General features: G+C 63.4%; 50 protein-coding genes (2 of these 50 only partly in view). 24 read left to right on the top strand and 26 right to left on the bottom strand.

Going from position 1 to position 57,031, the window contains the following annotated elements:
- From fabB to INQ47_RS19320, 5 genes are all read right to left on the bottom strand, one after another.
- Positions 1 to 810 carry the 5' portion of a beta-ketoacyl-ACP synthase I gene (fabB, locus tag INQ47_RS19300; RefSeq protein ID WP_176682179.1) on the bottom strand. Its footprint begins 411 nt before the window's first position, so 810 of the gene's 1,221 nt are visible here — the first part of the coding sequence; the start codon lies at positions 808 to 810; its stop codon lies beyond the left edge, outside the window.
- An 11-nt stretch (positions 811 to 821) separates the two neighbouring features.
- Positions 822 to 1,337, bottom strand: coding sequence for a 3-hydroxyacyl-[acyl-carrier-protein] dehydratase FabA (gene fabA, locus INQ47_RS19305; RefSeq protein WP_003251509.1), 516 nt, complete (start codon positions 1,335 to 1,337; stop codon positions 822 to 824).
- 207 nt (positions 1,338 to 1,544) lie between these two features.
- Complete coding sequence (locus INQ47_RS19310) at positions 1,545 to 3,476, bottom strand: ATP-binding protein (protein WP_404702350.1); 1,932 nt, start codon at positions 3,474 to 3,476, stop codon at positions 1,545 to 1,547.
- A complete protein-coding gene (locus INQ47_RS19315) occupies positions 3,473 to 4,363 on the bottom strand; it encodes an ABC transporter substrate-binding protein (RefSeq protein WP_404702351.1) in 891 nt (296 codons plus the stop codon). Before INQ47_RS19315 ends, INQ47_RS19310 begins: the two co-directional genes overlap by 4 nt.
- Positions 4,363 to 6,477 (bottom strand): TonB-dependent receptor plug domain-containing protein, encoded by a 2,115-nt coding sequence (locus tag INQ47_RS19320; protein ID WP_404702352.1) that lies wholly within the window; start codon positions 6,475 to 6,477, stop codon positions 4,363 to 4,365. Before INQ47_RS19320 ends, INQ47_RS19315 begins: the two co-directional genes overlap by 1 nt.
- A gap of 275 nt (positions 6,478 to 6,752) precedes the next feature.
- On the opposite strand from INQ47_RS19320, the gene INQ47_RS19325 reads away from it, so the two are divergent.
- The 14 genes from INQ47_RS19325 (at position 6,753) to INQ47_RS19390 (ending at position 21,013) form a co-directional block, all read left to right on the top strand.
- Positions 6,753 to 7,778: an NAD(P)H-dependent glycerol-3-phosphate dehydrogenase gene (locus INQ47_RS19325; protein WP_252459067.1), complete on the top strand. Its 1,026-nt coding sequence runs from the start codon at positions 6,753 to 6,755 to the stop codon at positions 7,776 to 7,778.
- 35 nt (positions 7,779 to 7,813) lie between these two features.
- Complete coding sequence (locus INQ47_RS19330) at positions 7,814 to 8,161, top strand: DUF4389 domain-containing protein (protein ID WP_252459068.1); 348 nt, start codon at positions 7,814 to 7,816, stop codon at positions 8,159 to 8,161.
- Entirely contained in the window at positions 8,158 to 8,616 is a 459-nt protein-coding gene (gene sixA, locus INQ47_RS19335; RefSeq protein WP_252459069.1) for a phosphohistidine phosphatase SixA, read from the top strand. Before INQ47_RS19330 ends, sixA begins: the two co-directional genes overlap by 4 nt.
- A gap of 162 nt (positions 8,617 to 8,778) precedes the next feature.
- Positions 8,779 to 9,153, top strand: a complete 375-nt coding sequence (locus tag INQ47_RS19340; RefSeq protein WP_252459070.1) for a hypothetical protein — start codon at positions 8,779 to 8,781, stop codon at positions 9,151 to 9,153.
- A gap of 92 nt (positions 9,154 to 9,245) precedes the next feature.
- A complete protein-coding gene (locus INQ47_RS19345) occupies positions 9,246 to 10,034 on the top strand; it encodes an alpha/beta fold hydrolase (RefSeq protein ID WP_252459071.1) in 789 nt (262 codons plus the stop codon).
- Positions 10,031 to 10,885 carry an alpha/beta hydrolase gene (locus INQ47_RS19350; RefSeq protein WP_252459072.1) on the top strand — a complete coding sequence of 285 codons (855 nt, stop codon included), beginning with the start codon at positions 10,031 to 10,033 and terminating at the stop codon, positions 10,883 to 10,885. Before INQ47_RS19345 ends, INQ47_RS19350 begins: the two co-directional genes overlap by 4 nt.
- Positions 10,886 to 10,994: 109 nt before the next feature.
- Complete coding sequence (locus tag INQ47_RS19355; protein WP_252459073.1) at positions 10,995 to 11,789, top strand: DUF4892 domain-containing protein; 795 nt, start codon at positions 10,995 to 10,997, stop codon at positions 11,787 to 11,789.
- Positions 11,790 to 11,801: 12 nt separating this feature from the next.
- Entirely contained in the window at positions 11,802 to 12,854 is a 1,053-nt protein-coding gene (locus INQ47_RS19360; protein ID WP_021785488.1) for an AI-2E family transporter, read from the top strand.
- Positions 12,855 to 13,093: 239 nt separating this feature from the next.
- Positions 13,094 to 13,183 carry a K(+)-transporting ATPase subunit F gene (gene kdpF, locus INQ47_RS19365; RefSeq protein ID WP_003251485.1) on the top strand — a complete coding sequence of 30 codons (90 nt, stop codon included), beginning with the start codon at positions 13,094 to 13,096 and terminating at the stop codon, positions 13,181 to 13,183.
- 9 nt (positions 13,184 to 13,192) lie between these two features.
- A complete protein-coding gene (gene kdpA, locus INQ47_RS19370; RefSeq protein WP_252459074.1) occupies positions 13,193 to 14,887 on the top strand; it encodes a potassium-transporting ATPase subunit KdpA in 1,695 nt (564 codons plus the stop codon).
- Between the two features lie 9 nt (positions 14,888 to 14,896).
- Positions 14,897 to 16,951 carry a potassium-transporting ATPase subunit KdpB gene (gene kdpB / locus INQ47_RS19375; protein WP_404702353.1) on the top strand — a complete coding sequence of 685 codons (2,055 nt, stop codon included), beginning with the start codon at positions 14,897 to 14,899 and terminating at the stop codon, positions 16,949 to 16,951.
- 10 nt (positions 16,952 to 16,961) lie between these two features.
- Positions 16,962 to 17,519 carry a potassium-transporting ATPase subunit KdpC gene (gene kdpC / locus INQ47_RS19380; RefSeq protein WP_404702354.1) on the top strand — a complete coding sequence of 186 codons (558 nt, stop codon included), beginning with the start codon at positions 16,962 to 16,964 and terminating at the stop codon, positions 17,517 to 17,519.
- A 147-nt stretch (positions 17,520 to 17,666) separates the two neighbouring features.
- On the top strand, positions 17,667 to 20,321 hold the full coding sequence (locus INQ47_RS19385) for a DUF4118 domain-containing protein (protein ID WP_404702355.1): 2,655 nt from the start codon (positions 17,667 to 17,669) through the stop codon (positions 20,319 to 20,321).
- Positions 20,318 to 21,013: a response regulator gene (locus tag INQ47_RS19390; RefSeq protein WP_104961133.1), complete on the top strand. Its 696-nt coding sequence runs from the start codon at positions 20,318 to 20,320 to the stop codon at positions 21,011 to 21,013. The genes INQ47_RS19385 and INQ47_RS19390 overlap by 4 nt, the downstream gene beginning before the upstream one ends.
- A gap of 63 nt (positions 21,014 to 21,076) precedes the next feature.
- Here the strand turns inward: INQ47_RS19390 and INQ47_RS19395 are convergent, their stop codons facing one another.
- Positions 21,077 to 21,982, bottom strand: a complete 906-nt coding sequence (locus tag INQ47_RS19395) for a LysR family transcriptional regulator (protein ID WP_404702356.1) — start codon at positions 21,980 to 21,982, stop codon at positions 21,077 to 21,079.
- A gap of 78 nt (positions 21,983 to 22,060) precedes the next feature.
- Here INQ47_RS19395 and INQ47_RS19400 point away from each other — a divergent pair, with 78 nt between their 5' ends.
- Complete coding sequence (locus INQ47_RS19400; protein ID WP_404702357.1) at positions 22,061 to 23,296, top strand: FAD-dependent oxidoreductase; 1,236 nt, start codon at positions 22,061 to 22,063, stop codon at positions 23,294 to 23,296.
- Between the two features lie 3 nt (positions 23,297 to 23,299).
- Here INQ47_RS19400 and INQ47_RS19405 read toward each other — a convergent pair whose 3' ends face one another.
- The 8 genes from INQ47_RS19405 to gloB form a co-directional block, all read right to left on the bottom strand.
- A complete protein-coding gene (locus INQ47_RS19405) occupies positions 23,300 to 26,230 on the bottom strand; it encodes an aminotransferase (RefSeq protein ID WP_404702358.1) in 2,931 nt (976 codons plus the stop codon).
- 221 nt (positions 26,231 to 26,451) lie between these two features.
- A complete protein-coding gene (locus tag INQ47_RS19410) occupies positions 26,452 to 28,059 on the bottom strand; it encodes an ABC transporter ATP-binding protein (RefSeq protein WP_404702359.1) in 1,608 nt (535 codons plus the stop codon).
- A 1-nt stretch (position 28,060) separates the two neighbouring features.
- Positions 28,061 to 29,080 carry an ABC transporter permease gene (locus tag INQ47_RS19415; RefSeq protein ID WP_021783281.1) on the bottom strand — a complete coding sequence of 340 codons (1,020 nt, stop codon included), beginning with the start codon at positions 29,078 to 29,080 and terminating at the stop codon, positions 28,061 to 28,063.
- Between the two features lies 1 nt (position 29,081).
- Positions 29,082 to 30,155, bottom strand: a complete 1,074-nt coding sequence (locus tag INQ47_RS19420; protein ID WP_021783280.1) for a microcin C ABC transporter permease YejB — start codon at positions 30,153 to 30,155, stop codon at positions 29,082 to 29,084.
- 1 nt (position 30,156) lies between these two features.
- Positions 30,157 to 31,992, bottom strand: coding sequence for an extracellular solute-binding protein (locus INQ47_RS19425; RefSeq protein WP_404702360.1), 1,836 nt, complete (start codon positions 31,990 to 31,992; stop codon positions 30,157 to 30,159).
- Entirely contained in the window at positions 31,989 to 33,818 is a 1,830-nt protein-coding gene (locus INQ47_RS19430; protein WP_252458635.1) for an extracellular solute-binding protein, read from the bottom strand. The genes INQ47_RS19425 and INQ47_RS19430 overlap by 4 nt, the downstream gene beginning before the upstream one ends.
- Before the next feature lie 220 nt (positions 33,819 to 34,038).
- Positions 34,039 to 35,469: a lytic transglycosylase domain-containing protein gene (locus INQ47_RS19435; protein ID WP_252458634.1), complete on the bottom strand. Its 1,431-nt coding sequence runs from the start codon at positions 35,467 to 35,469 to the stop codon at positions 34,039 to 34,041.
- A 100-nt stretch (positions 35,470 to 35,569) separates the two neighbouring features.
- Positions 35,570 to 36,349 carry a hydroxyacylglutathione hydrolase gene (gene gloB / locus INQ47_RS19440; protein WP_252458633.1) on the bottom strand — a complete coding sequence of 260 codons (780 nt, stop codon included), beginning with the start codon at positions 36,347 to 36,349 and terminating at the stop codon, positions 35,570 to 35,572.
- Between the two features lie 85 nt (positions 36,350 to 36,434).
- Here gloB and INQ47_RS19445 point away from each other — a divergent pair, with 85 nt between their 5' ends.
- The 4 genes from INQ47_RS19445 (at position 36,435) to INQ47_RS19460 (ending at position 41,002) form a co-directional block, all read left to right on the top strand.
- On the top strand, positions 36,435 to 37,208 hold the full coding sequence (locus INQ47_RS19445; protein WP_404702361.1) for a class I SAM-dependent methyltransferase: 774 nt from the start codon (positions 36,435 to 36,437) through the stop codon (positions 37,206 to 37,208).
- Positions 37,209 to 37,221: 13 nt separating this feature from the next.
- The gene (rnhA, locus tag INQ47_RS19450; RefSeq protein ID WP_176682204.1) at positions 37,222 to 37,668 is read left to right on the top strand and encodes a ribonuclease HI; all 447 of its coding nucleotides are present in this window, start codon (positions 37,222 to 37,224) and stop codon (positions 37,666 to 37,668) included.
- Positions 37,669 to 37,718: 50 nt separating this feature from the next.
- A complete protein-coding gene (gene dnaQ, locus INQ47_RS19455) occupies positions 37,719 to 38,477 on the top strand; it encodes a DNA polymerase III subunit epsilon (RefSeq protein ID WP_404702362.1) in 759 nt (252 codons plus the stop codon).
- A gap of 275 nt (positions 38,478 to 38,752) precedes the next feature.
- A complete protein-coding gene (locus tag INQ47_RS19460; RefSeq protein WP_252458630.1) occupies positions 38,753 to 41,002 on the top strand; it encodes an Orn/Lys/Arg decarboxylase N-terminal domain-containing protein in 2,250 nt (749 codons plus the stop codon).
- Here the strand turns inward: INQ47_RS19460 and INQ47_RS19465 are convergent.
- On the bottom strand, positions 40,986 to 41,204 hold the full coding sequence (locus INQ47_RS19465) for a hypothetical protein (protein ID WP_003251457.1): 219 nt from the start codon (positions 41,202 to 41,204) through the stop codon (positions 40,986 to 40,988). The two genes, INQ47_RS19460 and INQ47_RS19465, sit on opposite strands and share 17 nt — an antisense overlap.
- A gap of 155 nt (positions 41,205 to 41,359) precedes the next feature.
- Between INQ47_RS19465 and chrR the strand changes: the two genes are divergently transcribed.
- On the top strand, positions 41,360 to 41,920 hold the full coding sequence (gene chrR / locus INQ47_RS19470; protein ID WP_176682207.1) for a class I chromate reductase ChrR: 561 nt from the start codon (positions 41,360 to 41,362) through the stop codon (positions 41,918 to 41,920).
- A 103-nt stretch (positions 41,921 to 42,023) separates the two neighbouring features.
- On the opposite strand, the gene INQ47_RS19475 is transcribed toward chrR, so the two are convergent.
- A complete protein-coding gene (locus INQ47_RS19475) occupies positions 42,024 to 44,096 on the bottom strand; it encodes a TonB-dependent receptor family protein (RefSeq protein WP_404702363.1) in 2,073 nt (690 codons plus the stop codon).
- 220 nt (positions 44,097 to 44,316) lie between these two features.
- Between INQ47_RS19475 and INQ47_RS19480 the strand changes: the two genes are divergently transcribed.
- From INQ47_RS19480 to INQ47_RS19490, 3 genes are read left to right on the top strand one after another with little or no spacing between them, the layout of a single operon-like run.
- Entirely contained in the window at positions 44,317 to 44,565 is a 249-nt protein-coding gene (locus INQ47_RS19480) for a helix-turn-helix domain-containing protein (protein WP_003251454.1), read from the top strand.
- A gap of 11 nt (positions 44,566 to 44,576) precedes the next feature.
- Positions 44,577 to 44,924 (top strand): head completion/stabilization protein, encoded by a 348-nt coding sequence (locus INQ47_RS19485; RefSeq protein ID WP_404702364.1) that lies wholly within the window; start codon positions 44,577 to 44,579, stop codon positions 44,922 to 44,924.
- Positions 44,917 to 45,279 (top strand): hypothetical protein, encoded by a 363-nt coding sequence (locus INQ47_RS19490; protein ID WP_404702365.1) that lies wholly within the window; start codon positions 44,917 to 44,919, stop codon positions 45,277 to 45,279. The genes INQ47_RS19485 and INQ47_RS19490 overlap by 8 nt, the downstream gene beginning before the upstream one ends.
- Here INQ47_RS19490 and INQ47_RS19495 read toward each other — a convergent pair.
- On the bottom strand, positions 45,276 to 45,656 hold the full coding sequence (locus INQ47_RS19495) for a helix-turn-helix domain-containing protein (protein WP_404702366.1): 381 nt from the start codon (positions 45,654 to 45,656) through the stop codon (positions 45,276 to 45,278). The genes INQ47_RS19490 and INQ47_RS19495 overlap by 4 nt on opposite strands.
- A gap of 179 nt (positions 45,657 to 45,835) precedes the next feature.
- Here INQ47_RS19495 and INQ47_RS19500 point away from each other — a divergent pair, with 179 nt between their 5' ends.
- Positions 45,836 to 46,099, top strand: coding sequence for an ogr/Delta-like zinc finger family protein (locus INQ47_RS19500; RefSeq protein WP_010954906.1), 264 nt, complete (start codon positions 45,836 to 45,838; stop codon positions 46,097 to 46,099).
- A gap of 90 nt (positions 46,100 to 46,189) precedes the next feature.
- On the opposite strand, the gene nuoN is transcribed toward INQ47_RS19500, so the two are convergent.
- The 9 genes from nuoN to nuoF all read right to left on the bottom strand — a co-directional run.
- Positions 46,190 to 47,659 carry an NADH-quinone oxidoreductase subunit NuoN gene (gene nuoN / locus INQ47_RS19505; protein ID WP_103444696.1) on the bottom strand — a complete coding sequence of 490 codons (1,470 nt, stop codon included), beginning with the start codon at positions 47,657 to 47,659 and terminating at the stop codon, positions 46,190 to 46,192.
- A 7-nt stretch (positions 47,660 to 47,666) separates the two neighbouring features.
- Positions 47,667 to 49,199 (bottom strand): NADH-quinone oxidoreductase subunit M, encoded by a 1,533-nt coding sequence (nuoM, locus tag INQ47_RS19510; RefSeq protein ID WP_404702367.1) that lies wholly within the window; start codon positions 49,197 to 49,199, stop codon positions 47,667 to 47,669.
- A 40-nt stretch (positions 49,200 to 49,239) separates the two neighbouring features.
- A complete protein-coding gene (gene nuoL / locus INQ47_RS19515; protein WP_176682212.1) occupies positions 49,240 to 51,093 on the bottom strand; it encodes an NADH-quinone oxidoreductase subunit L in 1,854 nt (617 codons plus the stop codon).
- Positions 51,090 to 51,398 (bottom strand): NADH-quinone oxidoreductase subunit NuoK, encoded by a 309-nt coding sequence (gene nuoK / locus INQ47_RS19520; protein WP_003251446.1) that lies wholly within the window; start codon positions 51,396 to 51,398, stop codon positions 51,090 to 51,092. Before nuoK ends, nuoL begins: the two co-directional genes overlap by 4 nt.
- Before the next feature lie 3 nt (positions 51,399 to 51,401).
- On the bottom strand, positions 51,402 to 51,902 hold the full coding sequence (gene nuoJ / locus INQ47_RS19525) for an NADH-quinone oxidoreductase subunit J (RefSeq protein WP_021783223.1): 501 nt from the start codon (positions 51,900 to 51,902) through the stop codon (positions 51,402 to 51,404).
- 10 nt (positions 51,903 to 51,912) lie between these two features.
- On the bottom strand, positions 51,913 to 52,461 hold the full coding sequence (nuoI, locus tag INQ47_RS19530; protein ID WP_003251442.1) for an NADH-quinone oxidoreductase subunit NuoI: 549 nt from the start codon (positions 52,459 to 52,461) through the stop codon (positions 51,913 to 51,915).
- An 11-nt stretch (positions 52,462 to 52,472) separates the two neighbouring features.
- The gene (gene nuoH / locus INQ47_RS19535; protein WP_003251440.1) at positions 52,473 to 53,480 is read right to left on the bottom strand and encodes an NADH-quinone oxidoreductase subunit NuoH; all 1,008 of its coding nucleotides are present in this window, start codon (positions 53,478 to 53,480) and stop codon (positions 52,473 to 52,475) included.
- Positions 53,477 to 56,191 (bottom strand): NADH-quinone oxidoreductase subunit NuoG, encoded by a 2,715-nt coding sequence (nuoG, locus tag INQ47_RS19540; protein ID WP_404702368.1) that lies wholly within the window; start codon positions 56,189 to 56,191, stop codon positions 53,477 to 53,479. Before nuoG ends, nuoH begins: the two co-directional genes overlap by 4 nt.
- A gap of 132 nt (positions 56,192 to 56,323) precedes the next feature.
- A protein-coding gene (gene nuoF, locus INQ47_RS19545; protein WP_404702369.1) for an NADH-quinone oxidoreductase subunit NuoF crosses the window boundary here: on the bottom strand, positions 56,324 to 57,031 show its 3' portion. The gene runs 654 nt beyond the window's last position; 708 of the gene's 1,362 nt are visible here — the last part of the coding sequence; its start codon lies off the right edge, out of view; the stop codon is at positions 56,324 to 56,326.

Raw genomic sequence — 57,031 nt, forward strand, 5'->3', positions numbered from 1 at the left:
CGGAGCAACCATGTCGTAGCCGTCGGAAGTAGCACCGTAGCCAACGATTTCGGCGTAGATCTTGGCGCCACGGGCCAGGGCGTGCTCCAGCTCCTCGACCACGACCATGCCGCCACCGCCAGCGATGACGAAGCCATCACGGTCAGCGTCGTAGGCGCGCGAGGCCAGTTCCGGGGTTTCGTTGCGCTTGGTCGACAGGGCGCCCATGGCATCGAACAGGAACGACTGGCTCCAGTGCTCTTCTTCACCACCACCGGCGAAGACGATGTCCTGCTTGCCCCACTGGATCTGCTCCAGTGCGGTACCGATGCAGTGAGCCGAGGTGGCGCAGGCCGACGAGATCGAGTAGTTGATGCCCTTGATCTTGAACGGGGTGGCCAGGCATGCCGACACGGTGCTGCCCATGGTACGGGTTACACGGTATGGGCCGACGCGCTTGACGCCCTTCTCACGCAGGGTGTCCAGCGCTTCCATCTGGTTCAGGGTCGAGGCGCCGCCGGAGCCAGCCACCAGGCCGGTGCGCGGGTTGGAAACCTGCTCTTCGGTCAGGCCGGAGTCCTTGATCGCGTCCTGCATGGCCAGGTAGGCGTAGGCAGCCGCGTGGCCGACGAAGCGGTAAACCTTGCGGTCGATCAGTTCTTCGAGGTTGAGGTCGATGGACCCGGAAACCTGGCTACGCAGCCCCATTTCCTTGTATTCCGGGTTGAAACGGATACCCGGACGGCTGTTGCGCAGGTTTTCGGTGACGGTAGCTTTGTCATTGCCCAGGCACGATACGATGCCCAGACCAGTGATAACGACGCGGCGCATGCGAATAACCCTTAGAAATTGTCAGTGGAGGTGAACACGCCGACCCGCAGGCCTTCGGCAGTGTAGATCTCGCGGCCGTCGACGCTGACCGAGCCATCGGCGATGGCCATGTTCAGCTTGCCCTTCAGGACGCGCTTGATGTGAATGTTGTACGTGACTTTCTTGGCTTCAGGCAGTACCTGGCCAAAGAATTTCACCTCGCCCGAACCCAGGGCGCGGCCACGGCCCGGCAGGCCCTGCCAGCCGAGGAAGAAGCCAACCAGCTGCCACATGGCGTCGAGGCCCAGGCAGCCCGGCATTACCGGATCGCCTTCGAAATGGCAGGCGAAGAACCACAGGTCCGGGTTGATATCCAGCTCGGCGACCAACTCACCTTTGCCGTACTTGCCGCCTTCTTCGCTGATATGGGTGATGCGATCGACCATCAGCATGTTCGGCGCGGGCAGTTGCGCATTACCTGGGCCGAACAGCTCACCGCGACTGCAGCGCAGCAGGTCTTCCCGAGTAAAGGCGTGTTGTTTGGTCATGCGAGCTCCTCAATAACCCCCTGCGGCAGGGGATGAATCTTCCCGGCCGGCCCGAAAACCAAGCGCTTCGAGGCGGCAGCCTACAGGTAGACTATTGCGTTGTGGTGAAAGTCACAGCGCACCTGGTGAAAGAAGTACAGGTGTGCACTGAAACGTCTATTTTCAGGTCCGATGAAGGTCCTGTCCAGTGTTTAAGACTGCCGCACTTTAGCATTTATCGCCAGTCGCGGTTGTCTGACCGGGTAACCAGCGCTGCAGCACCTGCTGCAACTCGGTGCGGCGCAAGGGTTTGCTGAGGTAATCGTCCATACCGGCGGCCATGCAACGTTCACGGTCCCCCTGCAAGGCGTTGGCAGTCAGGGCGATGATCGGTAGCCCAGCGCCGTTGGGCAACTGGCGGATGCGTCGGGTGGCTTCATAGCCGTCCAGGTGCGGCAGGCGGCAATCCATCAGCACGGCAGCAAAGCGCTGGCGGCCGACCAGTTCGACGGCTTCGAGGCCATCTTCTGCCGTGCATACTGCCAGCCCCAGGCTGCGCAGCATGGCTTCTACGACACTTCGGTTGACCGGATTGTCCTCCACCAGCAGTACCTGATCATTGTCCGGCACCGTCGTTTGTGCAGTCGTTGGCGGCGTCAGCGGGATGGGGGCAGGGTTGGCGAGGGCCAGCGGCATCTCCAGGGTAAATGTCGAACCCTGGCCCTCACGGCTTTCGCCACGTAGCTTGCCGCCCATGCGCTCGGCCAAGGTACGAGCGATCGAAAGCCCCAGCCCGGTGCCGCCGTAACGACGGGAAATCGAGCTGTCGGCCTGCTGGAAGGCGACGAACATCATTTCCAGGCGGTCGCTGTCGATGCCGATGCCGGTGTCACGCACGCTGCAGGTCAGCCAGATCAGCTGTCGGTCGAGCACCTGCCAGCGTGCGTCGACTTGTACTTGGCCACGTTCGGTGAACTTCAGGGCGTTGCCCACCAGGTTCAGCAGGATCTGGCGGATGCGTGTGGGATCGCCGTTCACCTGCAACTGCTCGATACCGGCCGGCAGTTGCAGGTGCAGGCCCAGGCCGCGTTGCTGGGCGCTGTGCTGGAACGACTGGACACTGCTGGTAATCAGCTCGCCGAGGTTGAAGTCGATGTGCTCCAGTTGCAACGCGGCGCGTTCGATGCGCGAAAAATCGAGGATGTCGTTGATGACCTTAAGCAAATGCCCGGTGGACTCGCTGGCCACTGCCGTGTAATCGGCCTGTTCACTGCTCAGCGGTGTAGTTTCCAGCAGTTGCAGCATGCCCAGCACGCCATTCATCGGGGTGCGCAACTCATGGCTCATCATTGCCAGGAAATCCGATTTGGCGCGGTTGGCTTGTTCGGCCTCCTCGCGGGCCTGGATGAGTTCGGCAATGGCCTGCTTCTGTTCATCACTGGCCTGCTCCAGGGCGCTGGCCAGGTTGTTGATGTGACGGGCCAAGTGGCCCAGCTCGCTGTCGTCGACTACCGGCAGGGGGGTGTTGTACTCGCCTTGCTGAATGGCTTTGACCGCGTGGCCCATGTCGCTGATCGGCTTGGCCAGGCTCAGGGCCAGGCGGCGAGCCAGCAAAAAGGTGAACAGCAGGGCGAACAGCGCCAGGATCCCGGCCTTGATCACGATTTCCTGCTGGCGCTGGCTGAAGGCGTCGTCGGACATGCCAACGATCACCCGGCCCAGGTAGTCGTCACCGATGGCCGGGGTGGTGGCTTTGCCCTGTTGCAGGAAGTCGTTGTCCAGGCGGATTTGTTGCAGGCGAATCGGCGCCTGGAACACTTCGACCTGTTGCGCGCGGTTGGCGCTTTCGTCGGACTGCTCGACGTACACCAGGATGTGGTTGCGGCTGTCCTGCACTTCCAGAAAGCGCACGTGCGGGATGCTGAGGGTGGCGCGCATCAGCCCTTCGAGCACTTCGTTGTTGCCCGATATCACCCCGTACTCCGACGCCGGTGCCAACTGGTTGGCGATCAGTTGCCCGGTGTGGTTGAGTTCCTGGCGCAGGTCCTGGATGCGCACGAAGGTAAAGAAGCTGATCAAGATCAAGGTCAGTAGCAGGGCGGGGCCGAGGCTGATGATCTGCGTGCGGGTATGAATGTCCCAGCTCAAGCGTTTGCTCATGGGGTGGGTTCTCCCTCGGCCAGGGCCGTGGCGGCGGCGTTCTGATCGATCGGTTCCAGACCCAGGGCACGGGCCACCTGCTGGTTGCCACTGACGCCGTAGCGCGTGGGGTACAGGCTGCGCGGCCAGCGCGTCGGCGGCTGGTCGAGCAACTGGTCGAGCACCCACAGCCAGTCGTCCTGGTCGCTGTAGGTACTGGCCAGGGCGCCAGCGCGAACGAAGCCGGCGTTCGGGCCGATCAGCGCCATCTGCCGGCCATAACTGCTCAACAGCAGGTTCTTCGCAGTCTTGGAGTTGTACAAGTCAGGGTCGTCCAGGCCCAGTAGCACATCGCTGTTGCCCAGTAGGTGCTGCAGGGGGCGGTTGTCACGCGGGTCGGACCAGTCCTGGGCAACGATTTCCAGGCCTAGCGGCCGTGCGGCATGGCGCAGTTCGTTCAGCAGGAAACTGCTGTGCTCGCCGTACAGCACGCCAATGCGCCTGGCCTGCGGCAACAAGTAGCGTACCAGGCGCAGTTGCCTTCCCAACGGTGCGTCGCTCCACAAGAGTGTGAGGAACGCGGGGCGCGACTTTCCCAGGCGCTGTTCAGCCTGTACCCGGCTGACCCGCATGACCAGTGCCGGCGGGCCGGCGGTTTCCCCCAGGCGCCATTCCAGTGCTGCGCTGTCGAGCAGAATCAGGCGTTGGTCGGCTTTGAGCTTGCCCGGGCGTGGCAGGTTGGCGGTGATCCGAAACTGCACATGATCGTGAGGGCGGCGGCTTTCCAGTGCGGCGATGAAGCTGCGGATGCCGGGCTGGTCCTCAGCCCCCACCAGCAGGATTTCGCTGGCAGACAAAGGCCCCAACGGCCACAGGCACAGCAGCAACAAGCGCAGCAGCAGGGCCATCAGAACTCCAGCTCCGCGCTCACGCTCAGGCGGTGACGGCTGTCGTAGCGGTTCTGCACGGCCGTGGTCGGTTCATCGTCCAGGCGCTGTTGCCACAGTGCTGCCAGCTCCAGGTTGCTGCCATACACCCGAAAACGTTTTGCCAGGCGCAGGTCCAGACGCTCGTAGCGATACTGGTTGAGGGCATCGTCGCCGTAGTAGAACAGCGCGCTCGACCAGCCGGCACCCCATTCGCGCATCCATCCCGCCGAGCCGCTGTTGCGGGCGCTGAGACGGCGGTCGTCGGGGTTACTGGCCCAGGCATCGACGTAGGCATAGGACAGGCGCAGGCGGTCGCGCAGGGTGGGGCGCCAGTCCATTTGCGCCTCGCTGCCGGTGAAACGAGCCTTGTTGGCGTTGCTGGCGATGTACTGGTTGTTCTTCAGAGGCTCGCTGATCATGCCGGTGATCTCATCGTAGAACAGCTTCACATCCAGGCTCAGGTCGATGTCGCTGAAGTAGCCGTTGTAGCCTAGCTCGCGCGAGCGCATGCGCTCCTGTTCAAGGTCGCCAGGGCCACGGGTCTTGACGAAGTACTCACCGTTTTGCAGCCCGAATGCATTAGGGGTCAGGTTCTTGACCGTGTAACTCCAGTTGACGTTGTTCTCGAACATGTCGGGCGAACGCACCGCTTCGGAGTACACCGCACGCAGGCCGTGGCGCGGGGTGATCAGGTAGTTGACCGCGACGCGCGGGGTCAGCGAACTGCCAGACAGGCGTGAGTCTTCGAACATGGCCCCACCTTGCAGTATCCAGTGCTCGTCGGCCCGCCATTCCAGCTGGCCGAACAGGCGCCAGGTCTGGTCGTCGAGGCTGCCGTTGAAGTAGGTCTGCGAGTCGGCGAGGTCATAGCGGTAGTTCATGCCACTGAGCAGACGCAGGCTGTCGGTCAGGCTCAGGGTGTCCTGGATTTCCAGGTCATAGCGGGTTTCACGGGTGCTCTGGTCGACATCGCCGCAGACCTGCTGCTTTCCACCCTCATCCCATTGTTGCTGCACTTTCTGCAGAAGCCCTTTCAGGGCCGGGTCGTCAGTGGAAAGGGGGGCGCCAGTCGCAATACCGCGCGCCACTTTTTCGGCAAAGTCGGGGTTCATCTGCCAAAGCTGGGTCAGTTCGGGGCTGAACGACTGCAAGGCATCACAGGCGCGCCACACTTGCTGGCGATCAAAATGCTGGGCTGAGCCCTGGATATAAAGGCTGTGCTCAGCGCTGAAGTCTTTGGTCCAGCGCAACGAGCCCGCATAGTCCTTGGCGTTGACGTCGGCATTGTTCCCGGACTCGTACTTCTGGAACACCGGCTGGTAGGTGTAGGGCCGCTGATTGCTGCCTTCCTTGGCCGCCAGTTGCCACTCCAGGGTCTGGTCGACCGCCAGGTTGTGGTTGGCGCTGAGGTTGAAGCGGGTCAGGCGGCGGCTGTCGCGGTAGTCCTGGCCGAACTGGTTCTCATCGAAGCCGTCGTCCTGTTGGCCCGACAGCGACAGGCGCATGTCGCCGCCGTCCCAGCCGAAGCCGTGGCTGGCATAAAAGTCGTTGATGCCGTCCTGGCCGCGCGTCACTTTCAGCCGCGTACCATGGCTGTCGGCGGGGTGGCGGGTGAGGATGTTGACCACCGCCATCAGCGCGTTGGCGCCATAGCTTACGGTGTTCGGGCCGCGGAATACCTCGATGCGCTCGATATCCTCCATGGCCAAGGGGATGTCGCTCCAGTCCACCGTGGCCAGGCCTGCGCGGTACACCGAGCGGCCATCGATCAGTACCTGCATGCGCCGCGCGTCGTCGACGTTGCTGCCGTGGTAGTTGACCGTGGGTTGATTACCGGCACCGTAGCCGATCATCATGCCCGGTACCAGGCGCAGCAGTTCGGGGATGTCACGGGCACCGCTCGCGCGAATCAGTTCGCTGTCGAGTACGGTCATACTACCCGGGACAGCAGCGGGGGATTGTTTCAGGCGTGTGGCGGTCAGAACCTGTGGCAGGTCGGCGTTGTCGATGAACAGGTCGCCGGCCGCGGCTTGACCGCCGAGCAGGGCGGTCAATAACAGCAGGCGCGGGTACGGGGGCGTGCCAGGGAACACGGGGCTGCCTTTGTTTCAGGATTGAAACAGGCATGGTAACTGACCTTGGCGTATTTTCCAGTGATCTGCAGCGGTTTTGCAGCGTGCCTGTCTTGACGCTTTCATCGGGGCGTAAATCCAGCGCCGCCCGCGCGGCGCATCGCGAGCGAGCCCGCTCCTGCATTCGTTGCAACGTGGCCATGACAGTGTCATCTGCGTTGCTAGCCTTGGCGCATGGCAAGCGAGCCGTATAATGGCGGGGTCGCCACTTAACTTTTGGCTTTAATGGATTGGATATGACTGAACAGCAACCTGTTGCGGTGCTGGGCGGCGGCAGCTTCGGCACCGCCGTGGCGAACCTGCTGGCGGAAAACGGTGTGCCGGTGCGCCAATGGATGCGCGACCCGGCGCAGGCCGAGGCCATGCGCGTGAATCGCGAGAATCCGCGTTACCTCAAGGGTATCCGCTTGCACGATGGGGTTGAGCCGGTCAACGACCTGCTGGCCACCCTGCAGGCCAGCGAGCTGATCTTCGTTGCCCTGCCATCGAGTGCCTTGCGCAGCGTGCTGGCCCCCCATGCCGAACTGCTGCGCGGCAAAGGCCTGGTCAGCCTGACCAAGGGCATCGAGGCGCAAAGCTTCAAGCTGATGAGCCAGATCATCGAAGAAATCGCCCCCGAGGCGCGCATCGGCGTTTTGTCAGGGCCTAACCTGGCGCGCGAAATCGCCGAACATGCACTGACTGCCACAGTGGTGGCCAGTGAGCACGAAAAACTGTGCCAGCAGGTACAGGCCGTGCTGCATGGGCGCACCTTCCGCGTCTACGCCAGTGCCGACCGTTTCGGCGTCGAACTGGGCGGGGCACTGAAGAACGTCTACGCGATCATCGCCGGCATGGCTGTGGCCTTGGGGATGGGCGAGAACACCAAGAGCATGTTGATTACCCGGGCCTTGGCCGAGATGACCCGCTTCGCCGTCAGCCAGGGCGCCAACCCCATGACCTTCCTCGGCCTGGCTGGTGTCGGTGACCTGATCGTCACCTGCTCCTCGCCCAAGAGCCGCAACTATCAGGTTGGCTACGCACTGGGTCAGGGCCAAAGCCTGGAAGAGGCGGTCAACCGCCTGGGCGAAGTGGCCGAGGGTGTCAACACGCTCAAGGTGCTCAAGACCAAAGCCCAGCAAGTGCAGGTGTACATGCCGCTGGTCGCTGGCCTGCATGCCATCCTGTTCGAAGGCCGCACGTTGAACCAGGTGATCGAGCACCTGATGCGCGCTGAGCCCAAGACCGATGTCGATTTCATTTCCATCAGCGGTTTCAACTGAGCCCTTGCGGCTCTGACACGAGCAAGGAGCAACACATGAACGATACGCCCGAACGCGCCCAGCGCGAGTCGATCATCCTGCGGGTGCTGTGGATGCTGGTGTTCCTGGTGGTCTGGCAATTGGCCGAGGTGCTGCTGGGGGGCTTGGTGCTTGTACAGTTGATCTACCGACTGGTGTATGGGGCGCCCAGCGCCAGTCTCATGAACTTCGGCGACAGCCTGAGCCAGTACCTGGCACAGATCGGCCGCTTCGGCAGTTTCCACAGCGACCAGAAGCCATGGCCGTTCGCTGACTGGCCGGCCCCGCGTGCGCCGGAAGGTGAAGCGGCGCACGCCGTGGCGCCGGCCCCCCACCCGGTGCGTGACGAGGAACCCAAGCTGTGAAGCTGTGGGTACTGCGCCACGGTGAAGCTGAGCCGCGGGCCAATACAGACGCCGAGCGCCGGCTGACGGCCCATGGTCGCGAGCAGGTGCTGCACAGTGCTGCTCGCCTGATCGGGCTGCCATTGCAGGCGATTTTCGCCAGCCCTTACGTACGCGCCCAGCAGACCGCCGCGCTGGTGCATGACACCCTGGGCTTCGCCGAACCGGTGCGCACCGTGCCCTGGCTGACGCCCGAGGGTGATGTGCAGCAGGTCATCGGCGAAATCGAGCGCCTGGGGCTTGAGCATGTGCTGCTGGTCAGCCATCAGCCGCTGGTAGGTAACCTGGTCGGTGCGCTGGAGCACGGTCACAGGCAACAGCCGGCAGCCATGAGTACTGCCAGCCTGGCGGAGCTGGAAGGTGAGTGGCCGCTGGCCGGCTTGATGACGCTTCGGGCCATCCACTCACCCGCTTGAACTTGCGATGGCTTGTGCAGGCCGCTGTCTCGCCCGGGTCTGAATGCTGGCGTGGGTAATGATCGATAAGGCAACTGGCATTTTTGTCAGTTGTCGTGTTTCACCACCGCTTGCTAGCGTTGCCTCACGGCAAATATCAGGGAATGGCAAATGAGGGGTGAAATGCTGGAACTGTTGCGCTGTCTGGACCTGCAACCCACCCTGGAACAGGTTGACCAAGGTACTTCGCTGAATTTCGCCCAATACAGCCTGCTGCGCGAATCAGCCGATGCCAGGTTTTACCACCTGATGCGCAAAGTGAACGACAACTCCAGGCTGGAGCCCGCGGCGAGGCAACAATGCGAGCAGGACCTGCGTACATTGCAGGACGCCTGCCTGCGGGTCTCGCACCTGCTGCAAACCAGTTGTCTGGCCTTGCGCCGCCTGCAACTGGACTACCAGGACCAGCGTCTGGCCCGCGAGGCGCTGGAGAGCCAAGTGGCCTACATGCAGGCTTGCCTGCGGCGGTCGTTGAGCAGTTTCGACCGTTCGGCATGACCTGATCCCCCTCGCCGATGACCTTTATGGACATTGCCGAACCGCCCCGCGATGCCGACAATGGGCCATCATTACGCTCCGGACCAGGCGCCATGTCGCAGCAGATCTTCTTCGCTCATGCCAACGGTTTCCCATCGGCCACCTACGGCAAGCTGTTTGCAGCGCTGGCGCCGGACTATCAGGTGCAGCACCTGGCCCAGCATGCGCATGACCCGCGCTTTCCCGTGGACGAAAACTGGCAAAGCCTGGTCGATGAATTGTTGCATCACCTGGCGCAGCAGGACCAGCCAGTCTGGGGCGTTGGTCATTCGCTGGGTGGCGTGTTGCACCTGCACGCAGCATTGCGCTGCCCCGAGTACTACCGGGGGCTGGTAATGCTCGACTCTCCGGTGCTCACCCGCGCTGATCAATGGCTGCTGCGCACAGCCAAGCGCTTTGGTTTCATCGACCGCATCACACCGGCCGGGCGCACCCTGGGGCGTCGCGAAACTTTCAACGACCGCGACAGCGCCCGGGACTATTTCGCGGGCAAATCACTGTTCCGCCATTTCGATCCCGATTGCCTCGACGCTTATGTAGAACACGGCCTGCAGGCGGTGGAGCAGGGGCTACAGTTGCGCTTCGACCCTGCTACTGAAATCAGCATCTACCGCAGCATCCCGCATACCAGCCCCGCCCCCGCGCGCCAGTTGCAGGTACCGCTGGCCATGGTGCGCGGCAACCGCAGCAACGTCATTCGTCGCCACCACACCTTGGCTGTGCGCGGCATGCCCCAAGGTGAATACCACAGCGTACCGGGTGGGCACATGTTCCCGCTGGAGCGTCCGGCCGACACTGCCAGCCTGATCAAGGGCCTGTTCGACCGCTGGAGCCAGGCATGAGCGCGCACGTTGAGGAAATTCGCCTGAGCCTGGGCCATATCGAACTGGCTGCACACCTGTTCGGCCCCGAAGACGGGCTGCCGGTGATTGCCCTGCATGGCTGGCTGGACAACGCCAACAGCTTTGCCCGCCTGGCTCCGCAACTGAAAGGGCTGCGCATCGTCGCCCTGGACCTGGCCGGCCATGGCTATTCGGAGCACCGCCCGCTCGGTGCCGGTTATGCCCTGGCCGACTATGCCCATGACGTGCTGCGCGTGGCCGAGCAACTGGGTTGGCAGCGTTTCGCCCTGCTGGGGCATTCGCTGGGCGCGATCATTTCGGTGCAACTGGCCGGGGCATTGCCCGATCGGGTCAGTCACCTGGCGTTGATCGATGGCGTCATCCCGCCGACCGGCGCCGAGCAGGACGCAGGCGAGCGCTTAGGGATGGCACTGCAAGCCCAGTTGCGGCTGGATGGCAAACGCAAGTCGGTGTATGCGACATTGGAAGACGGTGTGCAAGCCCGGATGAAGGGCATGGTCGCGGTCAGCCGTGAGGCCGCCGAGCTGCTGGCTCAGCGTGGCCTTATGCCGGTGCCCGGTGGCTACAGCTGGCGCAGCGACAGCCGCTTGACCCTGCCCTCGCCGGTGCGCCTGAGCGAGGCACAGGCCATGGCCTATGTGCGGCGGGTGAGTTGCCCTGCGCTGTTGGTGGTGGCTGCCGACGGCATGCTGGCACGCCACACGGGGTTGCTGGAGCAGCTACCCTTTGAACAGGTGACGCTGCCCGGCGGCCATCACCTGCACCTGAACGATGCGCAGGGCGCGGTCCTTGTTGCAGACTGTATCAATCGCTTCTTTGGCTTTGCTTGACTTGCACCGGACAAGTGTCGAGGCTTGGCGGGTTGAACAGGGAGACAACCATGCAACTGCCAGACATCCTGGAGCTTCAATTCGGCGCTGAGCGCCGCCTGGTTCGCCAATGAGCGCGCCTGTTTCCATTCGCACTGCCCTGGCGGCCTGCCTGGTGCTCGCCAGCCCCGTGTTGTGGGCTGGTAGCCTGCCGGTACCGCAGGACGCCAAGGTGGTCGATCAACGCCCGGCCGTCGAGCAGGAGCGGGTCTACCCGATGGGCCCGTTGCGCAAGATCAGTGGCCGCCTGCGGGTCGATGACAAGGTCGAGAGCCGCGGTCAGGTCAGCTCGGTGACCTACGAATTGCCCGTCGAACGTACTGCCCGTGAGGCCTTTACCAATGCCCGCGAAGCACTTGTACGCGACGGTGGCTACCCGTTGTTCTGGTGCCAGGGGCGTGATTGCGGTGAGGCCAGCCTGTGGGCCAATGATGTATTCGCCAATGCCCGCCTCAACGGTGGCGATGAGCAGCAGGCGTTCATTCTGCTACGCCGCTCGGCAGAAGAGGCCGACACCCTGGTCGCGCTGTACAGCGTTACACGGGGCAACCGCCGCGCCTACCTGCATGTGGAAGAGTTCATCGCAGGCAGCCCGCTGGGCGAGCTGCTGCCAACCGCTGCCACGGTGCTGCGCGAAATGCTCGACACCGGCAAGCTCGACTACCCTGACCTTGCCGCGCCGCAAGACACCTGGGTAAACCTGCTGGCCCGCAGCCTGAACCTCGACAGCAGCTTGCGCGTCAGCCTCAGTGGGGCCCAGGCTGAGGCCTGGCGCGAGGCGCTGGTCAAGGCCGGGGTGCGCAGCCGCCGCCTTGAAGTCGGCAGTGCGCCTGCAGACGGCCTGCACCTTGAACTGATCCGTTGAACGAGCACCATCATGATTAACAATGATCGCCTGCTGGTCCAGATTCTGCTGGTGGCGTTGCTCGGTGCCGGCCTGTGGGTGATGGCTCCGTTCATATCGGCATTGCTGTGGGGGGCCATCCTGGCCTTTGCCAGCTGGCCGCTGATGCGCTTCCTCACGCGCCTGCTGGGTGGGCGCGAGACGCTGGCAGCCGGCCTGCTGACCACGGCCTGGATCCTGATCGTGGCACTGCCGCTGGTGTGGCTGGGGTTCAACCTGGCCGATCACATTCGTGATGCCACGGCGTTTGTGCGTGACGTACAGGTCGACGGCCTGCCCGATGCGCCGGCCTGGCTGGGCGGCATACCCTTCGTTGGCGAGCGCCTGGTCAACGGTTGGCAATCGCTGGACCAGCAAGGCGCAGCCTTGCTTGCTTCGATCAAGCCTTACTTTGGGCAGGTGGGCAACTGGTTGCTGGCGCGCAGCGCGCAGATCGGCAGTGGCGTGCTGGAACTGACCCTGAGCCTGGTGTTCGTGTTCTTTTTCTACCGCGACGGGCCACGCTTGGCGGCATTTGTGCTGCGCTTGCTGCACCGGCTGATGGGCGAGCGCGCCGAGTATTACCTCGAGCTGGTGGCCGCTACCGTGCAGCGTGTGGTCAACGGGGTGATCGGCACGGCGGCCGCGCAGGCCATCCTGGCGCTGATCGGCTTCCTGATCGCGGGGGTGCCCGGGGCGATCGTGCTGGGGTTGGTGACCTTCATGCTCAGCCTGATCCCCATGGGGCCGCCGCTGGCCTGGATACCGGCCACCGCTTGGCTGGTGTGGAAGGGCGAATACGGCATGGCAGTGTTCCTGGGCGTCTGGGGCACCTTCGTCATCAGTGGCGTGGACAACGTGCTCAAGCCGTACCTGATCAGCCGTGGCGGCAACCTGCCGCTGGTGATCGTGCTGCTGGGCGTGTTCGGTGGCTTGCTTGCCTTTGGCTTCATTGGCCTGTTCATCGGGCCGACCTTGCTGGCGGTCGGCTACAGCCTGTTGCTGGACTGGAGCCGTAACGCGGCTCAGCAGCCGCCACAACAGTAAGCCTGTAACGGCCCTTTCGCGGGCTTGCCCGCTCCCACAGGTACCACACAGGCCTTGAAGGCTGTGCAGTGCCTGTGGGAGAGCGGGCGTGCCCGCGAAGAGGCCGTTACAGGCAGACCACAACGCTGATTTTACGCATTCTTTATACCCACCCCCACACCCCGCTCTCGCCCCTTTACGCCCCTCCCTCGGACAATTTCCCTAAAGCGGCCCAAGCCGTAACACGGGGAGAACCACACATGAACATGCTCGACGGGCTGTCACTGCTGCTGGCAGTGGCATTGGCGTTTTACCTGCTGGTGGCGCTGCTGCGCGCCGATCGCAGCTAGGGAGCGGCCATGCACAGTTACGATTTCGCCTTGCTCCTGGCATTCTTCGCCATTGTGCTGCTACCGGCACCCTGGCTCGGGCGGTTCTTCTTCAAGGTCATGGAAGGCCAGCGTACCTGGCTGACGCCTGTGCTGGGCCCGGTCGAGCAGGGCTGTTACCGGCTGGCAGGTGTGAACGCCAACCAGGAGCAGAACTGGCGGCAATACGCCTTGGCCCTGCTGGCGTTCAACCTGGTCGGCTTCCTGCTGCTGTTCAGCGTGCTGCTGTTGCAGGGCCACCTGCCTCTCAACCCACAGCACCTGCCTGGCCAGGAATGGTCACTGGCGTTCAACACCACCGTCAGTTTCGTTACCAATACCAACTGGCAGGCCTATAGCGGTGAGGCGTCGGTCAGCTACCTGAGCCAGATGCTTGGCCTGACCGTGCAGAACTTTGTCAGCCCTGCCACCGGCCTGGCCGTGCTGGTTGCCCTGTGCCGCGGTATCGCCCGGCGCAGTGCGACGACGCTGGGCAACTTTTGGGTCGACATGACCCGTGCCACCCTCTATGGCCTGTTGCCGCTGTGCGTGCTACTGGCGCTGCTGCTGGTCTGGCAGGGCGTACCGCAGACCTTTGCCGACTACGCCCACGCGCTGACCTTGCAGGGTGGCGACCAGACAATTCCGTTGGGGCCGGCCGCCAGCCAGATCGCCATCAAGCAACTGGGTACCAATGGCGGCGGCTTCTTCGGCGTCAACTCGTCACACCCGTTCGAAAACCCTACGGCCTGGAGCAACCTGTTCGAGGTGGCGTCGATCATCCTCATTCCGGTGGCTTTGGTGTTCACCTTCGGTCACTACGTGAAGGACCTGCGCCAGAGCCGCGCCATCCTCGCCTGCATGCTTGCCCTGTTCCTGATCGGAGGCAGCACGGCATTGTGGTCCGAGCACCAGCCGAACCCAGCGCTGGAAAGCGCCCAGGTGCAGCAGGCTGCGCCCATGGAGGGCAAGGAAAGCCGCTTCGGCACCACCGGTTCGGTGTTGTGGACGGTTACCACCACCGCTGCCTCCAACGGTTCGGTCAACGCCATGCACGACAGCCTGAACCCGCTGACCGGCATGGTGGCGATGGTCAACATGATGGTCGGCGAGGTGATCTTCGGCGGTGTTGGCGCCGGGCTGTACGGCATGTTGCTGTTCGTGCTGATCGCGGTATTTCTGGCCGGGCTGATGATTGGGCGCACGCCGGAATACCTGGGCAAGAAACTGCAGGCGCGAGAGGTGCAACTGTTGGTTGCAACCCTGCTGGTGATGCCGGTCGGTGTGCTGGTACTTGGCGCCATCGCCGCCAGCTTGCCCGGCCCGGCCGCGGCGGTCACCAACCCGGGGGCGCATGGTTTCAGCCAGTTGCTGTACGCCTATACCTCGGGCTCGGCCAACAACGGCTCGGCCTTTGCCGGCTTTGGTGCCAACACCGTGTATCACAACCTGATGATCGGCCTGGCCATGCTTATCGGCCGCTTCGGCTACATCCTGCCGATACTGGCGTTGGCCGGCAGCCTGGCGGCGAAAAAAAGCGCGCCGCTGGGGCAGAACAGCTTCCCCACCCACGGCCCGCTGTTCACTGGCTTGCTGCTGGTGACCATCCTGCTGGTCGGTGGCCTGACCTTCCTGCCGTCCCTGGCCCTTGGGCCAATCGCCGAACACCTTAGCCTGGGGTTTTGAGGACCGATCATGAACATGCCCATTCCTGAAGTGAATAGCCGGCACAGCGCCAAGGACCAGACCCGCTTCGCCGCGCTGTGGCGCCCGGCGCTGGTGCAGGCGTTCGTCAAGCTCGACCCGCGTCAGCTCAAACGTTCACCGGTAATGCTGGTGGTGGCCCTGACCGCTTTACTGACCACCGTGCTGTGCTTTGCGCCCGGCGGCGGCGTGAGTACCGGCGTTGCGGTGCAGATCGCCCTATGGCTGTGGTTCACCGTGTTGTTCGCCAACTTCGCCGAGGCGTTGGCCGAAGGCCGTGGCAAGGCCCGCGCCGACAGCCTCAAGGCCGGCAGCCAGGGCCTGACCGCTCAGCGTCGTCAGCGTGATGGCAGCTACGAGACGGTGGCTGCCAGCGCGCTGCGCAAGGACGACGTGGTACGCGTGGTCGCCGGCGAAATGATCCCCGGCGACGGCGAGGTGCTTGAAGGCATTGCGGCTGTCAACGAGGCCGCCATTACCGGTGAGTCCGCGCCGGTAATACGCGAATCAGGCGGCGACCGCTCGGCGGTGACCGGCAATACGCGGCTGGTCTCCGACTGGCTGCTTATCCGCATCACCAGCAACCCGGGCGAGTCGACCCTGGACCGCATGATCGCCCTGGTCGAAGGTGCCAAACGGCAGAAGACCCCGAACGAAATCGCCCTCGACATCCTGCTGATCGGCCTGACCCTGATTTTCCTGATCGTGGTGGTGACCTTGCAGCCGTTCGCCCACTTCGTGGGTGGCAGCCTGCCGCTGATCTTTCTGGCAGCGCTGCTGGTGACGCTGATCCCCACCACCATCGGCGGCCTGTTGTCGGCCATCGGCATCGCCGGCATGGACAGGCTGGTACGGCTGAATGTCATTGCCCGCTCGGGCCGCGCGGTCGAGGCGGCCGGGGATGTGCATACGCTGATGCTCGACAAGACCGGCACCATCACCTTCGGCAACCGGCGCTGCAGCGCACTGCATGCGGCACCGGGCATTACCGCCAAGGAACTGGGGGAGGGCGCCTTGCTGGCCTCGCTGGCCGACGACACCGCCGAAGGCAAGTCGATTGTCGAATACCTGCGCCAGTTGCACGACTTCGTCGACCCGCCTGCCGGGCAGTTCGAAGCGGTGGCCTTTAGTGCCGAGACACGCCTGTCGGGCATCGACTTCCAGCAGCACCGCTACCGCAAGGGCGCCGTCGATGCGGTGCTGGCATTCGTCGGTATGCAACGCCTGGAAATGCCGGCCGCGCTGGCCCGCGAAGTCGAACGCATTGCGCAGAGTGGCGGCACACCGTTGCTGGTGTGCGTCGACAAGCGCTTGCTTGGCGTGATTCACCTCAAGGACGTGGTCAAGCCCGGCATCCGCGAGCGCTTCGCCGAGCTGCGCAAGCTGGGCATCCGCACGGTGATGGTGACCGGCGACAACCCGCTGACTGCAGCTGCCATCGCCGCCGAAGCGGGGGTAGATGACGTGCTGGCCGAAGCCACGCCCGAGAAGAAGCTGGCGCGTATACGCCAGGAGCAGAATGACGGCCGCCTGGTTGCCATGTGTGGCGACGGTGCCAACGACGCCCCGGCACTGGCCCAGGCTGACGTAGGCATGGCCATGAACGATGGCACTCAGGCTGCGCGGGAGGCAGCCAACATGGTCGACCTGGACAGCGACCCTACCAAGCTGCTGGACGTAGTACAGGTCGGCAAGGAGCTGCTGGTCACCCGCGGTGCGCTGACAACATTCTCCATTGCCAACGACGTGGCCAAATACTTCGCCATCCTGCCGGCGTTGTTCGCTGCCATCTACCCGCAACTGGGCGTGCTCAACCTGATGCAACTGGCCAGCCCGCAGAGCGCGATCCTGTCGGCCATTGTGTTCAACGCGCTGATCATCATCGTGCTGATCCCGCTGGCGCTGCGTGGCGTGCGCGTGCAGGCGGTGAGTGCGGCGCACCTGTTGCGGCGCAATCTGTTGATCTACGGGTTGGGTGGCATTGTGGTGCCGTTTGCCGGGATCAAGCTGATCGATCTGCTGCTCAATGCCCTGAACCTGGTCTGAGGAGGCCGCCATGACTGCTTATCTACGCCCGGCATTGAGCCTGGCTTTGTTGATGACCCTGGTGACTGGCGCCCTGTATCCGCTGGCGGTGACCGGTATTGCCCAGGTTGCTTTCCCGAACCAGGCCAACGGTAGCCTGGTACGCGATGCGCAAGGGCAGGTGCGGGGTTCGGCATTGATCGCCCAGGACTTCCAGGGTGATGGCTGGTTCCACTCGCGGCCCTCGGCAGGTGCGTACGCGACCGTGGCCAGCGGCGCCAGCAACCTGTCGCCGAGCAACCCGGCGCTGGCTGAGCGGGTAAGGGGCGATGCGGCTGCGTTGTATCAGGTGCAGCAAGGGCCGGTGCCGCAGGCGCTGCTGACCACCTCGGGCAGCGGCCTGGACCCGCACTTGCCACCGGAGGCCCTGGCCTATCAGATCCCGCGGGTGGCGGCGGCACGGCAGTTGCCGGTCGAGCGCTTGCAAGCCTTGCTGGAAAAGGCCACCCTCCACCCTTTGATCGGCCCGCCGGTGGTCAACGTGCTGGCGTTGAACCAGGCCTTGGAAAAGCTCGCCATTGTCAGGTAATCGAAGCGCTGGCAGGAAGCCTGTAGGAGCGGGTTCACCCGCGAGTGCGGTGGTGGTGCCACTGACGTATTCACGGGTAAACCCGCTCCTACAGTCAAGGGGCTTTCCCTGAATTGGCCGACTGCTGGAAAAAGCAAAGGATGAAACATGAGTGACTCCACCCGCGCCGATGCGCTGTTGGCCAACCTCCCGCGAACTGGCCGGGGCCGGCTAAAGGTGTTCCTCGGCGCCGCCCCTGGCGTCGGCAAGACCTTCGCCATGCTCCAGGCCGCCCACGCCCAGCAACGCCAGGGCGTGCAGGTGCTGGCCGGCGTTGTCGAAACCCACGGCCGCGCTGAAACCGAGGTGTTGCTCGCAGGCCTTCAACAGCAACCTCTGCTGCGCAGCCAGTACCGCGGCGTCACCCTCGAGGAAATGGACCTCGACGGCCTGCTGCGGGCCGCGCCGGCCTTGGCCCTGGTGGACGAACTGGCCCATACGAACGCCCCCGGCAGCCGCCACGCCAAGCGTTGGCAGGACGTACAGGAACTGTTGGCCGCTGGTATTGATGTATTCACAACGGTCAACGTCCAGCACCTGGAAAGCCTCAACGACAAGGTCCGCGACATTACCGGCGTGCAAGTGCGCGAGACCCTGCCGGACTGGGTGCTGCAGGAAGCGTTCGAGCTGGTGCTGATCGACCTGCCACCGCGAGAGCTGCTCGAACGCCTGCGCGAAGGCAAGGTGTACGTGCCCGAGCAGGCTCGGGCGGCCATCGATGCGTTCTTTTCCCAAACCAACCTCACCGCCCTGCGCGAGCTGGCCATGCAGACCGCCGCTGCTCAGGTCGATGCCGACCTGGCCCACGGCTATCGTCAGCGCGGCCAGGAGGCGCCGGCCTTGCGCGGCCGGTTGCTGGTGGGCGTAGAGGGTGACGACCAGGCCGAACGCCTGGTGCGCCATGCCAGCCGCGTGGCCCAGCGCCGCCACCTGCCCTGGAGCCTGGTGCATGTGGACAACGGCCGCCTGCGTGACGAAACCGCACGGCATCGTTTGCAAGCCGCGCAGCAACTGGCCGAGCGACTGGGCGGGGAGGTGGTGCTGCTGCGTGCTGGTGAAGTGGCCCGCACGCTGATCCAGCATGCTGCCGAGCGGCGGGCCAGCCTGGTGCTGGTCGGGCAGTCCCGTAACCGTCTGCGCAGGCGTTTGTTCGGCACCGGTGTGGCGGCGCGGCTGCTGCGCGAGAGTCATGGCCTGGAAATCAACGTGCTGGACCGCGATGTGCAGCCGCCAGCGCCGCGTTCGGCGGTGCGGCGGGTGTGGGTGTGGCGTCATTACCTGCTGGCGCTGCTGGCCACCGTGATGGCTGCGGGGCTGGCCTGGGGGGTGTCCAGTGTGCTCGCGTTGCCCAATATCTCGCTGGTGTTCCTGGCGGCGGTGTTGCTGGTGGCGGTGCGCAGTAGCCTGGGACCTGCGCTGGCTTGCGCCGCGCTGTCATTCCTGGTCTATGACTTCCTGTTCATACCGCCCAACTTCTCGTTCACTATCCAGCGCGAAGAAGATGTGCTGACCCTGGTGTTCTTTCTGTTGATGGCTGCGCTCACCGGCAACCTGGCCGCGCGTCAGCGTCGCCAGTTGCAGGCGCTGCGCGAGACCCAGGCGCAGACCAGCCAGTTGCTCGACCTGTCTCGCCGGTTGACGGTAGCCACCGACCGCCAAGCCATATTCAAGGCTGCCGGCCAGCACCTGGACGGCTGGCAGGACACCCAGGTGTGCTTGCTGGAGCGCAACGCCGAAGGCCAGTTGCAAGTGGCCAGCGGGGAAGCCCACACCTTCAGCGACAACGAACGGGCTGCTGCCGATTGGGCCTGGCAGCACGGGCAGGCTGCCGGCCACGGCAGCGATACCCTGCCAAATGGCCGCTGGTGGTGGTGGCCGTTGGCGGTGGACGATCAGCCTCTGGCGCTGCTGGGTGTGCGCCCGCGCACCGGACAGCCGCTCAGCGACCCGCGCCGGCGCCTGCTCACCGCCCTAGGCCAGCCACTGGCCCAGGCCTTGGCCCGCGCACGCCTGGCCGAACAGCTGGAAGCCGCACGCCTGCACGGCGAAACCGAGCAACTGCGCAGCGCACTGCTGGCTTCCGTATCCCATGACTTGCGCACGCCGTTGACCGCCATGCGTGGCAGCATCGACAGCCTGCTGGCGTTGGGCGACGCGATCCCGGTTGAAGACCGCCGCGAGCTGCTGGAGGGCACCCGCAACGAGGCCGAACGCCTCGATCGCTACATCCAGAACCTGCTGGACATGACCCGCTTGGGCCATGGCGGCCTCAAGCTGGCCCGCGACTGGGTGGCCCCGGCGGACATCGTCGGAAGTGCGCTCAACCGCCTGCGGGTGGTGCTGGCGCCGCTGCGTGTGCACACGGACGTGCCGGCCGAGCTGCCATTGCTGTTCGTGCATGCGGCGTTGATCGAGCAAGCACTGGTCAACGTGCTGGAAAACGCCGCACGCTTTTCGCCGGCCAATGGTCGGCTTGAGCTGCAGGTGGCCGTGCATGACGACCAGTTGCACTTGACCGTCAGCGACCAGGGCCCCGGCATTCCCGTGGCCGACCGCGAGAAGATCTTCGACATGTTTTATACCGCCGCCCGTGGCGACCGAGGTGGCCAGGGTACCGGGCTGGGCCTGGCTATCTGCCAAGGCATGATCGGTGCCCATGGCGGGCAGATTCTGGTGAGCGAAGGCATCGATGGCCAAGGCACCAGCATCACTCTATGCTTGCCGCTGCCTCCTCAACCTGAAGCCGAAAGCGAAACCCCATGAGCCAGTCCGCCACCCTGTTGGTCATCGATGATGAACCGCAGATCCGCAAGTTCCTGCGTATCAGCCTGGCCTCGCAAGGCTACAAGGTGCTGGAGGCTGCTACCGGTGCGGAGGGGTTGGCCCAGGCGGCACTGGGCAAGCCGGACCTGGTGGTGCTCGACCTGGGGCTGCCGGACATGGACGGCCAGCAGGTACTGCGTGAATTGCGCGAATGGAGTGCAGTGCCGGTGATGGTGTTGTCGGTGCGTGCCAGTGAAGTGCAGAAGGTCGATGCGCTGGATGGTGGCGCCAATGACTATGTGACCAAGCCGTTCGGTATCCAGGAGTTTCTCGCGCGCGTGCGGGCTTTGCTGCGCCAGGTGCCACAAGCCGGTGGCTCGGAAGTGGCGGCCAGCTTTGGGCCGCTGACTGTGGATTTTGCCTTCCGCCGGGTGACGCTCGACGGTGTCGAGGTGGCATTGACACGCAAGGAGTATGCTTTGCTGGCGCTGTTGGCCGGGCACCCCGGGCGGGTGATTACCCAGCAGCAACTGCTCAAGGATATCTGGGGGCCTACCCATGCGGAGGATACCCACTACCTGCGGATCGTGGTCGGGCATCTGCGACAGAAGCTGGGCGATGACCCCACGGCGCCGCGGTTCATCATTACCGAGGCGGGGGTTGGGTACAGGTTGGTAGCGCCGACAGCATAACCCGCTCCCTCAGCCCAAAGGGCTCGGCGGGCGCCTGCAGGGCAGGGACTCGCGCAAGGGGTATCAGGCCCTGGGAGGCTCCTTCTCGAATACCTGGCGCATGACTTCCAGGTAGCGTCGCGCGCCCAGGCCCAACGGGCGCGACTTGATCCAGATGATGTCTACCCACAAGCGCAGGCGGCTGGCCATGTTGTCGAAGCGCACCTCGGCCAGTGCACCTGAGGCTATCAGCGGCTCAACCAATGGCTGCGGCAGGTAGGCCCAGCCCAGCCCGGACTGCACCAGGTCCAGCGTGGCCAGGTAGCTGTCGGTCAGCCAGATGCGCCGGGACAGCACCATGCGCGGGTCCGATCCGGTGGCCTTGCCCGAGGCCACGATAATCTGCCGTTGTTCGGCAAAGGCCTCCTCCGGCATTGGCGTACCGCTGTTCTGCCCGGCCGGATGGCGCGGTGACGCTACGGCCACCAGCAGTTGGCTGCCGGCTTCGAGGAATGACTCGCGCTCGTCGATGCCGGGCCGTTCGAACACCAGTGCCAATTGCACACTGCCGTCATGCAGCAGGCGAATGGCCTCGGTCTGGGTGGCCGAACGTACCTCGACTTCCAGGCTGGGAAATGCCTGGGCGAGGATTCCCAGTGGCTGGCTCCAGCGGCCGGTTTGCAACTCGGGCGCCATGGCGATGGTCAGGCGTTTTTCCAGGCCTTGGTGCAGTTGCAGGGCCTGTGCGTCGAGCAGGTTGAGCTGGCAGATCACCTGCCTGGCCTGGGGCTCAAGGGCCAAGGCCGCGCTGGTGGGCAGGGCCTTGCGCGTGGCCCGGTCGAACAGCGGCAGGTCCAGTTCGGCCTCGAGCTGGGCGATCGCCATGCTTACGGCTGAAGGCACACGGCCCAGCTTGCGGGCGGCGGCGGAGAACGAGCCGGCATCCAGCACCGCGAGGAAAATTGCCAGGGAGTCGCTGCTAAAGGCCATTGTCAGTAAACCTGATGATGATCATCTTTTGTTGCTAAAAATTATGAACATTAATGCACCTGCAGGACAGTCCCCTCAATGGAGAAAAGCGTGCACAGACCAACCGCGTGGCATGTCACCCACTGGAGCTCCGACCCGTTCAGCCTCGGTGCCTACAGTTCCTTGCTGCCTGGAGGGTCGCCGTTGCATCGAAGCGCCCTGGGCCAAGTGCTGCATGGTCGCTTGGTCGTCGCTGGAGAAGCCTGTAATGCCAGCGCTCCGGCAATGACTCATGGTGCGTGGAATGATGGGCTGCGTGCCGCCGAGGCGGCCATGAGTGCCGGTGCGAGCAAGGTGATCGTGATCGGTGCGGGGTGTGCAGGCCTGGCTGCCGCTCAACGCTTGCGGGAAAGGGGTGTCGATTGCACTGTGCTGGAGGCGCGAGGGCGAATAGGTGGGCGCACCCACACTGTCGAGTTGGGCGGCGTGAAAGCAGATGAAGGTGCGGCATGGCTTCAGCATTTTGCCGAGAATCCATTGGCCGCTGTTGCACTTCAACATGGCTTGGCTTGCGTCGAGACCGATTTCAGTTGCCCGCTTGCGGCAGCACGCGGTGGGGCGTTGCCGGATATTGACGCCGCTTGGGATGCCTTGACCAGGCGTCTCGATCGGCAACAGCCTTTGTCTGACGCGATCAATGGCTATATGGCCACACTCGATCCCGCGCTCGCGCGTGCCACGCAGTTTGCCATCGACGCCAACCTTGTACTGGAAGCGTGTTTGCCCGTCGAGCAACTGTCGGTCTGTGCCTTGGATGAAGAGGGGGTCGGGCATGGTGATCGTATGCTGCCAGGCGGCTACAGCGAGCTTGTCGACTTGCTGTCGAAGAACCTGGATATCCGCCTGAACAGTCCTGTCACCTACATCGACTGGTCGAGCGCGCGCGTCAAGGTGAATGACGAGGTGTGCGACTTCTGTATTTGCACAGTTCCGGTGGGGGTGCTGAAAGCGTTGCACTTTGCCCCTGCGTTACCTGAAACACAGCAGGAAGCGCTGGCGCATCTGGGGATGGGCAAGCTGGAGAAAGTGATTCTGCAGTTCGATCAGCGATGGTGGCCGTGCTCACCCTCAGGCTACCTGCGCTGGTACGACGTACCCGCCAGCTGGGGGGAATGGCTGGACCTGACCGATGCTGTCGGCAAGCCCACCATTGCGGGGCTGATTGCCGCCGATGCGATCGAGCGGCAGTTCACCGGGCGCACCGATGAACAGGTAGCCATGGCCGCGTGTGAGGCATTACAGGCGTGGGCCGCAGCTGTCGGGCCCACGCCTTGACATTTAGAGGCCTTCGCCCAGCACCCGGTCAATGCTGTCGACAAAGTAGTCCACGCTCGCACGGCTGGTGCACATCGGTGGCTTGATTTTGAGGATGTTCAGGTAGTCGCCGGTCGGCTGCATGAAGATGCCCAGGTCACGCAGGCGATTGCACAGCATCATGGTTTCTTCGGTGGCCGGCTCCAGGGTGTCGCGGTCGCGCACCAGCTCCAGACCCAGGTAGAAGCCCGAGCCATGTGCCGCTCCAGCCAGCGGGTGCTTGTCGACCAGCGCCTGCAGGCGTGCCTTGAAGTAGCGCCCGGTGTCGCGGGCGTTGTCCCACAGGCCTTCCTCCTGCATGACATCCAGCACCGCCATGCCGATGCGGCAGCTGACCGGGCTGCCACCGGCCGAGGAGAAGAAGTAGCCCTCGGCCTCCAGCGCCTCGGCGATTTCGCGACGGGTGATGACCACGCCCAGTGGTTGGCCGTTACCCATGCCCTTGGCCATGGTAATGATGTCCGGCACCACACCCTGTTCCTCGAAGCCCCAGAAGTACTCGCCCAAGCGGCCATAACCCACCTGCACTTCGTCGGCGATGCACACCCCGCCGCGGGCGCGGACCTTGGCATAGGCGTCGCGCAGATAGCCTGCAGGCAGCGAGATGCCGCCGGCATTGCCGTATACCGGTTCACAGATGATGCCCGCCAGCTGACGGCCACGGGCGTCGAGGTCGGCCAGCTTGGCGTTGACGTCCTGCAGGTAGTCGGCGGCGCTGTCGGCCCCGCGGAAACGACCGCGGAAGGTGTTCGGTGCTTCGACCGGGTGTACCCAGTCCGGTCGGGTTTCCAGGGCTTGCGGGTTGTCGGCGATCGACGTGGAGATGGCATCGGTGGCCACCGACCAGCCGTGGTAGGCCTCCAGTACGCTGAGCAGGTCGCGCCCGCCGCTGTAGGCCCATGCCAGCCGAATCGCCAGGTCGTTGGCCTCGGTGCCGCTGTTGACCATGAACACCCGGTCGAAACCTTCGGGGGCCAGGTCCAGCAGGCGTTCGGAGAACTCGGTGATCGCCGCATAATGGAAACGCGAGTTGGTGTTCAGCAGTGACCACTGCCGCGCCGATTCGGCGACCATGCGTGGATGGCCATGGCCCAGCACCGCGACGTTGTTGAGCATGTCCAGGTAGGAACGACCCTGCATGTCGATCAGGTAGTTGCGCCAGCCGCGTTCAATGTGCGGCGGTTGTGCGTAGTAATGCTTCTGCGAGCGGGCGAAGCTGGCGTCGCGGCGGGCCAGCAGGGCTTGCGGATCGGGTAGCGGCTCGGCATCGCAATCGAAACCCAATAATGCGGCTGGCGACGGGCACAGGGCCAGCCATGCAGCGGCCTGTGACGGCATGGCGAAGAAGGGGGGCTGGATGCTGTTGTCCAGGCACAGTTGTACGCTGAGGATACTGCCGCTGCTGCCCAGGGACTGGCCTTTTTCCACGGCCTGGCCATCTGTCGGTGCATCTTCCAGGCCCTGTAGCCACAAAGCCCAGTGTGCGGTGCGCAGGCAGCCCCGGCCATCGCCGTGACGCTGCCAGGTGCCGGCTGCCGGCGCTTGCACCTGGCTGCCGTTGGGCACATGCAGCTCGATGCCAAGGGCACAGGTGGCGGGCTCTTCGGGGCGGTCGATATGGGTTTGCGACAGGCGATATTGCCCGTGCAGGCTGCAGACCGGGGCGGCCTGAGAGGTCAGCAGTTGCTGGTCGTAACCGGGTTGTTCCCAGTTGCCGGCCTCGAAGTGTTCGCTGAGTACCCCCAGGTCCACCCGTGTGACTGCCTGCCCGGCCAGCTCGGGGAGCAGGGGGGCGCAGCCGTTCAAGTCCGGCACCGTGGATTGCAGGCCCGCAGCCTGCAGAATGGCCGCCTCCATCAGGGCGAAAGGCACAGCGGTGGCTGTGTCGAAAATTTCCCATTCGTGCGCAATGTTGTCGCGGGTGTACTGGTTGCCCGGGTCGACGGCTAGCTGTTGTTCGCTGCTCAGCACCAGTACGGCAGCGCGGTTCAGCACCAGCGGCCACAGGGCGCACAGTTCGGCCTCGGTCAGCGGGTTGAGCGCCTGGTAGGCCTGCACGGCTGGCAGGATGCGCAGCGGGTCGCCCTCGGCGTGGTGCAACAGCGCAGCGCAGGTCACCGACAGGTCGGCGATACGCCAGGTGCGCAGCAGGTCGCCGAAATCGATTACGCCTTGCAGTTGCCATTGACGCTGGGCATCACGGGCCCACACGGTGTTGTCGTCGGTGATGTCCAAATGCACGGCCTGACTGGGCAGTTGATCGACCAGCGGCATCAGGCGCTCGTTGGCCTGTCGCGTGGCGTGTTCGATGCGGGCGCGCTGCCCGTTATCCTGCAGCACCGGCAGCAGGTGATCGATCAGTGCCCCGGCATGCTGTGGGTCCCATTGCAAGGTACGCGCAAGGCCTGGGTGATCGAAATGGGCAAGCGCCTTGTCCAGCTTCGCACAGAGCCCGCCCAGCTCGGCCATCAGGCGTGGCTCCATGTGCTTGAGACGGGTCAGCGGTTGGCCTTCGATGTAATCGAGCAGGCGCAGGCGCAGTGGTTGCGCGTCGATGTCCAGTTCCAGCAATCCCATACCGTTGTGGGCTGAGCGCACGGCGGGTACCGGCAAGCCTTGATCGCGCAGGAAGGCCAGGGCGGCGTGCTGGGCTTCAAGTTCCAGCTGGGCGTAGCTGCCGTGACAGGCCTTCAGCACATAGCCACCTTGCGGCGTGACCACGCGAAAGTTCAGGTCTTGCTGGCTGCCCAGTAACGACAGGTTGCCGGCAAGGCCGTAGTGGGCCCGCAGCACAGCGTGTGCCTGGGCTTCGCTCAGCGTTGGGCTGGGCAGGCCGGAGCGCTGGATCAGGGTGGCCAGGGCGAGGGAGGCGGGCTGGTGTTGTGGGCTGGACATGGGCTCTACCGTGGGTGCTGGGGGTGACGGCGGAGAATTTATGCCCGATTCGGCTGATGATGGAAGACGATTGTTATCAGAAAAATTGATCACTGCTGCATTGCGTCAGGGCGGCAAGGCGCCTGCCTTGGTTTTTGTGGTGTTGCGTAGATCGAGCGCCGCCCGCGCGGCGCTCGATCTACGCAACGGCGCAAGAATCAAGGCGAACACCCACCCATTCCCTACGAACCCTCAACCTCCAAAAACGCCGCCTCCAGCAACTGCCGGGTATACGGATGCTGCGGCGCATGGAAGATCGCCTGCGCATCCCCTTGCTCCACCACCTGCCCATGCTTGATCACCATCAACTGGTGGCTCAGTGCCTTGACCACCGCCAGGTCATGGCTGATGAACAGGTAGGTCAGGTTGTACTTTTGCTGCAGGTTACGCAGCAATTCCACTACCTGCCGCTGCACGGTGCGGTCCAGTGCGGACGTGGGCTCATCCAGCAGAATCAGTGCTGGCTTCAACACCAGCGCCCGGGCAATGGCAATGCGCTGGCGCTGCCCACCAGAGAACTCATGGGGGTAGCGATGCCGCGTGCGCGGGTCCAGGCCTACTTCTTCCAGGGCCGCGATAATCGCCGCTTCCTGTTCCTGCGCGGTGCCAATGCCGTGAATGCGCAACCCTTCACCCACAATGTCCGCCACGCACATGCGCGGGCTCAGGCTGCCAAACGGGTCCTGGAACACCACCTGCATTTCCCGCCGCAGGGGGCGCACGGCGTTCTGGTTCAGCCCTTCGAGGTTCTGCCCATGAAAGCGAATGCCGCCTTGGCTGGAAATCAGCCGCAAGATCGCCAGGCCCAAAGTGGACTTGCCCGACCCGGATTCGCCAACAATGCCCAGCGTCTGGCCCTGGGGCAAGCTGAAGTTGACCCCGTCCACCGCCTTCACATGGTCGACCGTGCGCTGCAGAAAGCCCTTCTTGATCGGGAACCAGACCTTGAGGTCATCCACCTCCAGCAACGGCGCGCCCACCGGGTTGTGTGCCGGCAGCCCGCTGGGCTCGGCATTGATGAGCATCTGCGTGTAGTGGTGCTGCGGGGCGCAGAACAGCGTGGCGCATTCGGCCTGCTCCACGATCTGCCCGTGCTGCATCACACACACACGATGGGCGATGCGCCGCACCAGGTTCAGGTCATGGCTGATCAGCAACAGGGACATGCCCAGACGCGCCTGTAGTTCCTTGAGCAGTTCGAGGATCTTCAACTGCACGGTTACATCCAGCGCCGTGGTCGGCTCGTCGGCAATCAGCAGCTCGGGCTCGTTGGCCAGCGCCATGGCGATCATTACCCGTTGGCGCTGCCCGCCCGACAATTCGTGGGGCAGGGCCTTGAGGCGCTTGTGCGGCTCGGGAATGCCGACCATATCCAGCAGCTCCAGCGTGCGCGCAGTCGCTTCCTTGCCGGTCAGGCCCTTGTGCAGCAGGAGGATTTCGTTGATCTGTTTCTCGATGCAATGCAGCGGGTTGAGCGAGGTCATCGGCTCCTGAAAGATCATCGCAATGCGATTGCCGCGAATGCGTTGGAGGGTCTTCTCGTTCTGCTGCAGCAAGTCCTTGCCTTCGTAGTGGATGCTGCCGCTGGGGTGGCGGGCCAGGGGATAGGGCAGCAGGCGCAAAATCGAGTGTGCGGTGACCGATTTACCCGAGCCACTTTCGCCCACCAGAGCCAGTGTCTCGCCTTTGCGAATATCGAAGCTGACGCCGCCCACCACCCGGTTGACCTGGTCCCCGGTCACGAACTCCACGGCCAGGTCCCGCACTTCGATCAGGTTCTGTTCACTCATGTCACTTCCTCGGGTCGAAGGCATCGCGGGCGGATTCGCCGATGAACACCAGCAGGCTCAGCATCAGCGCCAGCACGGCAAAGGCACTGATACCCAGCCACGGAGCCTGCAGGTTGGACTTGCCCTGCGCCACCAGCTCGCCCAATGAAGGCGAACCGGCAGGCAGGCCGAAGCCGAGGAAGTCCAGGGCGGTGAGGGTGCCGATGGCGCCGGTGAGAATGAACGGCATGAAGGTCATGGTCGAGATCATGGCATTAGGCAGGATGTGCCGGTACATGATCGCCCCGTTGCGCATGCCCAGCGCGCGGGCGGCGCGCACGTATTCCAGGTTGCGTCCGCGCAGGAACTCGGCGCGTACCACGTCCACCAGGCTCATCCACGAGAACAGCAACATGATGCCCAGCAGCCACCAGAAGTTGGGCTGCACGAAGCTGGCCAGGATGATCAGCAGGTACAGCACAGGCAGGCCAGACCAGATTTCCAGAAAGCGTTGCCCGGTCAGGTCGACCCAGCCACCGTAGAACCCCTGCAGGGCGCCGGCGATGACGCCGATAATGGAGCTGGCCACGGTCAAGGTGAGGGCAAACAGAACCGAAATGCGGAAGCCGTAGATCACCCGTGCCAGCACGTCGCGGCCCTGGTCGTCGGTGCCCAGCCAGTTGTCCGCCGAAGGTGGGGCAGGGGCGGGGACACGCAGGTCATAGTTGATGCTCTGGTAGCTGAACGGGATGGGCGCCCACAGCACGAAACTGTCTTTCTTCGCCAGCAGTTCGCGGATGTAGGGGCTCTTGTAGTTGGCTTCCAGCGGGAATTCGCCGCCGAAGGTGGTTTCCGGGTAGCGCTTGAACGCCGGGAAGTACCATTCGCCGTCGTAACGTACGGCGATCGGTTTGTCGTTGGCGATCAGCTCGGCGCCCAGGCTCAGCCCGAACAGAATCAGGAACAGCCACAGCGACCACCAGCCACGGCGGTTGGCCTTGAAACGCTCGAAGCGCCGGCGGTTGAGGGGGGACAAGGCCATGTCAGTGCTCCCGGCTGGCAAAGTCGATGCGTGGATCGACCAGGGTGTAGGTCAGGTCGCCGATCAGTTTCACCACCAGCCCTAGCAGGGTGAAGATGAACAGGGTACCGAAGACCACCGGGTAGTCGCGGTTGATGGCCGCTTCGAAACTCATCAGGCCCAGGCCGTCGAGGCTGAAGATCACCTCGATCAGCAAGGAGCCGGTGAAGAAGATGCCGATGAACGCCGAAGGGAAGCCGGCGATCACCAGCAGCATGGCGTTGCGGAACACGTGGCCGTACAGCACCCGTGATCGGCTCAGGCCCTTGGCCTTGGCGGTGACCACGTACTGTTTGTTGATCTCGTCGAGGAAGCTGTTCTTGGTCAGCAGGGTCATGGTGGCGAAGTTACCGATGACCAGTGCGGTGATCGGCAGTACCAGGTGCCAGAAGTAGTCCAGCACCTTGCCGGTAGTGCTCAGTTCGTCGAAGTTGTTGGAGGTGAGGCCACGCAGCGGGAACCAGTCGAAGTAGCTGCCACCGGCGAACAGCACGATCAGCAGGATGGCGAACAGGAACGCGGGGATGGCGTAGCCGACGATGATCGCCGAGCTGGTCCACACGTCGAAGTGGCTGCCGTGGCGCACGGCCTTGGCGATCCCCAGCGGGATCGACACCAGGTACATGATCAGCGTGCTCCACAGCCCCAGCGAGATCGAAACCGGCATCTTCTCGGCGATCAGGTCGATCACCTTGGCATCGCGGAAGAAACTGTCGCCGAAGTCCAGCCGGGCGTAGTTCTTGATCATGATCCACAAGCGTTCGGGTGGCGACTTGTCGAAGCCGTACATGCGCTCGATTTCAGCGATCAGCGCCGGGTCCAGGCCCTGGGCGCCGCGGTAGTTGGAGCCGGCCACGGAAACCTCGGCGCCGCCACCTGCAATGCGGCTGGTGGCGCCTTCGAAGCCTTCGAGCTTGGCGATCATCTGCTCGACCGGGCCACCGGGGGCGGCCTGGACGATGATGAAGTTGATGATGAGGATGCCGAACAGGGTCGGAATGATCAGCAGCAGGCGGCGCAGGATGTAGGCCAGCATCTCAGTTGGCCTCGTCCGCAGGCGCTTCGCTGACCGCCGGGGTTACCTCGGGCTTGATCCACCAGGTGTCGATGCCGATGTCGTACTTGGGCGACACGTTCGGGTGGCCGATGTGGTTCCAGTAGGCCACACGCCAGGTCTTGATGTGCCAGTTGGGGATCACGTAGTAGCCCCACAGCAACACGCGGTCGAGGGCGCGGCAGTGGTCGACCAGGCTCTGGCGCGAGTCGGCGTTGATCAGTTGTTCCACCAACTGGTCGATGGCCGGGTCGCGCAGGCCGATGAAGTTGCGGCTGCCGGGGTTGTCGGCGGCGGCACTGGACCAGAACTCGCGCTGTTCGTTGCCCGGCGAGTTGGACTGCGGATAACCGCCGACGATCATGTCGTAGTCCCGAGAACGCAGGCGGGTGATGTATTGCGAAACGTCGACCCGGCGGATGTTCAGCTCGATACCGAGGTCGGCGAGGTTGCGTTTGAACGGCAGCAGGATGCGTTCGAACTCGGTCTGCGCCAGCAGGAATTCGATGCTTACCGGCTTGCCTTGGGCGTCGACCATTTTGTCGTCGACGATTTTCCAGCCCGCGTCCTGCAACAACTTGTAGGCCTGGCGCTGTTGCTCGCGGATCATGCCGCTGCCGTCACTGACCGGGTTGTGGAAGACTTCGGTAAACACTTGCTCGGGCACTTTGCCGCGCAGTGGATCGAGGATTTTGAGCTCGTTGGGGCTGGGCAGTCCGTGGGCGGCCATTTCCGAGTTGTCGAAGTAGCTGCTGGTGCGGGTATAGGCGCCGTTGAACAGCTGTTTGTTGGTCCACTCGTAGTCCAGCAGCAGGCTCAGTGCCTGGCGCACGCGAACATCCTGGAACACCGGGCGGCGGATGTTGAAGATGAAACCCTGCATGCCGGTGGGGTTGCCGTTGGGCAGCTCCTCCTTGATCAGGCGACCCTCGCGCACGGCGGGCACGTCGTAGGCGGTGGCCCAGTTCTTTGCGCTGACTTCCAGGGCATAGTCGAACGCCCCGGCCTTGAGTGCTTGGAGGGCGACGGTGGTGTCGCGGTAGGAGTCGAAGGTCATGACATCGAAGTTGTAGAAGCCGCGGTTGATCGGCAGGTCCTTGGCCCAGTAGTCCTTGACCCGCTCGTAGCGCACCGAGCGCCCGGCCTTGACCTTTGCGACCTTGTACGGGCCACTGCCCAACGGGATCTCCAGGTTGCCGCGGTTGAATTCGCGGTTTTCGTACCAGTGCTTGGGCAGTACCGGCAACTGGCCGAGAATCAGCGGCAGCTCGCGGTTGTTGGTGTGCTTGAACTTGAACAGCACCTTCAGCGGGTCTTCGGCGACCACGTCGGCGACGTCGGCGTAGTACTGGCGGTACAGCGGGGCGCCGTCCTTGATCAGGGCGTTGAACGTGAACACCACATCGTCGGCGCGCATGGGGTGACCGTCATGAAAACGCGCTTCGGGGCGCAGGTAGAAACGCACCCAGCTGTTGTCCGGGGCCTTTTCGATCTTGCCGGCAACCAGGCCGTATTCGGTGAACGGTTCATCCTGGCTCTGGCGCATCAGGGTGTCATAGATAATGCCGATGTTCTCGGCCGCCACGCCTTTGTTGATGAACGGGTTGAGGCTGTCGAAGCCGCCGAAGCTGGACTGGCGGAAGGTGCCCCCCTTGGGCGCGTCCGGGTTGACGTAGTCGAAGTGCTTGAAGTCGGCGGGGTACTTGGGTGGCTCATCGTAAAGGGTGAGCGCGTGCTGCGGTGCGGCCAGCGCGGGAAGGCTCAGGCAGGCCAGCAACAGGCTGACTGCCAGCCGGCGCAGACGGTGCGTTGGCGTCATTGGGCTTTCTCCGAAGTCTTGATCCACCAGCTGTTCAGCCCAAGGGTGTAGGGCGGCGTGGTGACGAAGGCGAACCGGTTGCGGTAGGCCAGGCGATGGTTGTCGAGGTACCAGTTGGGGATCATGTAGTAGTGCCATGAGAGCACGCGGTCCAGGGCGCGGGCAGCGGCGACCTGGTCATCGCGGGTACGGGCGGCGAGCAGGGTGTCGAGCAGGTGGTCGACCACCGGGTCCTTGACCCCAGCATAGTTCTTGCTGCCCTTTGTCGCGGCCTGGCTGGAATGGAAGTACAGCCACTGTTCGAGGCCGGGGCTCAGGGTCTGGTTCAGGGTCATCAGAATCATGTCGAAATCGAACTGGTCCAGGCGTTGTTTGTACTGGGCGCGGTCCACGGTACGCAAGCGCGCATCGATGCCGATGCTGGACAGGTTTTCGACATAAGGTTGCAGGATGCGTTCAAGGTTGGGGTTTACCAGCAGCAGTTCCATGCGTAATTGCTGGCCCTTGCTGTTGACCAGGCGCTGGCCGTGCAGCTTCCAGCCGGCCTCGGCGAGCAGGCCCAGGGCCTGGCGCAAGGTCTGGCGGCTGATGCCCCGGCCATCGGTATGGCTGACCTTGTAGGGTTCGCTGAACAGCTTGGCTGGCAACTGGTCACGGAACGGCGCCAGCAGCAGCCACTCCTTGCCGGTGGGCAGGCCGCTGGCGGCGAACTCGCTGTTGGGGTAGTAGCTGGTCGAGCGGCGGTAGGCGCTGCTGAACAGCGCGCGGTTGGTCCACTCGAAGTCCAGCATCAGCCCCAGTGCCTGGCGTACCCGCGGGTCGCTGAACGCGGCCCGGCGGCTGTTCATGAACAGGCCTTGTGTTTGTGTGGGGATGCTGTGCGGGATTTGTGCCTTGATCACTTCACCCCGGCGCACGGCAGGGAAGTTGTAACCGTTGGCCCAGTTTTTTGCCTGGTGCTCGATATAGATGTCGAACTCGCCGGCCTTGAAGGCTTCGAAGGCCACCGTCGCATCGCGATAGAACTCGTATTCCACCCGATTGAAATTGTACTTGCCACGGTTGACCGCCAGGTCTTTGCCCCAGTAGTTCTTCACCCGTTCGAACACCAGGCGTCGCCCGGGTTGTACCTGGGTGATGCGGTAGGGGCCGCTGCCCAGCGGGGGCTCGAAGGTGGTGGCCTTGAAGTCGCGCTTCTGCCAGTAGTGTTTGGGCAGCACAGGCATTTCGCCCAGACGCAGAATCAGCAGCGGGTTGCCGGCGCGTTTGAACACGAAACGGATGCGTAGCGGGCCGAGGATATCTACCCGCTGCACTTCCTGCAGGTTGGTGCGGTAGATCGGGTGGCCATCCTTGAGCAGCGTGCGGTAGGAGAAGGCCACGTCAGCCGAGGTGATCGGCTGGCCGTCATGCCAGCGGGCCTCCGGGCGCAGGTTGAACACCACCCAGCTGCGATCCTCGCTGTACTCCACCGAGCGGGCGATCAGGCCGTAGCTGGAGGTCGGCTCGTCACCAGACGGGTCGTACTGGCCGGTGCCGACCATCAGTGGCTCGTTCAGCTCGCTGATGCCGTACTGCTGGAAGTTGGGCGTGGTAATCGGGCTCGACCCCTTGAAGGTGTAGGGGTTGAGTGTGTCGAAGGTGCCAAAAGCCATGGCCCGCAATGTGCCGCCCTTGGGCGCTTGCGGGTTGACCCAGTCGAAGTGGGTGAAGGTGGCTGGGTACTTGAGCGTGCCGAACTGCGCGTATCCGTGGCTTTCGCTCACCATCGCGGCTGCGGGAAAGCTCAAGGCCAGGCTGAGTGACAGCAGGAGGGGACGTATCAAGTCGGCATCCGATCCAGAGGCGTTGGGCTTTGATCGAGTACAGTAACAGCTTGGTGGGGTTGGAAAAAGAGAGGGGCTGGGGTTTTCCAGTGGCTGGGTTTTCAGGCCCATTCGCGGGCACGCCCGCTCCCACAGGTACGGCACCGGCTTTGAGGGCTGTGAAAAACCTGTGGGAGCGGGCGTGCCCGCGAATGGGCTGCAAAGCAGCCCCTGTAACGACTCAATGCCCGACGTAGACGGTCAGGGTCTGGCCTGGCTTGAGGGCGTGGCCGCTGCGTGGGTTCCAGCGCTTGAGGTGCGTCATTTTCACATTGAAGCGCTTGGCCACCAGGTACAGGGAGTCGCCCTTGCGCACCTTATATTTGGTGGAGCGCTTTCCGGATGCTGCGACCCGGTTGCCGGCGGCGCTCGGTGCACTGCCACCGCGCAGGGCCAGAACCTGGCCAGCGCGCAGATTGTTGCCGGACAAGCGGTTCCAGCGCTTGATGTCCTTGACCGATACACGGTTGGCCCTGGCGATGACGCTCAGGTTATCGCCACGCTTGACCCGGTAGCTGCGTGCCGCCACCGGTGCCTTGGCTTCGGCCACAGCCCTGGCAAACGCTGCTTTCGGTGGTTGCAGGCTGACCAGCTGCTCAGGGTTGAGGTTGGACAGGCTGGCACTGAGCAGCTGCGCCTTGGCGGTGGGCACCAGCAGCTGTTTCGGGCCATCGACGGTCATGCGCTTCTTGAATGCCGGGTTGAGCTGGATCAGCTCGTCCTCGTCGATGTTGGCGAAGGCCGCGACCCGGGTAAGGTCCAGGCGATCTTTGATCGCCACCGCTTCGAAGTACGGTTCGTTGGCGATCGGGGTGAGATTGATGCCATAGGCTTCTGGCGTGGACACCACCTGCGACAGCGCCAGCAACTTGGGCACGTAGTCGCGGGTTTCCTGTGGCAGCGGCAGGTTCCAGTAGTCGGTCGGCAGGCCGAGCTTTTCGTTGCGCTCGATGGCTCGGCTGACGGTGCCTTCGCCGGCATTGTAGGCCGCCAGGGCCAACAGCCAGTCGCCGTTGAACATGTCGTGCAGCCGGGTCAGGTAATCCAGCGCGGCGTTGGTCGACGCGGTGACATCGCGGCGGCCGTCATAGAAATTGGTCTGGCGCAGGTTGAAGTGACGACCGGTAGCCGGCATGAACTGCCACATGCCGGCAGCGCTGGCGCGTGAGTAGGCCATGGGGTTGTAGGCGCTTTCGATGGCGGGCAGCAGGGCCAGCTCCAGCGGCATGTCACGTTCTTCAAGGCGCTCGACGATGTAGTGCAGGTAGAGGCTGCCACGTTCCCCGGCGCTCTCTATGAAGGACGGGTTGCTGGCGAACCACAAACGCTGCTGCTCGATGCGCGGGTTGACATCGATGCTGTCCTGCAGGGCGAAGCCCTGGCGCATGCGCTCCCAGACATCCTGCGGTGCCTGCTCGGCCGGCTTGACCAGCAGCGGGGAAGGTTTGTGCTTGATCCGCGCCTGGTAGTTGTGCGCGCGAACGCTATCGGATTCGTCGAGCTGACGGGTGCTCTGGCAGCCCACCAGCGTGGCTGCCAAGGCCAGCGCACTGATTTGGGCCAGGCGCGTCAGGGCGACGGAATGAGAGGTTCTGCGGCTACGGGAAGACATCGGCTGACACAGGTATCCGGGCGAAAAATTTCGGCGATTCTAGAAACCGCCCCGGCCCCGGTCAACCTTTGACCCTCACTTGCGATATATCTTGCGGTTATCAGAAGCTGTCCTTCCAAGACCTCAAGGCAGCAAAAACAGCGACATGCGAGGTGTTTGAATGTCCCTTCCATTCGTCTGCTTTTTGTTTAACTAATGTTTCAGAGGTACGCAGAAAGGGGTTGGTCAGGCGCTCCAGGCCGATCGTTGAGGGCAAGCTGATGCGATTTTCGGCGCGTAAACGGGTAACGTCCTCAAACCGTTGCTGAACGTGCGGGTTGCTCGGCTCTACAGCTTTGGCGAAGCGCAGGTTGCTGAGGGTGTATTCATGGGCGCAGTACACTTCTGTCTGCGCTGGCAGGGCCGCCAGGCGGGCGAGGGCGGGCTGCATCTGTTCGGCTGTACCCTCGAACATGCGTCCGCAACCGGCGGCGAACAGGGTGTCGCCACTGAACAGGACGGGCGTTGCTGGCTGGTCGCTGAAGAAGGCGATATGCCCCAGGGTGTGGCCGGGTACTGCCAGTACCTGGAATGTCACACCCAATACGTCCACCCTGTCGCCTTCGTCCAGGGCCAGGTCGCGGCCGGGAATGCGCTCGTTGGCCGGGCCACAGACCCGTGCACCGGTCAATTGCCTGAGCCGTTCCACCCCGCCGACGTGGTCATTGTGGTGGTGGGTGACGAGGATGTCGCTCAGCACCCACTCGGGGTTGGCCGCCAGCCAGCGCTCCACCGGGCCGGCATCGCCCGGGTCGACCACCGCACAACGGCGTTTGGCAGTATCCTGTAACAACCAGATGTAGTTGTCGGAGAAAGCGGGGAGAGCATCGATCTGTATCATGGTGCGGATCCGATTCGCCTAGCGTGGCACATGAGGGCATCTTAGCCGCGATGGCGCGGTGGGAGAACCTTCGAGGGAGAGCGCAATGACCGACCAAGCCTTTGCTCAGGCCGACCCGGACTGGGTCGAGCTGATCAGCCTGGCCCGTGAGTGGTTCAACGGCCCACTCGGCCAACTGATGCTCATGGAGGAGGACAAACTGCTGGAAGAAGAGCTCGGGCGCTTCTTTGGCGGTTATCTCGTACATTACGGGCCTTGCGCCGAGCCACCGCCCAGAGCCCCCCAAGTGCAGCGTAACGTGCGCCTTGGTGCGCCGTTGCCGGGGGTGGAGATTGTCTGCGAAGAGCAGGCCTGGCCGTTGAGCGAGCACGCTGCCGATGTGGTGGTGCTGCAGCATGGCCTGGACTTCTGCCTGTCGCCCCATGGCCTGCTGCGCGAGGCCGCCAGTGCCGTGCGCCCGGGCGGGCACCTGCTGATCGTGGGGATCAACCCGTGGAGCAGCTGGGGTATGCGCCATTTCTTCAGTCACGGTGCTCTGCGCAAGGCGCGCTGCATCTCGCCGTCACGGGTGGGCGACTGGCTCAACCTGCTGGGCTTCGCGCTGGAGAAACGCCGCTTCGGGTGCTATCGTCCGCCGCTTGCCTCACCGGCCTGGCAGCAACGCCTTGAAGGCTGGGAACGACTGGCCTGCGGCTGGCAGGGCTTCGGTGGCGGGGTGTACCTGCTGGTGGCGCGCAAGATGGTGGTGGGCCTGCGGCCATTGCGCCCGGAGCGCCGTGAGCCGATGGGCAAGCTGCTGCCGCTGCCGCTGGCCAAGGTCAACCGCACGGCGGCCAACCCTGATACCGAAAAGCACTGAACATGAGTGGTACATGAGCGAAAGCATCGAAATGTTTACCGATGGCGCCTGCAAGGGCAACCCCGGCCCGGGTGGCTGGGGCGTCCTGATGATCTACAAGGGCGTCGAGAAGGAACTGTGGGGTGGTGAACGCGAAACCACCAACAACCGGATGGAGCTGATGGCTGCTATCCAGGGGCTGATGGCGCTGAAACGCGAATGCGAAGTGGTGCTGACCACCGACTCGCAATACGTGATGAAGGGCATCAACGAATGGATGGTCAACTGGAAGAAGCGCGGCTGGAAGACGGCGGCCAAGGAGCCGGTGAAGAATGCCGACCTGTGGCAGCAGCTCGATGAGCAGGTCAACCGCCACAAGGTGACCTGGAAGTGGGTGCGCGGCCATATCGGCCACCCCGGCAACGAACGCGCCGACCAACTGGCCAACCGCGGGGTCGATGAGGTGCGCGCCCAGCGTTGAGCTGGGGTACAATCGCAGTCTTTGTAACTGATGCAAGTTGGAGCGCCTGCGTGGAGCAGCAGCAAGATAAGCGGTTCGTCATTCTCGATACCGAAACCACGGGTATGCCGGTTGGCGAAGGCCACCGGATCATCGAGATCGGCTGTGTCGAGGTCATCGGCCGGCGTCTGACCGGGCGGCACTTCCACGTCTACCTGCAGCCAGACCGCGAGAGTGACGAGGGCGCGATCAACGTTCACGGCATCACTGATGCCTTCCTGGTCGGCAAACCACGCTTTGGCGATGTCGCCGAAGAGTTCTTCGACTTCATCCAGGGTGCCACGCTGGTCATCCATAACGCGGCGTTCGACGTTGGCTTCATCAACAACGAATTCGCCTTGCTGGGCCAGCAGGATCGCGCTGACATTTCGCGGCACTGCACCATTCTGGACACCCTGCTGCTGGCACGTTCGCGCCACCCGGGGCAACGCAACAGCCTGGATGCGCTGTGCAAACGCTACGACATCGACAACTCAGGCCGTGAGTTGCACGGCGCACTGCTCGACTCGGAACTGCTGGCTGACGTTTACCTGGCCATGACCGGTGGCCAGACCAGCCTGTCGCTGGCTGGCCATGGCGCAGATGCCGACGATGACGGGCAGGGGGCTGGCGGCAGCGAGATCCGCCGGATTGTCGGGCGTACCCCGGGGCGGGTGATCATGGCCAGCGCCGAGGAACTGGAGGCGCATGCCGAGCGTCTGGCGGCCGTTGCCAAGTCGGCGGGTGGGCCTTCGCTGTGGCAGACCCTGACTGAGACACCAGCCGGCTGATCTTTCGCCCTGCAACAGAAGTGGAGATCGTTGTAGGAGCGGGTTTACCCGCGAATACGGTGGTGGCTGCGGCGGTGAATGGCGGGGGCAGATTGGCCAGCAGGCCCGGTCCTTTCGCGGGTAAACCCGCTCCTACGACGCCTGTGTCCAATCACCGACCGGTGTCCACCACCAATCAGGTGTAGGGGCGGGTTCACCCGCGAAAGGCCAGTACAGGCAATACAAGGCTCAACTACCCTGAAAGGGACGCCATGTCCTTTTGAGGTAGCCGCCTGATGTACAAGGACCTCAAGTTCCCGATTCTCATCGTCCACCGCGCCATCAAGGCCGACAGCGTCGCCGGCGATCGGGTGCGGGGCATTGCAGAGGAACTGCGCCAGGATGGCTTTGCCATTCTCGCCGCAGCCGACCACGCCGAAGCGCGCCTGGTCGCCGCCACCCACCATGGCCTGGCCTGCATGCTCATCGCGGCCGAAGGCGCTGGCGAGAACACCCATTTGCTGCAGAACATGGCCGAGCTGATCCGCCTGGCCCGTCTGCGTGCACCCAGCCTGCCGATCTTCGCCCTGGGCGAGCAGGTGACCTTGGAAAATGCCCCCGCCGAAGCCATGAGCGAGCTCAACCAGTTGCGTGGCATCCTTTACCTGTTCGAAGACACCGTGCCGTTTCTCGCCCGCCAGGTGGCGCGTGCTGCACACACCTACCTCGATGGCTTGCTGCCGCCGTTCTTCAAGGCGCTGGTGCAGCACACTGCGCAGTCCAACTATTCCTGGCACACCCCGGGCCATGGTGGCGGTGTGGCCTATCATAAAAGCCCGGTAGGCCAAGCCTTTCATCAGTTCTTCGGGGAAAACACCCTGCGTTCGGACCTGTCCGTTTCCGTACCGGAGCTGGGTTCGCTGCTCGACCACACAGGCCCACTGGCCGAAGCCGAGGCCAGGGCGGCGCGCAACTTCGGCGCCGACCATACCTTCTTCGTCATCAATGGCACCTCCACGGCCAACAAGATCGTCTGGCACGCCATGGTCGGCCGTGACGACCTGGTACTGGTGGACCGCAACTGCCACAAATCGGTGGTGCACGCGATCATCATGACGGGGGCCATCCCGCTGTACCTGTGCCCGGAGCGCAACGAGCTGGGCATCATCGGCCCAATCCCGCTCAGCGAGTTCAGCCCCGAGGCGATCGCTGCGAAGATCCAGGCCAACCCCCTTGCCCGTGATCGTGGGCCGCGCATCAAGCTGGCGGTCGTGACCAACTCCACCTACGACGGGCTGTGTTACCACGCTGGGCTGATCAAGCAGACCCTGGGTACCAGTGTCGAGGTGCTGCACTTCGACGAGGCCTGGTTTGCCTATGCCGCGTTCCACGACTTCTTCACCGGGCGCTACGCCATGGGCACCGCCTGCGCGGCAGACAGCCCGCTGGTGTTCAGCACCCACTCCACCCACAAGCTGCTGGCGGCGTTCAGCCAGGCCTCGATGATTCATGTGCAGGACGGCGCCAGGCGGCAGCTGGACCGGGACCGTTTCAACGAAGCGTTCATGATGCACATCTCGACCTCGCCGCAATACAGCATTCTCGCCTCGCTGGATGTGGCTTCGACCATGATGGAAGGGCCGGCCGGGCGCTCGCTGCTGCAGGAGATGTTCGACGAAGCGTTGAGTTTTCGTCGTGCTCTGGCCAACCTGCGTGAGCACATTGCCGCAGAGGACTGGTGGTTCAGCATCTGGCAGCCGCCAAGTGCCGAGGGCATCCCCCGTCTGGCCGCGCAAGACTGGTTGCTGCAACCAGGGGCGCAATGGCATGGGTTTGCTGAAGTGGCGGCCGATTATGTGCTGCTCGACCCGCTGAAAGTGACCTTGGTAATGCCGGGGCTGAGCGCAGACGGTGTGCTGGGCGCGCGCGGCATCCCGGCGGCGGTAGTCAGCAAGTTTCTCTGGGAACGCGGGCTGGTGGTGGAAAAAACGGGTCTGTACAGCTTTCTGGTGCTGTTTTCCATGGGCATCACCAAGGGCAAGTGGAGCACCCTGCTCACCGAGTTGCTGGAGTTCAAGCGCCACTATGACGGCAACACCCCGCTCAGCAGTTGCCTGCCGAGCGTGGGGGCGGCCGACGCCTTACGCTACCAGGGCATGGGCCTGCGCGACCTGTGCGACCAGTTACATGACTGCTACCGCGCCAATGCCACGGCCAAGCAGTTGAAGCGGCTGTTCACCCATTTGCCGGAGGTGGCGGTAAGCCCGGCCCAGGCCTATGACAAGATGGTGCGTGGCGAGGTGGAGGCGGTGCCGATCGAGGCACTGCTGGGGCGCGTGGCAGCGGTGATGCTGGTGCCGTACCCGCCTGGCATCCCGTTGATCATGCCGGGTGAGCGGTTCACTGAGGCGACCCGCTCGATCCTTGACTACCTGGCATTCGCCCGAGCATTCAACCAAGGCTTTCCCGGGTTCGTCGCCGATGTGCACGGCCTGCAGCACGAAGGGGGGCGCTACACCGTGGATTGCATCACGGAATGCGCGTGATCTCGACGCCGGAGCGTGCCAGTTCGAAACGGTTATCACCCAGGTGGTTGACCTTGTCGCCGATGGCCAGGCGGTAGGTGGTGATGGGGGCGCCCAGCGTGCTGCCGTCGAGTTGCAGGGTGGACTCCTGGAACTCGTGCACGGGGTAGATGCGGCCTTCGGCGTCACGGGCGTGGAATTGGCCGACCATTACTGCTGCCATTTGGGTGGAAACCTCTGAATTACGTAGGAAATGTATGAAGGCATAGACCGTGAAACAGACTCGGAAGTTTTCGCCCTGCGGAAAAAAACTTAGGCGCCGGAGAACGGTCATCTATAACTACAACGTCTCTTTACCCCGCAAAGGTTGGAATTGCCATGAGCCAGGTGTATTCGGTAGCAGTCGTCGTCGGTAGCTTGCGCAAGGAGTCCTACAACCGCAAGGTCGCCCGCGCACTTTCGGAGCTGGCGCCGTCCAGCCTTGCCCTGAGGATCGTCGAGATTGGCGACCTGCCGTTATACAACGAAGATATTGAAGCCGAGGCACCGCCGGAAACCTGGAAGCGTTTTCGCGATGAGATCCGCCGCAGTGATGCGGTGCTGTTCGTCACCCCGGAATACAACCGCTCGGTGCCGGGCTGCCTGAAAAATGCCATCGATGTGGGCTCGCGTCCTTACGGGCAAAGTGCCTGGAGCGGCAAGCCGACGGCGGTGGTGAGTGTGTCGCCGGGGGCTATTGGGGGCTTTGGCGCCAACCATGCGGTGCGCCAGTCGCTGGTGTTTCTCGACATGCCCTGCATGCAGATGCCCGAGGCTTACCTTGGCGGGGCGGCGAGCCTGTTCGAGGATTCCGGCAAGCTCAACGACAAGACGCGACCGTTCTTGCAGGCGTTTGTCGACAGGTTTGCTTCATGGGTGAAGTTGAACAGGGCGGTCTGACCCCGAATCATGCTGTGCAGTAACCCCCCCGTAGGAGCGGGTTTACCCGCGAATGCGTCGGTAAATTCAACGACGCATTCGCGGGTAAACCCGCTCCTACCCGTCAGCGGAAGCTGTACGAAACCCCCGCATATACGCCAAACCCTTCGCCCGGTGTCGAACGGGCATTGTCCTTGCCAGCGTCGTTGTAGGCCGGCGTCACGGTCGCTGCATAGCGCTGGTTGGTCAGGTTGCGCAGGTCCAGCCAGGTCTGCCAGTCCTGCTTCGGTGAGTCCCAGCCAACGCGCGCACCGAGCAAGGCATATTCATCTGCGTGGTAGCTGTTGGCGTAGTCCACTTGCACCTTCGAGGCCATTTGCGTGTTGACCCCGGCATAGAAGCCGCTCGGCCAGTCATAGCGCAGCTCGGCCTGGTAGTAGTGCATGGGGATGCCGGGCAGACGGTTGTCGCCAAATGTGTCGTCATCACGGTAGTGGAAGTCGCTGAAGGTGTAGGCCTGGCGCAAGCTCAGCTTGCCAGTGCCCGCGCGTTCCCACAGGGTGCTGTCGAGGCCGGCTTCAACGCCTTGGTGCACGGTAGCGCTGGCGTTGAACTCCGAGGTGAAGTTCGGCACTACCTCAACGGCCAGCAGTTCGTGGCGTACTTGCGAGTAGTACCAGGCCAGGTCCCAGCGGCCGAACACCGAGTCGCCACGGGCGCCCAGTTCCAGGGTGGTGGCTGTCTGGTTCTGCATCTCGATCGGCTGGATCTGCTTGCCGCCTGTGCTGGGCGCGCTCCAGATCAACGACCATGGGTGTGGCGGCTCTACCGAGCGGCTCAGGTTGCCGTACACCTGCAAGTCCGGGCGGATGTCGTAGCGCAGCCCCAGGCGGGGCGCATAGTCCCAGTCATGCATGCTCACCTTGCCGCCTTCGGCGGGGTAGGTCACGTCACTTTCGCGGCGCGTGTAGATCATGGCCAGGCCGGTGCTCAGCCACAGGTTGGGGACCAGTTCCAGGTCGTTGCCAACATGCAGCACGGTGTCCGAGCCCTGGTAGGTGAAGTCACGGGTGCGCTCGCCGAACACATCGCCATTGCGGGTAAATTGCGAAGCGCCGCTGTTGGGCAGGTGCTTGGTAGTACGCCAGCCGACGGTGGTCTTGCTCTCGCGGCCGAACAGGGTGTCGCGGCGCAAATAGTTCAATGTGCCGCTAACATCGGTGTAGGCGACCTTCAGGCGCATGGGGCCCTCGCGCAGGTCCATCGGGTAGTCGTGATAGACCAGTCCGGCTTCCAGGCGCGCCTCGTCGTCGAGGTAGAAGGTGGTCTTGTTGCCCACCCAGGTGCTGCCTGGCTGCGGGCGGCTGTCGTCGCGGGCCAGATAAGAGGGGTTGGCCGCGCGCGGGTGGTGCTTGATCTGGTCTTTGGTCAGGCGCCCGGGCAGTTCGTTTTCAGTTTCCCGGTAGCGCAGGTAGAAGCGGGTTTCCAGGTTAGGGTTGAAGCGGTAACCGACATTGGCGGCAATGCCCTTGGCGCTGCCACTGCTGTGCGCCTGGTAGCCGTCGTATTCCGAATCGGTCAGGGCCACGTAATAGTCGAGATTGCCCAGCACCTGGCCCGAACTGATGTGCCGATGCTGGTAGCCGCGGCTGCCGACCTCGTAGCGCACTTGCAGTGCAGGCGCGTCGTAGCCGGTGTGGGTGACATAGTTGATGGCACCGCCCAAGGCCAGGGCGCCTTGGTCGAAGCCATTGGCGCCACGCAGCACTTCGGCACGGCTCAGCCACAGCGGTTCGAACAATTCGTAAGGTGTGCCGCCCGGGCCGGTCAGCGGCAGGCCATCGAACATCGTGTAGACACCGGAACCATGCGCCCCCGGCGCACGGTTGAGGCCCGAGCCGCGTATCGACAGCTTGATGCCATCGTTGCCTGCCGATTGGGCGAACACCCCTGGCTGGTAGGCCAGCACGTCCTGGTTGCTGGCCACTCGGCCTTGCCCCACGCGCTGCATGTCTACCAGGTTGCTGGCTCCCGGTATTTCACGCAGGCGCTCGCCGGCTGCCGTCAGCTCGTTCTGCTCCTCATCGGTGATCAGCACCCGGCCCAGTTCGACCGCGGATGCCCCCAAGGCGGGCTGAGTGGCAGCCAGTGCCGCCAGCAGACCGAGGCAGGATGAGAGGGGTAAATCGGAACGCATTGTACGACTCCAGGCGAAAGGCGAATGGACAACGGCGTTGAGACGAGCGAAATGCGGCTTGGAGCACGCAGAAAGTCAGCAAATCGTGCGCATCCTTCGTCATACGGTCTTGTACGAAAGTTCTTTACAAACCACGGCGGTGGAGGCGGGTGGCCTGTGCTTCGTAAGGTGACTGCAGGTAGGCAGCAATGCCCCGCTCAATCACCCGTGGAGTTCAAACATGACTGACAACGCTCGACACTCGCAGCAACCCCTGGCGGACGCCCCGGTTCGCCTGACGCCACGTGAACAGCAAGTGCTGTTGTGGTGTGCTTATGGCAAGAGCTCTTGGGAGATCGGCCAGATCCTTGAATGCAAGGAGTCGACGGTGAATTTTCACGTGTCCAACATCCTGCGCAAATTTGAAGTGCCTACCCGGGTGGCCGCTGTGATCAAGGCCATTCGCTACGGCATGCTGGCCGAGCAGTAAGGGGGTAGCGCATGAGCAACGATCCTCGGCTACCGCGCTTTGCCGATTGCCATGACCCGTTCTGGCCGCGGGTGGATTTGTGCCGGTTGCGGGAGCACCTGCAACTGCCGCGGTCTGTCAGTGAAGCTGCTTTGGAAGTGGCCGCGCGCTGCGCTGCTATCGAGGCAGCACGCGAATTCGCCCGCTGGCGGTCAGTACTGCGAGAGCGGGGTTACAAGCGCCTCGATGATGTAGCCGGGCATGATCATGGGCGTGCCTTGCGGGTGTGCTACATCCGTTTTGTCGAAGCGACGGTCATGTATAGCCTGGGTTCAACCACCTGCCTGCCTGTTCCGCGCGGAGGGCAGGCCCATGCCTGAGGTATCTGTTTTCGACAGCCTGGCCCCAGCATTGGTGGCGTTCCTGGGTGTGGATGGCGATGTGCTGTTCGCCGCGCTACTGGGAGCATTGTTGGTGAGCGCGGCACGCGATCGATTGATCACGAGTGAGGCCAGGCGCCTGACACTGGCCAAGAAACTGCTGCTGCTATTCGTGACCGTGGGCGTGGGCCATTTGTTCGAGCCACTGGTTTCGTCATTGGTGCCTTTGCTGACCCGGGGCATGGCGGCATTCGTGGCCGCTGTGGTGGTGATCCCCATCAGCCTCAAGGTCATGGTCTGGCTGGATTCACTCGACCCACGCGAGCTCATCCAGCGCTGGCGCCGTCGGGGTTAGCCATTGGCTGCGCCGCCGAGCTCACTCAGTTGCTGTTCCAACTGCTGGATGCGCTGCTTGTCCTTGATGAACAGCAGTATGGCCTGGCGATCGCTGGGCGAGAGCGTGCGCAGCCGTTCGAGCATTTCGCACTCCCAGCCCGTATCACTTGGGGCGGCGGCGTTGTGTTCGGCTTGGCCCAGCAATAGCCAGTCCAGTGAGCATGCATGCTTTTTGGCAATGTCTATGCAAAGTGAGTAAGGAATGCTTTCGCGAACCTTCCAGCTGCTCAGCGTTTGCGGGCTGACCGACAGTGCACGTGACAACTCGGCATCAGTTTGTGCATCAGTGAGAAGCTTAAGGCGCGTGAGCACCGCAGCAAGTCCGTGAGTACTCATAACAAATATCCATGACTGGTTTAATGATATTCCATGGGCTTAAACTACTCGTTATGAATACAGCCCTGCGTTTTAAGGAGCACTTCTGCAGTGAGAACCACCAAATTGAAGAATACACCCACAGTTGCAGCCAATACTGACACACAGGCTAGCCTGGGCAATGCTAGCAGGTACTTGCCGTGAGTACTTACAAGCTGGTTTGCCCGCATTGCCACAGCCGGATGCGTATACGTACTAGCGAAGGGCGCCATATTTTCCTGCGAATCGCTTATTTGCAATGCACCACCGAGGCGTGTGGATGGTCAGTACGCGCTGAATTCGAAATGACCCATGAACTCTCTCCCAGCGGCATGCCCAACCCGGAAGTGTACCTGCCTTCGGCCAATGGTGATTTGCGCAAGGCCGCTTTGCCGGGTGCAGGCCAAGGCAGCCCGAGTGAGTGAGGCACCATTGGGAGCAGGTAATAAAAGGTGCAGATAAAAAAACACCCCGCCTAGGCGGGGTGTTTTCTGTTACTAGGGCTGCCGGGGTGATCAACCGATCAGTTGCAGGCCCGCTTGCTGAACCAGGTCCAGCAGGGGCTGCGGGTACACGCCAAGTACGAAAGCGAGAATGGCGATAGCCAGCAGCATGACGCCGCCGGTGCGCTGTTCCCACTTCAGCGGGGCGTCGTGACGGCGCAGGTTCGGCTCGACCAGGTACAGGGTAACCATGACGCGCAGGTAGTAGTACACGCCGATGGCGCTACCGATCACCAGCGCACCGACCAACCACCACAGGTGCGATTCGACGCCGGTAGCGATGATGTAGAACTTGCCGATGAAGCCGGCGGTCAGGGGGATACCCGCCAGCGACAGCATCATCACGGTCAGTACCGCAGTCAGGTACGGGCGGCGCCAGAACAGGCCACGGTACTCGTACAGTGCATCGGCGTCACGGCCACCGTATGGCGAGGACATCAGGGTGATGACGCCGAAGGCGCCCAGGCTGGTGATCACGTAGGTGACCAGGTACACGCCCATGGCTTCCAGTGCCAGGCCCTTGCTGGCGACCAACGCGATGACCAGGTAACCGAAGTGGGCGATGGACGAGTAACCCAGCAGGCGCTTGAGGTTGCTCTGGGTCAGCGCCAGCAGGTTACCAATCAGGATCGAGGCTACGGCAATCACTGCCAGTACGGTGCTGAGCACGCCGCTGCTGGCAGCAGGGGAGAGCATGAACAGGCGTACGACAACGGCGAATACTGCCACCTTGCTGGCGGTTGCCAGGAACGCGGCGACCGGCGCCGGAGCGCCTTCGTACACGTCCGGGGTCCACAGATGGAACGGTACCAGCGACAGCTTGAAGGCCAGGCCGACCAGCATCATGCCCAGGCCCAACTGGGCCACCAGGCTTGGCATGCTGGTGGTAGCCAGGGCCTTGCCGATCTGGTCGAAGCTCAGGCTGCCGGCGTCGGCATACAGCAGGGCCATGCCAAACAGCAGGAAAGCCGAGCCTGCGGCCGACAGCACCATGTACTTGATACCGGCTTCCAGCGATCGCTTGTTGAAGAAGGCATATGCCACCAGGCCGTAAACCGGTACCGACAGCAGCTCCAGGCCGATGAACAGGCCCGCCAGGTGGTTGGCGCTGACCAGCACCAGGCCACCGAGGGCCGACATCAGCAGCAACAGGTACAGTTCTTCACGGTTGCCCGGGAAACCCTTGGAGCCCTCGCCGAGGTAGGCGTGGGCGAGGGTGACGCAGGCCAGCGTCGCTATAAGGATGATCGCCATGTACAGGCAGGCGAACTTGTCGATGGTGATCAGCGAGGTGACCGCCAGCGGCGCGACCTTCAGCGCCGGCAGGAGTGACAGCAGGGCCAGGTTCAGCCCCACGGTGGACAGCAGGAAGGTCTGCGAGTGGTTGCGCTTCCAGGCGATCGCCAGCATCACCACCACCGTGGTGATGGTGGTGATCAGCATCGGCGCCAATGCGATGAAGTGTTGAGTGGTGAATTCCATAGCGCTCTTACCGGGCCGAAGCGAGTTGAGTGAAAGCGGATCCGAGCCACTGCTGCACACCACTCATGGTGGCGGCAGAGGTGTCGAGGAACGGCTGCGGATACACGCCCAGCAGGATCAGCAATACCGCCAGACCCAGAACCATGATCAGTTCGCGACCGTCCATGCCGGCCAGCACGGTGTCGGCCTTGGCCGGGCCGAAGTAGGCACGGTGGATCATGATCAGCGAGTAAACAGAACCGAACACCAGGCCGGTGGTGGCAATCACGGTGATCCACGGTACATGCACGAAGCTGCCGATCAGGATCAGGAACTCGCCGACGAAGTTGCCGGTGCCTGGCAGGCCCAGCGATGCCGCCGCGAAGAACAGGCTGATGGCCGGCAGGTAGGCGATGCGGTGCCACAGGCCACCCATCTGACGCATGTCACGGGTGTGCAGGCGCTCGTACAGCTGGCCGGACAGGATGAACAGCGCCGCAGCCGACAGGCCGTGGGCCAGCATCTGGATCACCGCACCTTGCAGGGCCTGCTGGCTGCCGGAGTAGATACCGATCAGCACGAAGCCCATGTGCGAGACGCTGGAGAAGGCGATCAGGCGCTTGATGTCGGTTTGTGCGAAGGCCAGGAAGGCACCGTAGAAGATACCGATCAGGCCCAGGGTCATGGCGATCGGCGCGAACTCGGCCGAGGCGTTCGGGAACAGCGGCAGGGCGAAGCGCAGCAGGCCGTAGGCTGCAGTCTTCAGCAAGATACCCGCCAGGTCCACCGAGCCTGCGGTCGGTGCCTGGGCGTGAGCGTCAGGCAGCCAGGAGTGGAACGGCACCACCGGCAGCTTCACCGCGAAGGCGATGAAGAAGCCCAGCATCAGCACGTACTCGACACCGGGTGGCAGCTCGGCCTTGAGCAGGTCGCTGTAGTTGAAGGTGAGCACGCCAGTGGTGTTGTAGTTGACCAGCACCAGGCCCAGGATCGCCACCAGCATGATCAGGCCGCTGGCCTGGGTGAAGATGAAGAACTTGGTCGCCGCGTAGATCCGGGTCTTCTTGCCGTCTGCCGAGCTGTGACCCCAGAGCGCGATGAGGAAGTACATCGGCACCAGCATCATTTCCCAGAAGAAGAAGAACAGGAACAGGTCCAGGGCCAGGAACACACCGACCACGCCGCCGAGGATCCACATCAGGTTGAGGTGGAAGAACCCGACGTGGCGCTGGATCTCTTTCCAGGAACACAGTACCGACAGCACACCGAGCAGGCCGGTGAGCAGGATCATCAGCAGCGACAGGCCGTCAAGGGCCAGGTGGATGCTGATGCCGAAGCGCTGGATCCACTGGAGCTTGTATTCCAGGGCCCAGGCCGGTTCGGCGCCCGGGGCTGGAGCGAGGGTGTAGTCACCGGTACCCCACAGCCACAGGCCGATGCCAAGCAGCAGGGACATGGTCAGCAGCGCGATCCAGCGCGGCAGGGTGGCGCCGAAGCGCTCACCCAGCCAGCACAGGAAGCCGCCGATGAAGGGGATCAGGATCAGCCAAGGCAAAATCATGACGGGTTGGTTTCCTTTGGCAAAGTCGCAAGATTCATAGTCATACCGCAGCCACTACCACGGCACCGAGCACCAGCACGGCACCCACGGCGATAGAGGCGGTGTACCAGCGCAGTTGGCCAGTCTCGGTCTTGCTCATGGCCACGTGGCCGCCACGCGCCATCCGAGGAATCAGGCCGATGGTGCGGTCAACCGGGTCCTTGCGCAGGATGTGGCTGATCAGCAGGTACGGTTTGACGAAAAGCTTGTCGTAGATCCAGTCGAAGCCCCAGGCAGCGAACCACCAGGCCGACAGGACGCGACCGATGCCACTGTTGGCTACGGCGCTGACGAAGTGGCGCTTGCCCAGGAACAGCAGGGCGGCCAGCAGGATACCGGCGATGGCGATGGCACCCGAGGTGATCTCCAGTGCGTGCTTGGCTTCGCCACCGGCATGGCCGGCGCTTTCCGGCAGCACACCCGCCAGCGGCGGGGTGATCCAGGCGCCGACGAAGGTCGACAGCACGATCAGCACGCCCAGCGGCAGCCAGTGGCTGATGCCGTGGCCAGCGTGGGCTTCGGTCTTGGCTTCGCCGTGGAAGGCGATGAAGATCAGGCGGAAGGTGTACAGCGAGGTCATGAACGCGCCAACCAGGCCGGCATACAGCAGGCCGGTGTTACCGCTGGCAAAGGCTTCCCAGAGGATCTCGTCCTTGGAGTAGAAGCCCACGGTCACGATCGGCAGGGCCGCCAAGGCAGCGCCACCGACCACGAAGCTGGCATAGGCCAGCGGCAGTTTCTTCCACAGGCCGCCCATCTTGAAGATGTTCTGCTCGTGGTGGCAGGCAACGATCACCGCGCCGGAGGCAAGGAACAGCAGGGCCTTGAAGAAGGCGTGGGTCATCAGGTGGAAGATTGCCGCGTCCCAGGCACCCACGCCCAGGGCCAGGAACATGTAGCCGATCTGGCTCATGGTCGAGTAGGCGAGGATACGCTTGATGTCAGTCTGTACCAGCGCGGCGAAGCCGGCCAGTACCAGGGTCACGCCACCGACCACACCTACCAGGTGCAGGATGTCTGGCGCCAGCAGGAACAGGCCGTTGGTACGGGCGATCAGGTACACGCCCGCGGTTACCATGGTAGCGGCGTGGATCAGTGCCGAAACCGGGGTTGGGCCCGCCATCGCGTCGGCCAGCCAGGTCTGCAGTGGCAGCTGGGCCGATTTACCCACCGCGCCACCCAGCAGCATCAGCGTGGCCAGCACCATCCAGGTGTCGCCAGCCTGGAACTTCTGCGGTGCCAGCACCAGCAGTTCCTGCACGTTCAGGGTGCCCAGCTGGGCGAACAGGATGAACAGGCCGATGGCCATGAACACGTCGCCGATTCGGGTGACGATGAATGCCTTGAGTGCCGCGTTACCGTTGTTGCGGTTGCTGTAGTAGAAACCGATCAACAGGTACGAGCACAGGCCCACGCCTTCCCAGCCGAAGTAGATGAACAGCAGGTTATCGCCGAGGATCAGGAACAGCATGCTGGCGATGAACAGGTTGGTGTACGAGAAGAAGCGCGAGTAGCCGGCTTCGCCACGCATGTACCAGGACGCGAACAGGTGGATCAGGAAACCGACACCGGTCACTACGCCGAGCATGGTGACCGACAGGCCGTCCAGGTACAGGGTGAAGTTCGGCGCGAAGCCATCCACCGACATCCACTGCCACAGCAGCTGGCTGTACGCGCCGCCTTCAGGCGGGGCGACGTTGAACTGCCAGATGACGTAAGCGGCCGTGGCGGCCGACAGGCCTACCGAGCCGACGCCGATCAGGGCGGACAGGTTCTCCGAGAACCGTCCGCGCGAGAACGACAGCAGCAGGAAGCCGATGAGGGGAAAGACGAAAGTCAGGAAGAGAAGGTTCATCCGCGCATCTCACTGGCAGCATCGATGTCGAGAGTGTGGAAGCGGCGATACAGCTGCAGCAGGATGGCCAGGCCAATGCTGGCCTCGGCGGCTGCCAGGCTGATCACCAGAATGAACATCACCTGGCCGTCGGGCTGGACCCAACGGGCACCGGCGACGACGAACGCCAGGGCAGAGGCGTTCATCATGACTTCCAGGCTCATGAGCACGAAGAGGATGTTGCGGCGGACCATCAGGCCAACCAGACCTAAGCAGAACAGGATGCCGGCGACCGCCAGACCATGCTCGAGAGGGATAGCACCCATGATTTACTCCTTCGCCTCGTTGCGGCCCAGGTGGAAGGCGGTGACGGCTGCAGCCAGCAGCAGCATCGACGCCAGTTCGACCACCAGCAGGTAAGGGCCGAACAGGCTGATGCCGACTGCTTTCGGGCCCACGGTGGTACCGCTGATGCCGGCGCCACTCGGGGTGACGAACAGGACGTACAGCAGCTCCGCCAGCAGCAGGGTGCCGAGGATTACCGGCCCTGCCCAGATACCGGGCTTGAGCCAGCCCCGTTCCTGGGCGACCGAAGCCGGCCCGAGGTTGAGCATCATCACCACGAACACGAACAGCACCATGATGGCGCCGGCGTAGGCGATCACTTCCAGGGCGCCGGCAAACGGCGCACCCAGGGCGAAGAAGATCATGGCCACGGAAATCAGCGAAATGATCAGGTAAAGCAAGGCGTGCACGGGGTTGGTGCCAGTAACCACCCGAAGGGTGGAGACCACGGCGATCCCGGATGCGAAGTAGAAAGCGAATTCCATCTTTCTGTCCTTATGGGAGCAAGCTCTTCACGTTGATCGGCTCGGCTTCGTTCTGCGCAGAGCCCTTCGGCTTGCCAGCGATTGCCATACCCGCAACACGGTAGAAGTTGTAGTCAGGGTTCTTGCCGGGGCCGGAGATCAGCAGATCTTCTTTCTCGTACACCAGGTCCTGACGCTTGAACTCGGCCATTTCGAAATCCGGAGTCAGCTGGATCGCGGTGGTCGGGCACGCTTCTTCACACAGGCCGCAGAAAATGCAACGCGAGAAGTTGATGCGGAAGAACTCCGGGTACCAGCGGCCGTCCTCTGTCTCGGCCTTCTGCAGCGAAATGCAGCCAACCGGGCAGGCCACAGCGCAGAGGTTGCACGCTACACAGCGCTCCTCGCCATCGGGGTCGCGGGTGAGGACGATGCGGCCGCGGTAGCGCGGCGGCAGGTACACGGGTTCTTCGGGGTACTGCAGGGTGTCGCGCTTGCGAAACCCGTGGGAGAACACCATTGCCAGGCTGCGCAGCTGGGTGCCGGTGCCCTTAACGATGTCGCCGATATACTTGAACATGGGTCAAATCCTCACTGGGCCGCGACGGCTGGCGTGTTGTAGAGCACGATCGCAGCGGTCACCAGCAAATTGATCAGGGTCAGCGGCAGGCAGAACTTCCAGCTGAAGTCCATCACCTGGTCATAGCGTGGGCGCGGGATCGAGGCGCGCAGCAGGATGAACAGCATGATGAAGAACGCGGTCTTCAGGGCGAACCACAGGAACGACAGTTGCGGCAGGATGCCGAACGGGCCGTGCCAGCCACCGAAGAACAGGGTTACCAGCAGCGCCGAGATGAGGATGATGCCGATGTACTCACCGACAAAGAACATGCCCCACTTCATGCCGGCATACTCGATGTGGTAGCCGTCGGCCAGTTCCTGTTCTGCTTCCGGCTGGTCGAACGGGTGACGGTGAGTCACGGCGACGCCAGCGATGAAGAAGGTGCAGAAGCCGAAGAACTGCGGAATGATGAACCACAGGTTCTGCGCCTGGTACTCAACGATGTCGCGCATGTTGAACGAGCCCACCTGCACCACCACGCCCATCAGCGCCAGGCCCAGGAACACTTCGTACGACACGGTCTGTGCCGAAGCACGCAAGCTGCCCAGCAAGGCGTACTTGTTGTTCGACGACCAGCCGGCGAACAGCACTGCGTAGACCGACAGGCCGGCCATGGCGAAGAAGAACAGCAGGCCGATGTTCAGGTCGGCAACGCCCCAGGTCGGGGTGATCGGGATGACCACGAAGGCGATCAGCAGGGCGCTCATGGCCACTACCGGTGCCAGGGTGAAGATCACGCGGTCGACGAAGGGCGGGTTCCAGTCTTCCTTGAAGAACATCTTCAGCATGTCGGCAGCGATCTGGAACATGCCGAACGGGCCGACGCGGTTCGGACCGTAACGGTCCTGCCACCAGCCCAGCAGGCGCCGCTCGACGAAGCTGAGCAGCGCGCCGCAGACCACCACCGCCAGCAGGACCACGATGGCCCGCAGTACGGTGAGGATCACATCGATCACTTCGGGGGTGAACCAGCTCATTGTGCTGCCTCCTGCAGACCTTCGACGGATGCACCGAAGATGGCAGGCGGAATGCCAGCCAGGCCTTTCGGCAACGCGACCAGGCCTGCGCCCAGCTCTTCATTGATACGCAGCGGCAGGCGCAGGGCGACACCGGCGACGTTCAGGCTCAGCAGGGCACCCTCGTTGACGCCCAGGCGGTCGGCTTCGGACTTGGCCAGGGCCACGTAGGCAGCCGGGATGCGTTCTTGAACCGGAGCGGCGCGCGAGGAGCTTTCTTCGCTGCCGAACAGGTGGAAGAACGGCACGGCAGTCCAGGTGCCACGGGCCGGGTTGAAGGCACCCGGAATGGCGTTGAACCAGTTCAGGCGGTCGCCTTGCGATTCGATCAGGCGCACGCCCGGGTCACCGGCACGCAGGTGGCCACCGACCTCGTCCTGGAACTTGTTCCAGGCTTGCGGCGAGTTCCAGCCCGGCGACCAGGCGAACGGCACCTGCTGGCGCGGTTCGGCCGAACCCGAGTAGCCTTCCATGGAGAAGGCGAACGCGGTGTCCTTGTCTTGCGGGGTGCGTGGCTCGTGCACGCTGATGTTGGCGCGCATGGCAGTGCGGCCGGAGTATCGCAGCGGCTCACGGGCCAGTTTCATGCCCTTGATGCGGAACGCGGCGCTTGGCGCGGCGTTGACGATGCCGGCCAGTTGCGGAGCGGCTTCGGCGCAGGCGCTGGTGACGTGGTCCAGCTGGGTCCAGTCGACCGGCTTGTTCAGCAGGGTGGCACGCAGGGCATGCATCCAGCGCCAGCCTTCGTGGATCTGGATGCTGCTGTCCAGGTACTGCGGGTCGAACACCTGGAAGAAGCGCTGGGCACGGCCTTCCTGGCTGACCAGGGTACCGTCACCCTCGGCGAACGAGGCGGCCGGCAGCACCAGGTGGGCGCGGTCGACGGTGGCAGTTTTGGAGTGGTCGGCAACGATCACCACCTTGGCCGCAGCCAGGGCTGCATCGACCTTGGCGGCCGGTACGCGGGCGTACAGGTCGTTTTCCAGCACCACGATGGCATCGGCCTTGCCGCTGATGACCGCGTCCAGCGCGGCATCGACCGACTCGCCACCGAGCATGGCCAGGCCAAGGCTGTTGGCCTCAGGTACCACCAGGCTCAGCGAGCCGTTTTTCTCGCGCAGCTTCAGGGCCTTGGCGATGTTAGCGGCGGCTTCGATCAGCGCTGGATCGGCCAGCGACGTACCGGCAACGACCAGTGGGCGCTTGGCGGCGACCAGGGCGTCGGCGATGCGCTGGGCCAGGGCCTTGGCTTCGGCGTCCAGGCCGGCGACGGCAGGGGCGCTCGGGTCGATGGCGTGGGCCACGGCGAAACCGATGCGGGCCAGGTCGGCTGGGGCGGCGTGTACGCATTCTTCGGCGACGTCGTCCAGCTTGGTTTCAGCCAGGGACGCGATGAACAGTGGGTACAGCGCGTGCTGGCCAATGTTCTTCACAGCAGCGTCGAGCCAAGGCTGCACTTTCATCGCTTCGGCCATGGCCTCGGCCTTGCCTTTGGTGGCCTGGCGTACGGCCAGGGCAACGCGGGCAGCGGTCTGGGTCAGGTCTTCACCGAGCACGAACACGGCGTCGTGGTCTTCGATGTCGCGCAGGGTCGGTACTGGCAGCGGGCTGTTGTTCAGCACGTTCAGTGCCAGGCGTACGCGGGCCAGTTCGCCAGCTTCCATGCCCGAGTAGAAATACTCGGCGCCGACCAGCTCACGCAGGCCGTAGTTGCTTTCGAGGCTGGCGCGTGGCGAGCCGATACCGACGATGGTACGGCCGCGTAGCAGGTCGGCGGCCTTGTCCAGGGCGGCGTCCAGGCCCAGCTTGGTGCCGTCGGCCAGTTGTGGCTGGCGCGGGCGGTCCTTGCGGTTGACGTAGCCGTAGCCGAAGCGGCCGCGGTCGCACAGGAAGTACTGGTTGACCGAACCGTTGAAGCGGTTTTCGATACGGCGCAGTTCGCCGTAGCGCTCACCCGGGCTGATGTTGCAGCCACTGGAGCAGCCATGGCAGATGCTTGGGGCGAACTGCATGTCCCACTTGCGGTTGTAGCGCTCGGAGTGGGTCTTGTCGGTGAATACGCCGGTCGGGCAGACCTCGGTCAGGTTGCCGGAGAACTCGCTTTCCAGCACACCGTCTTCGACGCGGCCGAAGTACACGTTGTCGTGGGCGCCGTAGACGCCCAGGTCGGTACCACCGGCGTAGTCCTTGTAGTAGCGCACGCAGCGGTAGCAGGCGATGCAGCGGTTCATCTCATGGGCGATGAACGGGCCGAGGTCCTGGTTCTGGTGGGTACGCTTGGTGAAACGGTAGCGGCGCTCGTTGTGGCCGGTCATTACCGTCATGTCCTGCAGGTGGCAGTGACCGCCTTCCTCGCACACCGGGCAGTCGTGCGGGTGGTTGGTCATCAGCCATTCGACGACGCTGGCGCGGAACGCCTTCGACTCTTCATCGTCGATGGAGATCCAGGTGCCGTCGGAAGCAGGGGTCATGCAGGACATGACGATACGACCACGGGTGTCGTTCTCGTCGGTGTACTGCTTGACTGCGCACTGCCGGCAGGCACCAACGCTACCAAGCGCCGGGTGCCAGCAGAAATAAGGGATGTCGAGGCCGAGTGACAGACATGCCTGTAACAGGTTGTCTGCACCGTTGACTTCGAGCGCTTTGCCGTCTACGTGGATAGTGGCCATTGTTCAAAGTTCTTCGTTGGCCCGCGTGAGCGGGCGTGGCTAATGGAAATCGGTGAGCTTGCGACACGCCTCGATTGCTCGGGCCTGCCGGCAAGCTGGCGAGTGGCACGGACCACCCGCCTAATCATCTTGTTATGCGCCGACCACGATCGGCTTCGCCAGGTCGGGGCGCAGGGTTGCAGCGCTTTCTGGCGCCACACCGGCCTCGAACTCCGAGCGGAAGTATTTGATGGCACTGCCCAGCGGCTCGACGGCACCTGGTGCGTGAGCACAGAAGGTGCGGCCTGGGCCAAGGAAGTTGACCAGCCCCAGCAGGGTCTCGATGTCTTCGGCGCGGCCCTGGCCTCTTTCCAGTGCACGCAGCATCTTCACGCTCCACGGCAGGCCGTCACGGCATGGGGTACACCAGCCGCACGATTCGCGGGCGAAGAACTCTTCCATGTTGCGCAGCAGCGACACCATGTTGATGCTGTCGTCGACCGCCATGGCCAGGCCAGTACCCATACGGGTGCCGACCTTGGCGATGCCACCGGCGTACATTTGTGCATCGAGGTGCTCGGGCAGCAGGAAGCCGGTACCGGCGCCGCCTGGCTGCCAGCACTTGAGCTTGAAGCCATCGCGCATGCCACCGGCGTAGTCTTCGAACAGTTCGCGCGCGGTAACGCCGAATGGCAGTTCCCACAGGCCTGGGTTCTTCACCTTGCCGGAGAAGCCCATCAGCTTGGTGCCATGGTCTTCGCTGCCTTCGCGGGCCAGCGACTTGTACCAGTCGTTGCCGTTGGCGACGATGGCCGGGACGTTGCACAGGGTTTCGACGTTGTTCACGCAGGTCGGCTTGCC

The sequence above is a fragment of the Pseudomonas sp. 3HC3 genome (genome assembly GCF_044904505.1).
Taxonomy (GTDB): domain Bacteria; phylum Pseudomonadota; class Gammaproteobacteria; order Pseudomonadales; family Pseudomonadaceae; genus Aquipseudomonas; species Aquipseudomonas putida_Y.

Excerpts from the sequence above, each read along its gene's own strand:
- INQ47_RS19325 (WP_252459067.1), top strand. The coding sequence starts at position 6,753 with ATGACTGAACAGCAACCTGTTGCGGTGCTGGGCGGCGGCAGCTTCGGC.
- INQ47_RS19415 (WP_021783281.1), bottom strand. The coding sequence starts at position 29,080 with ATGGCCTTGTCCCCCCTCAACCGCCGGCGCTTCGAGCGTTTCAAGGCC.
- rnhA (WP_176682204.1), top strand. The coding sequence starts at position 37,222 with ATGAGCGAAAGCATCGAAATGTTTACCGATGGCGCCTGCAAGGGCAAC.
- INQ47_RS19425 (WP_404702360.1), bottom strand. The coding sequence starts at position 31,992 with ATGACGCCAACGCACCGTCTGCGCCGGCTGGCAGTCAGCCTGTTGCTG.
- INQ47_RS19445 (WP_404702361.1), top strand. The coding sequence starts at position 36,435 with ATGACCGACCAAGCCTTTGCTCAGGCCGACCCGGACTGGGTCGAGCTG.
- INQ47_RS19330 (WP_252459068.1), top strand. The coding sequence starts at position 7,814 with ATGAACGATACGCCCGAACGCGCCCAGCGCGAGTCGATCATCCTGCGG.
- INQ47_RS19385 (WP_404702355.1), top strand. The coding sequence starts at position 17,667 with ATGAGTGACTCCACCCGCGCCGATGCGCTGTTGGCCAACCTCCCGCGA.
- kdpA (WP_252459074.1), top strand. The coding sequence starts at position 13,193 with ATGCACAGTTACGATTTCGCCTTGCTCCTGGCATTCTTCGCCATTGTG.
- INQ47_RS19360 (WP_021785488.1), top strand. The coding sequence starts at position 11,802 with ATGATTAACAATGATCGCCTGCTGGTCCAGATTCTGCTGGTGGCGTTG.
- INQ47_RS19315 (WP_404702351.1), bottom strand. The coding sequence starts at position 4,363 with ATGGCCCTGCTGCTGCGCTTGTTGCTGCTGTGCCTGTGGCCGTTGGGG.
- kdpC (WP_404702354.1), top strand. The coding sequence starts at position 16,962 with ATGACTGCTTATCTACGCCCGGCATTGAGCCTGGCTTTGTTGATGACC.
- INQ47_RS19400 (WP_404702357.1), top strand. The coding sequence starts at position 22,061 with ATGGAGAAAAGCGTGCACAGACCAACCGCGTGGCATGTCACCCACTGG.
- chrR (WP_176682207.1), top strand. The coding sequence starts at position 41,360 with ATGAGCCAGGTGTATTCGGTAGCAGTCGTCGTCGGTAGCTTGCGCAAG.
- nuoN (WP_103444696.1), bottom strand. The coding sequence starts at position 47,659 with ATGGAATTCACCACTCAACACTTCATCGCATTGGCGCCGATGCTGATC.
- INQ47_RS19310 (WP_404702350.1), bottom strand. The coding sequence starts at position 3,476 with ATGAGCAAACGCTTGAGCTGGGACATTCATACCCGCACGCAGATCATC.
- INQ47_RS19485 (WP_404702364.1), top strand. The coding sequence starts at position 44,577 with ATGAGCAACGATCCTCGGCTACCGCGCTTTGCCGATTGCCATGACCCG.
- nuoJ (WP_021783223.1), bottom strand. The coding sequence starts at position 51,902 with ATGGAATTCGCTTTCTACTTCGCATCCGGGATCGCCGTGGTCTCCACC.
- INQ47_RS19420 (WP_021783280.1), bottom strand. The coding sequence starts at position 30,155 with ATGCTGGCCTACATCCTGCGCCGCCTGCTGCTGATCATTCCGACCCTG.
- kdpB (WP_404702353.1), top strand. The coding sequence starts at position 14,897 with ATGAACATGCCCATTCCTGAAGTGAATAGCCGGCACAGCGCCAAGGAC.
- INQ47_RS19355 (WP_252459073.1), top strand. The coding sequence starts at position 10,995 with ATGAGCGCGCCTGTTTCCATTCGCACTGCCCTGGCGGCCTGCCTGGTG.
- nuoH (WP_003251440.1), bottom strand. The coding sequence starts at position 53,480 with ATGAGCTGGTTCACCCCCGAAGTGATCGATGTGATCCTCACCGTACTG.
- INQ47_RS19350 (WP_252459072.1), top strand. The coding sequence starts at position 10,031 with ATGAGCGCGCACGTTGAGGAAATTCGCCTGAGCCTGGGCCATATCGAA.
- fabA (WP_003251509.1), bottom strand. The coding sequence starts at position 1,337 with ATGACCAAACAACACGCCTTTACTCGGGAAGACCTGCTGCGCTGCAGT.
- gloB (WP_252458633.1), bottom strand. The coding sequence starts at position 36,349 with ATGATACAGATCGATGCTCTCCCCGCTTTCTCCGACAACTACATCTGG.
- INQ47_RS19340 (WP_252459070.1), top strand. The coding sequence starts at position 8,779 with ATGCTGGAACTGTTGCGCTGTCTGGACCTGCAACCCACCCTGGAACAG.
- INQ47_RS19395 (WP_404702356.1), bottom strand. The coding sequence starts at position 21,982 with ATGGCCTTTAGCAGCGACTCCCTGGCAATTTTCCTCGCGGTGCTGGAT.
- INQ47_RS19460 (WP_252458630.1), top strand. The coding sequence starts at position 38,753 with ATGTACAAGGACCTCAAGTTCCCGATTCTCATCGTCCACCGCGCCATC.
- INQ47_RS19495 (WP_404702366.1), bottom strand. The coding sequence starts at position 45,656 with ATGAGTACTCACGGACTTGCTGCGGTGCTCACGCGCCTTAAGCTTCTC.
- INQ47_RS19490 (WP_404702365.1), top strand. The coding sequence starts at position 44,917 with ATGCCTGAGGTATCTGTTTTCGACAGCCTGGCCCCAGCATTGGTGGCG.
- nuoI (WP_003251442.1), bottom strand. The coding sequence starts at position 52,461 with ATGTTCAAGTATATCGGCGACATCGTTAAGGGCACCGGCACCCAGCTG.
- nuoG (WP_404702368.1), bottom strand. The coding sequence starts at position 56,191 with ATGGCCACTATCCACGTAGACGGCAAAGCGCTCGAAGTCAACGGTGCA.
- nuoM (WP_404702367.1), bottom strand. The coding sequence starts at position 49,199 with ATGATTTTGCCTTGGCTGATCCTGATCCCCTTCATCGGCGGCTTCCTG.
- INQ47_RS19410 (WP_404702359.1), bottom strand. The coding sequence starts at position 28,059 with ATGAGTGAACAGAACCTGATCGAAGTGCGGGACCTGGCCGTGGAGTTC.
- nuoK (WP_003251446.1), bottom strand. The coding sequence starts at position 51,398 with ATGGGTGCTATCCCTCTCGAGCATGGTCTGGCGGTCGCCGGCATCCTG.
- kdpF (WP_003251485.1), top strand. The coding sequence starts at position 13,094 with ATGAACATGCTCGACGGGCTGTCACTGCTGCTGGCAGTGGCATTGGCG.
- INQ47_RS19345 (WP_252459071.1), top strand. The coding sequence starts at position 9,246 with ATGTCGCAGCAGATCTTCTTCGCTCATGCCAACGGTTTCCCATCGGCC.
- INQ47_RS19405 (WP_404702358.1), bottom strand. The coding sequence starts at position 26,230 with ATGTCCAGCCCACAACACCAGCCCGCCTCCCTCGCCCTGGCCACCCTG.
- INQ47_RS19435 (WP_252458634.1), bottom strand. The coding sequence starts at position 35,469 with ATGTCTTCCCGTAGCCGCAGAACCTCTCATTCCGTCGCCCTGACGCGC.
- INQ47_RS19390 (WP_104961133.1), top strand. The coding sequence starts at position 20,318 with ATGAGCCAGTCCGCCACCCTGTTGGTCATCGATGATGAACCGCAGATC.
- INQ47_RS19465 (WP_003251457.1), bottom strand. The coding sequence starts at position 41,204 with ATGGCAGCAGTAATGGTCGGCCAATTCCACGCCCGTGACGCCGAAGGC.
- INQ47_RS19475 (WP_404702363.1), bottom strand. The coding sequence starts at position 44,096 with ATGCGTTCCGATTTACCCCTCTCATCCTGCCTCGGTCTGCTGGCGGCA.
- INQ47_RS19480 (WP_003251454.1), top strand. The coding sequence starts at position 44,317 with ATGACTGACAACGCTCGACACTCGCAGCAACCCCTGGCGGACGCCCCG.
- nuoL (WP_176682212.1), bottom strand. The coding sequence starts at position 51,093 with ATGAACCTTCTCTTCCTGACTTTCGTCTTTCCCCTCATCGGCTTCCTG.